Annotated in this window: 39 protein-coding genes and 1 pseudogene; 14 read left to right on the top strand and 26 right to left on the bottom strand. The window is 72.1% G+C overall.

Going from position 1 to position 51,862, the window contains the following annotated elements:
• Window positions 1-180: 180 nt before the first annotated feature.
• Window positions 181-1,392: a tyrosine-type recombinase/integrase gene (locus ABD899_RS09130; RefSeq protein WP_345204877.1), complete on the bottom strand. Its 1,212-nt coding sequence runs from the start codon at window positions 1,390-1,392 to the stop codon at window positions 181-183.
• Window positions 1,389-1,670, bottom strand: coding sequence for an excisionase family DNA-binding protein (locus tag ABD899_RS09125; RefSeq protein ID WP_345204874.1), 282 nt, complete (start codon window positions 1,668-1,670; stop codon window positions 1,389-1,391). The genes ABD899_RS09130 and ABD899_RS09125 overlap by 4 nt, the downstream gene beginning before the upstream one ends.
• A gap of 340 nt (window positions 1,671-2,010) precedes the next feature.
• Here ABD899_RS09125 and mobF point away from each other — a divergent pair, with 340 nt between their 5' ends.
• Window positions 2,011-5,523: a MobF family relaxase gene (gene mobF, locus ABD899_RS09120; RefSeq protein WP_345204872.1), complete on the top strand. Its 3,513-nt coding sequence runs from the start codon at window positions 2,011-2,013 to the stop codon at window positions 5,521-5,523.
• Window positions 5,524-5,561: 38 nt separating this feature from the next.
• Here the strand turns inward: mobF and ABD899_RS09115 are convergent, their stop codons facing one another.
• A complete protein-coding gene (locus ABD899_RS09115; protein WP_345204881.1) occupies window positions 5,562-8,651 on the bottom strand; it encodes a DEAD/DEAH box helicase in 3,090 nt (1,029 codons plus the stop codon).
• 207 nt (window positions 8,652-8,858) lie between these two features.
• On the opposite strand from ABD899_RS09115, the gene ABD899_RS09110 reads away from it, so the two are divergent.
• Window positions 8,859-9,425, top strand: a complete 567-nt coding sequence (locus tag ABD899_RS09110) for a hypothetical protein (protein WP_345204871.1) — start codon at window positions 8,859-8,861, stop codon at window positions 9,423-9,425.
• Between the two features lie 422 nt (window positions 9,426-9,847).
• On the opposite strand, the gene ABD899_RS09105 is transcribed toward ABD899_RS09110, so the two are convergent.
• Complete coding sequence (locus tag ABD899_RS09105) at window positions 9,848-11,524, bottom strand: HD domain-containing protein (protein ID WP_345204869.1); 1,677 nt, start codon at window positions 11,522-11,524, stop codon at window positions 9,848-9,850.
• Window positions 11,525-13,106: 1,582 nt separating this feature from the next.
• Between ABD899_RS09105 and ABD899_RS09100 the strand changes: the two genes are divergently transcribed.
• Complete coding sequence (locus ABD899_RS09100; RefSeq protein WP_345204866.1) at window positions 13,107-13,778, top strand: AIM24 family protein; 672 nt, start codon at window positions 13,107-13,109, stop codon at window positions 13,776-13,778.
• A 78-nt stretch (window positions 13,779-13,856) separates the two neighbouring features.
• On the opposite strand, the gene ABD899_RS09095 is transcribed toward ABD899_RS09100, so the two are convergent.
• The 3 genes from ABD899_RS09095 to ABD899_RS09085 all read right to left on the bottom strand — a co-directional run bounded on the left by ABD899_RS09095 (window position 13,857) and on the right by ABD899_RS09085 (window position 15,874).
• Window positions 13,857-14,057: a hypothetical protein gene (locus ABD899_RS09095; protein WP_345204864.1), complete on the bottom strand. Its 201-nt coding sequence runs from the start codon at window positions 14,055-14,057 to the stop codon at window positions 13,857-13,859.
• Window positions 14,058-14,318: 261 nt separating this feature from the next.
• Window positions 14,319-15,608: a HipA domain-containing protein gene (locus ABD899_RS09090; protein WP_345204863.1), complete on the bottom strand. Its 1,290-nt coding sequence runs from the start codon at window positions 15,606-15,608 to the stop codon at window positions 14,319-14,321.
• Complete coding sequence (locus ABD899_RS09085; protein ID WP_345204861.1) at window positions 15,605-15,874, bottom strand: helix-turn-helix domain-containing protein; 270 nt, start codon at window positions 15,872-15,874, stop codon at window positions 15,605-15,607. Before ABD899_RS09085 ends, ABD899_RS09090 begins: the two co-directional genes overlap by 4 nt.
• Window positions 15,875-16,157: 283 nt before the next feature.
• Here ABD899_RS09085 and ABD899_RS09080 point away from each other — a divergent pair, with 283 nt between their 5' ends.
• From ABD899_RS09080 to ABD899_RS09070, 3 genes are all read left to right on the top strand, one after another.
• Window positions 16,158-17,360: a hypothetical protein gene (locus ABD899_RS09080; protein WP_345204859.1), complete on the top strand. Its 1,203-nt coding sequence runs from the start codon at window positions 16,158-16,160 to the stop codon at window positions 17,358-17,360.
• Window positions 17,361-17,470: 110 nt separating this feature from the next.
• Window positions 17,471-18,604 carry an AAA family ATPase gene (locus ABD899_RS09075; RefSeq protein ID WP_345204856.1) on the top strand — a complete coding sequence of 378 codons (1,134 nt, stop codon included), beginning with the start codon at window positions 17,471-17,473 and terminating at the stop codon, window positions 18,602-18,604.
• 17 nt (window positions 18,605-18,621) lie between these two features.
• Window positions 18,622-19,881 carry a vWA domain-containing protein gene (locus ABD899_RS09070; RefSeq protein WP_345204853.1) on the top strand — a complete coding sequence of 420 codons (1,260 nt, stop codon included), beginning with the start codon at window positions 18,622-18,624 and terminating at the stop codon, window positions 19,879-19,881.
• 128 nt (window positions 19,882-20,009) lie between these two features.
• Here ABD899_RS09070 and ABD899_RS09065 read toward each other — a convergent pair whose 3' ends face one another.
• The 3 genes from ABD899_RS09065 to ABD899_RS09055 form a co-directional block, all read right to left on the bottom strand.
• A complete protein-coding gene (locus tag ABD899_RS09065; protein WP_345204851.1) occupies window positions 20,010-21,134 on the bottom strand; it encodes a DNA glycosylase AlkZ-like family protein in 1,125 nt (374 codons plus the stop codon).
• Window positions 21,135-21,213: 79 nt separating this feature from the next.
• Window positions 21,214-21,972 (bottom strand): ABC transporter permease, encoded by a 759-nt coding sequence (locus ABD899_RS09060; protein WP_345204849.1) that lies wholly within the window; start codon window positions 21,970-21,972, stop codon window positions 21,214-21,216.
• Complete coding sequence (locus ABD899_RS09055; RefSeq protein ID WP_345204847.1) at window positions 21,969-22,874, bottom strand: ABC transporter ATP-binding protein; 906 nt, start codon at window positions 22,872-22,874, stop codon at window positions 21,969-21,971. The genes ABD899_RS09060 and ABD899_RS09055 overlap by 4 nt, the downstream gene beginning before the upstream one ends.
• Before the next feature lie 408 nt (window positions 22,875-23,282).
• On the opposite strand from ABD899_RS09055, the gene ABD899_RS09050 reads away from it, so the two are divergent.
• The 4 genes and pseudogenes from ABD899_RS09050 to ABD899_RS09035 all read left to right on the top strand — a co-directional run.
• The gene (locus tag ABD899_RS09050; RefSeq protein ID WP_345204845.1) at window positions 23,283-23,681 is read left to right on the top strand and encodes a hypothetical protein; all 399 of its coding nucleotides are present in this window, start codon (window positions 23,283-23,285) and stop codon (window positions 23,679-23,681) included.
• A 145-nt stretch (window positions 23,682-23,826) separates the two neighbouring features.
• Window positions 23,827-24,213, top strand: coding sequence for a hypothetical protein (locus ABD899_RS09045; RefSeq protein WP_345204842.1), 387 nt, complete (start codon window positions 23,827-23,829; stop codon window positions 24,211-24,213).
• Window positions 24,214-24,216: 3 nt separating this feature from the next.
• Window positions 24,217-26,514: a caspase, EACC1-associated type gene (locus tag ABD899_RS09040; RefSeq protein ID WP_345204840.1), complete on the top strand. Its 2,298-nt coding sequence runs from the start codon at window positions 24,217-24,219 to the stop codon at window positions 26,512-26,514.
• 171 nt (window positions 26,515-26,685) lie between these two features.
• A pseudogene (locus ABD899_RS09035) lies at window positions 26,686-27,804 on the top strand (HNH endonuclease signature motif containing protein); the annotation flags it as partial.
• A 270-nt stretch (window positions 27,805-28,074) separates the two neighbouring features.
• Here the strand turns inward: ABD899_RS09035 and ABD899_RS09030 are convergent.
• From ABD899_RS09030 to ABD899_RS09020, 3 genes are read right to left on the bottom strand one after another with little or no spacing between them, the layout of a single operon-like run.
• A complete protein-coding gene (locus tag ABD899_RS09030; RefSeq protein ID WP_345204838.1) occupies window positions 28,075-29,754 on the bottom strand; it encodes a xylulokinase in 1,680 nt (559 codons plus the stop codon).
• Window positions 29,751-30,992, bottom strand: a complete 1,242-nt coding sequence (locus ABD899_RS09025; RefSeq protein WP_345204836.1) for an MFS transporter — start codon at window positions 30,990-30,992, stop codon at window positions 29,751-29,753. The genes ABD899_RS09030 and ABD899_RS09025 overlap by 4 nt, the downstream gene beginning before the upstream one ends.
• Entirely contained in the window at window positions 30,985-33,306 is a 2,322-nt protein-coding gene (locus ABD899_RS09020) for an aminotransferase class III-fold pyridoxal phosphate-dependent enzyme (protein ID WP_345204834.1), read from the bottom strand. The genes ABD899_RS09025 and ABD899_RS09020 overlap by 8 nt, the downstream gene beginning before the upstream one ends.
• A gap of 89 nt (window positions 33,307-33,395) precedes the next feature.
• Between ABD899_RS09020 and ABD899_RS09015 the strand changes: the two genes are divergently transcribed.
• The gene (locus ABD899_RS09015; protein ID WP_345204831.1) at window positions 33,396-34,058 is read left to right on the top strand and encodes a TetR/AcrR family transcriptional regulator; all 663 of its coding nucleotides are present in this window, start codon (window positions 33,396-33,398) and stop codon (window positions 34,056-34,058) included.
• Window positions 34,059-34,094: 36 nt separating this feature from the next.
• Here ABD899_RS09015 and ABD899_RS09010 read toward each other — a convergent pair whose 3' ends face one another.
• The 3 genes from ABD899_RS09010 to ABD899_RS09000 all read right to left on the bottom strand — a co-directional run bounded on the left by ABD899_RS09010 (window position 34,095) and on the right by ABD899_RS09000 (window position 38,193).
• On the bottom strand, window positions 34,095-34,532 hold the full coding sequence (locus ABD899_RS09010) for an SRPBCC family protein (protein ID WP_345204830.1): 438 nt from the start codon (window positions 34,530-34,532) through the stop codon (window positions 34,095-34,097).
• Window positions 34,533-34,583: 51 nt separating this feature from the next.
• The gene (locus ABD899_RS09005) at window positions 34,584-35,276 is read right to left on the bottom strand and encodes an ester cyclase (protein WP_345204828.1); all 693 of its coding nucleotides are present in this window, start codon (window positions 35,274-35,276) and stop codon (window positions 34,584-34,586) included.
• 88 nt (window positions 35,277-35,364) lie between these two features.
• The gene (locus ABD899_RS09000) at window positions 35,365-38,193 is read right to left on the bottom strand and encodes a helix-turn-helix transcriptional regulator (RefSeq protein ID WP_345204825.1); all 2,829 of its coding nucleotides are present in this window, start codon (window positions 38,191-38,193) and stop codon (window positions 35,365-35,367) included.
• Between the two features lie 117 nt (window positions 38,194-38,310).
• Between ABD899_RS09000 and ABD899_RS08995 the strand changes: the two genes are divergently transcribed.
• Complete coding sequence (locus ABD899_RS08995) at window positions 38,311-39,321, top strand: alpha/beta fold hydrolase (protein ID WP_345204824.1); 1,011 nt, start codon at window positions 38,311-38,313, stop codon at window positions 39,319-39,321.
• A gap of 123 nt (window positions 39,322-39,444) precedes the next feature.
• The gene (gene mddA / locus ABD899_RS08990) at window positions 39,445-40,278 is read left to right on the top strand and encodes a methanethiol S-methyltransferase (protein WP_345204822.1); all 834 of its coding nucleotides are present in this window, start codon (window positions 39,445-39,447) and stop codon (window positions 40,276-40,278) included.
• A 40-nt stretch (window positions 40,279-40,318) separates the two neighbouring features.
• Here mddA and ABD899_RS08985 read toward each other — a convergent pair whose 3' ends face one another.
• The 3 genes from ABD899_RS08985 to ABD899_RS08975 are packed head-to-tail and all read right to left on the bottom strand — an operon-like array spanning window position 40,319 to window position 43,028.
• Window positions 40,319-40,831 (bottom strand): VOC family protein, encoded by a 513-nt coding sequence (locus ABD899_RS08985; protein ID WP_345204819.1) that lies wholly within the window; start codon window positions 40,829-40,831, stop codon window positions 40,319-40,321.
• On the bottom strand, window positions 40,828-41,919 hold the full coding sequence (locus ABD899_RS08980) for a maleylacetate reductase (RefSeq protein ID WP_345204817.1): 1,092 nt from the start codon (window positions 41,917-41,919) through the stop codon (window positions 40,828-40,830). The genes ABD899_RS08985 and ABD899_RS08980 overlap by 4 nt, the downstream gene beginning before the upstream one ends.
• Window positions 41,919-43,028, bottom strand: a complete 1,110-nt coding sequence (locus ABD899_RS08975) for a coiled-coil domain-containing protein (protein WP_345204816.1) — start codon at window positions 43,026-43,028, stop codon at window positions 41,919-41,921. Before ABD899_RS08975 ends, ABD899_RS08980 begins: the two co-directional genes overlap by 1 nt.
• Before the next feature lie 150 nt (window positions 43,029-43,178).
• On the opposite strand from ABD899_RS08975, the gene ABD899_RS08970 reads away from it, so the two are divergent.
• Complete coding sequence (locus tag ABD899_RS08970; RefSeq protein ID WP_345204813.1) at window positions 43,179-46,481, top strand: tetratricopeptide repeat protein; 3,303 nt, start codon at window positions 43,179-43,181, stop codon at window positions 46,479-46,481.
• Between the two features lie 10 nt (window positions 46,482-46,491).
• On the opposite strand, the gene ABD899_RS08965 is transcribed toward ABD899_RS08970, so the two are convergent.
• The 7 genes from ABD899_RS08965 to ABD899_RS08935 form a co-directional block, all read right to left on the bottom strand.
• A complete protein-coding gene (locus tag ABD899_RS08965) occupies window positions 46,492-47,469 on the bottom strand; it encodes a nucleoside hydrolase (RefSeq protein ID WP_345204812.1) in 978 nt (325 codons plus the stop codon).
• Window positions 47,470-47,480: 11 nt separating this feature from the next.
• A complete protein-coding gene (locus ABD899_RS08960; RefSeq protein WP_345204809.1) occupies window positions 47,481-48,386 on the bottom strand; it encodes a hypothetical protein in 906 nt (301 codons plus the stop codon).
• Complete coding sequence (locus ABD899_RS08955; protein WP_345204807.1) at window positions 48,383-48,946, bottom strand: hypothetical protein; 564 nt, start codon at window positions 48,944-48,946, stop codon at window positions 48,383-48,385. Before ABD899_RS08955 ends, ABD899_RS08960 begins: the two co-directional genes overlap by 4 nt.
• Entirely contained in the window at window positions 48,943-49,797 is an 855-nt protein-coding gene (locus tag ABD899_RS08950) for an ABC transporter ATP-binding protein (RefSeq protein WP_345204805.1), read from the bottom strand. The genes ABD899_RS08955 and ABD899_RS08950 overlap by 4 nt, the downstream gene beginning before the upstream one ends.
• Window positions 49,794-50,744 carry a cupin domain-containing protein gene (locus tag ABD899_RS08945; protein ID WP_345204803.1) on the bottom strand — a complete coding sequence of 317 codons (951 nt, stop codon included), beginning with the start codon at window positions 50,742-50,744 and terminating at the stop codon, window positions 49,794-49,796. The genes ABD899_RS08950 and ABD899_RS08945 overlap by 4 nt, the downstream gene beginning before the upstream one ends.
• Window positions 50,741-51,280 carry an RNA polymerase sigma factor gene (locus tag ABD899_RS08940; protein WP_345204801.1) on the bottom strand — a complete coding sequence of 180 codons (540 nt, stop codon included), beginning with the start codon at window positions 51,278-51,280 and terminating at the stop codon, window positions 50,741-50,743. The genes ABD899_RS08945 and ABD899_RS08940 overlap by 4 nt, the downstream gene beginning before the upstream one ends.
• Before the next feature lie 135 nt (window positions 51,281-51,415).
• Entirely contained in the window at window positions 51,416-51,601 is a 186-nt protein-coding gene (locus ABD899_RS08935; RefSeq protein WP_345204799.1) for a hypothetical protein, read from the bottom strand.
• Between the last annotated feature and the right edge of the window lie 261 nt (window positions 51,602-51,862).

Here is a 51,862-nt window from a genome sequence, read left to right as displayed (position 1 = left end):
TCGAGCACACCCCCGGAGGGACGCTTCCGTTGGGACCGACACGGCCCGGCCCCATGGCCACGGGCAGGGAGATCAGCTGTCCGTCAACCGGGAAGTACGTGTCCGCCTACAGGGAGGTTGGCATGTCCGCTAGCACCATCTTCGGTGATGGCGACAGCCACGCGTGTGAGCTATCCAGGGTCAAGACCCCGACAGCTCGCCTCCGAGACGCTTGAGCGCATCACGGGTGGATGTCGAGGAGACCTGAGAGTAGACCTCCATGGTGAGGCTGATGCGGCTGTGGCGGAGGACGGCCATCGCGACGCGTGGGTGGACGTCAAGAGCAACGAGGAGGCTGGCACAGGTCCGTCGTGTCGAGTGAATCGGGACGACCGGCACGCCGGCCTTCGCGGCCCTGAGCTTGAAATCGCGATGGAAGTTGCGTGGGTCGACCGGATCACCGAGTCGGGTCGTGAAGACCAAGCCGCAGTCGCCCCACATATCACCGGCCGCGAGCCGCCGCCTGGCCTCCTCGACCCGGTGCCGCTCGAGTGCCCGCACCGCGATCTCCGGCAGCGGCAGCGGCGCGTCCGAAGATGGCGTCTTCGTGTGTCGCCGGAGCAGCTGGTGGTCGACCCGCTGCACCTGCCACGCGATGAGCGCCTCGCCACCCTCGAGGTCGACGTCCTCCCAGGCCAGCCCGAGCATCTCCCCGCGCCTCAGTCCGAGCGTGAGCAGAAGGACGTACCCGGCGTACATCGGGTCACCATCCGCGCGCGCCGACTCGAGGAACCGCCGCGCCTCGTCGACGGTCCACACGGGCATCTTCTTCGACCGCGGCATGGGTACCCGCACGAGCGCGGCAACATTGCGGAAGATCAACTCCTCGCGCATCGCCTGTGTCAGCGCACCTCGTAGCACCCGCCACGCCTGGTGGACCGTCCAGTCCGAGGCGACTTCGTGGCAGCACGCGCCGATGGCGCAGCACTGCGGCTCGGGGCGCGCGGCATCCTTGCCCTGGAAGCAGCACTGGCAGCGGACCCGCAGAGTGTTCACCCACACCTGGACGTCGCGGACCATCAGCTTGTCGAGCTTGCGGTCGCCCAGGTCAGGGATGATGTACAGCCGCGTGAACATCTCATAGTTCGAGGTGGTGGCCGGCGACAGGGTCGGCCGGACCGTCTCCTCGAGCCACCGCTCGAGGAAGTCCCGCAGGCGCGGGGAGACCGGCACGATCGGTCCCCGCCGCGCCTGCTCGTGGAGCCGGAGCCACTTGTCGTGTACCTCCGGCCGGGTCTTCCCGTAGACGGTCTTGCGCTGCCGGCGGCCCTTCGGCGTCACGATCCACACGTGCGCTGCGAAGCCGTTCCTGTACGGGTAGATCGACCCCTCCCCGTTGGCCCGTCGGCTCACGGCCACTCCGAATCGCGCGGCCAGTTGGCATCGGCCTCAGCCTCGGCTGCGCGCCGCTCGACGTACTCGTCGACCCACTGGGGCAGGATCCGGCGCGAGCCACCGTCCTTCAATGAGCGGATGTCGCCGCTGATGACCATCATCCGCACCTTGCTCGCTCCGTAGCCGAGCATGTCGGCGACTTCGGGCACGGTGTACCAGCGCCGCACGATTGGGCCCACCGGCGCCTTGCGCCGCCGCTTGGTCTGACCCACCTGGTTGTGTGCTGAAACGGACATGTCTGACTCCTTTCGTGGAGGAATGACCTTCAGTAGGTCACGTCCTGATCGGGCTGACGACCCCCGAAGCTGCTTGTGGATAACTTGCCGAGAAGCGTCGGTCACCCCCCAAAGGCCCGAAAGCTGCTCTCTGTGGACACCCCGCGACGAGAAAGTTCAAGAAATCTCGGATCCACTCGACGAGGCCCGGACCGCCCACGACCCAGCCCCGCACCCCGTCGTCGACCCACCACCGCCGCTCGACCAACAGGCCGACGGCCACCGCGTTGAGAACACACCTGGTGCACTTCGTGACCCGGCGCTGTCCACAACTCCCCTCCCCGCGGCATTGGGGGGTGTGATGACGTTGCACAAGCTCGCCGCCGGGAGCGGGTACACGTACCTGACCCGGCAGGTTGCCGCTCACGACCGCGCCGAGCGAAGCCAGGTCGGGCTGGCCGCCTACTACGAAGAGAAGGGTGAGTCGCCGGGCCGCTGGCTCGCCAGCGGCATCGCCGGTCTCGACCTCGCCGATGGCGACGAAGTCACCGAGGAGCAGATGAAGCTCCTCTTCGGTCAGGGCCGGCACCCGCGATCCCAGGACCCGGATGCCGTGGCACGCGGTTGGGGTTCCCTCGGTCGCGCCTTCCCCACCTTCACTGCGACCAGCCTGCGCCAGGAGGTCGCCGCAGCGTTCAGTGAGCACAACACCTCCCAGGGTCGGCGGTGGAACGTCCCCATCCCCACAGAGGTGCGTGCCGGCATCCGCACCGAGGTCGCCACCCGCGCCTTCGTACGCACGAATGGCCGCGCCCCGCGCGACGAGACCGAACTGACGGGTTTCGTCGCGACCGCGTCGACGCCGGCCCAGACCCCTGTCGCCGGGTACGACCTGACATTCAGCCCGGTTAAGTCCGTGTCGACGCTGTGGGCGATCACCACGCCCGAGGTCGCCAGGGAAGTCGCGGCCGCCCACGAGGCAGCGGTCCGGGAGACGATCGGCCTGCTCGAGCGGGAGGTAGCGTTCACCCGCGTCGGCAAGGCCGGCATCCGGCAGGTGCCGGTCACCGGGCTCGTCGCCGCCGCGTTCGACCACCGCGACTCCCGTGCCGGCGATCCCGACCTGCACACCCACGTCGTCATTTCCAACAAAGTGCAGACCCTCCCCAGCGAGGGCGGCAAGTGGCTCACCCTCGACGGCCGGATGGTGTTCAAGGCCAAGGTCATGGCCTCCGAGCACTACAACACCCGGCTTGAGGCCGAGCTCACCGAGCGGCTCGGCGTGCGGTTCACCGAACGTCCCTCTCCCCAGGGACGACGACCCGTCCGCGAGATCGACGGCATCGACCCACGCCTCATCGAGATGTGGTCGTCCCGCCGGGTCGACATCACCGCCCGCCAACGCGAGCTCGGCGCGGCCTTCCAAGCCGACCACGGCCGGGCACCGACCCGGATCGAGTCCCTCGCCCTGGCCCAGCAGGCCAACCTCGAGACACGCCCCGACAAGCACGAGCCGCGCAGCCTGTGCGAGCAGCGCGACCAGTGGCGGTGCCAGGCGGATGCCGTCCTGGCCGCCGGTGGCGATGCTCGGCACCCGACCGTCACCGACATGGTCGCTGCCGTGTTCGGTCGGGGCCGGGACGTGGGCCGTGGGGGGAGGGACGCGTCCCGGGACGTACTCGCGAGGCGCGTGGTCGACGTCCTCGAGTCGTCCCGGTCGACGTGGCAGGTCTGGCACGTGCGGGCTGAGGCCCTCCGCCAGGCCCGGTACGCCGGCATCCCCCTGTCGTCCCTGGACGAAGCGGTCGGGGACGTTGTCGAGCGAGTGACGCAGGGTTTGTCTCTACCTGTGGCTGCCGTCCGCGACCTCGGCGAGCCCGAGTTCCTCCGCCGCCCGGACGGCACATCGGTCTACACGGTCCACGGGAGCCGGACGTACACGTCGGCCGCGATCCTGGAGGCCGAGCGACGGCTTCTCGCGGCCGCTGAACGGAGCGGCGGATACGCCGTCCCCGAGTTCTTCGTCGATCTCGCCCTCCGGCGGGGCGCCGAGGCGGGAGCCGGGCTCGACGCCGGTCAGGCCGAGCTCGTCAAGGCTCTCGCCACGAGTGGGGTGCGCGTTCAGGTGGCCCTGGCACCTGCCGGGAGCGGCAAGACCACCGCGATGGCCACCCTCGCCAAGGCCTGGCGCGGTGGTGGCGGGCAGGTCATCGGGCTCGCACCCACCGCCGTCGCAGCAGAGGAGCTTGGGCAGGCGATCGACACCACCGCCGAGACCGTCACCAAGTTCCTCCACAGTGCGGCCGCCGCCGCGAGCAACCCCCGGGTCGCGGCCTTCCCCCCGGTGGGACCGCGGACCCTCGTCGTCATCGACGAGGCCGGAATGGTGGGGACGAAGGACCTCGCGGCAGTCGTCGACCATGTTCTCGAGCGGGGCGGCAGCGTCCGCCTGGTCGGAGACGACCAGCAGCTGCCCGCGGTCGCCGCGAGCGGCGTGTTCCGCGACTTGGCCGAGCAGGGCTGTGCGCTGGGGACAACCGTCCGCCTCACCGAACTCCACCGCTTCTCCGACGCGGACGAGGCGGCGGCGACGCTCGGCATCCGGAGTGGCGACCCCGCTGCGCTGGATCATTACCTGGCGCAGGGTCGCGTGCACGTCGGGGATGCCGGCTCCGCCATCCACCAGGCGTTCGACGCCTGGCGAGCGGACGTCGCTGCCGGCAGGGTGAGCCTGCTCCTCGCCGCGAGCCGCGACACGGTTCGCGAGCTCAACGAGCAGGCCCGCGCCGACCGGCTCGCGGCTCATGCGGCGGGCTCCCATCGGGAGGCGGTGCTCGCCGACGGCACCCGAGCCAGCATTGGGGACGTCGTCACCACGCGACGCAACGACCGCTGTCTCCGCGGAGGCGACGGGTCATGGGTCAAGAACGGGGACCGGTGGATCGTCCGGGACGTTGATCGCAATGGCGCCCTCCACGTTGCGCGAGCAGGTCGCCACGCGAGCAAGTTTGGCGCGGTTCTCTTGCTCCCGGCCGACTACGTCGGGCAACACGTGCAGCTCGGGTACGCCAGCACCATCCACGGGGCCCAGGGGACCACCGTCGACACCACCCACACCGTGGTCGCCGGCACCGAGAGCCGACAAGGTCTCTACGTCGCCCTCTCCCGAGGACGCCACCGGAACCACCTCTACCTCTCGGACGCCGAGCCGGTCGCGGACGGTATTGCTCTCGACCTACCCGCCGACCGCGGCCCTCGTGAGGTGCTCACCAGGATCCTCGAGCGCGACGACCGGGCGGAATCTGCCACCAGGGCTAGCGCCCTCGAACCCGCCCGGGAGCTGGCGTACGCCATCCAGCAGTACGAGGACGCGCTGCCGCTGCTCGCCCAACACGTCATCGGTGACATGAAGATGCGGGCGCTCGACACGGCACTCGAACGGTGGATGCCCGGGCTCTCGGACCAACCCGGATACCCAGGCCTCCTCGGGCAGATCGCGCTCCGCTGGGTGGGCGGTGAGTCCCCCGACGAGGTCCTACGGCAGGCCACTTGGTGGCAGGACAGAGCGGACCCTCTCGCCTCCGAGGACCCCGCAGCCGAGCTGGCCCGAAGCGTCTCGAGGTACGGCCCCGAGCCCGAAATGATCAGCCCTAAGCTGTGGCTGTCGGCCGCGCCTGACTCGTTGCGTCGACACCCGGATGTGGGCCCGTACATCGACCGCCTGAGCGATGCGATCCACGTGGCCTTTGTCGCCGCGAACAACGCCACGGCACAGCGAGGCCCGACCAGCAACGAGCACACGAGCGCTCGGCATCGCCTCGACCGGCAGCCGCCGCAATCTCCAGGACGCAGAGCCCCGGGATTCGGCCGTTGACCGCCGGCCAGGGGAGGCCTGGCCGGCGGCCAGCCCGCCTACAGCACGACGCTGGCGACAGCGAAGTCAGCAGCGGGCATAGGAGTCCGAAGGTGCCAAGTGATCGCGATCGGCCGCTCACCGCGGTGCTCCAGATAGTCCGCCTCTCCAAGGAAGAGGTACGGCGCGCCAGTGCCGAATGCGGAGACCTTCTGGGGACGGGTGAAGAGGAGGACGTGACTGCCGTTGCTGCGATGGTTGAGGTAGCGCTGACCGGTCTTCGAGGCAATCGACGTCACAGACTGCGATTCCCAGTGGAACAGGTCGGGACTGATCGCGTAGTCCTGGTACATCGTCGTCGGTGAGTAGTCGGCCTCGGACTTGTGGAGGGTCACCAGCAGGGCGTCCGCGTTCGCCGCAGGCGAGAAGAGAACCCCCTCACGGAAGCTGTTGGGCTTGCGTCCGTCGATTGACACATAGTCGAGCGCCGAGACGATCTCTTCCCGTGTGTACCGGGCGTGCACTCGCAGCGGCCGCATGCCCAGTTCACCGTGCAGTCGAGTAGCGACGCGCTCGGCACCCCGGAGTCCCAGCTCGACCACTGCTCTCAGGTCTTCGCGCAGAGCGCGTTCTTGTCGGAGTGAGTCGAGTCCGGCGCCGTACGAATCGAACCCGCCGCCATCCGGCCACAGTGAGAAGAACAGCATCCGTCCGTAGGCCTGGAGAACGGGGTTGGCGCGGTCGTAGCTCACTGCGTCGTCGCGCAGCCAGGCAAGGTAGGCGTCCGCTCGCTCGCGGTCGTCGACGTGGCACAGAGCGCGTACCCGCTTCAACAGTCGCATCTCGAGTGGGCCCTCCTCAGCCACCGCCAGGCCGGCCTCGCGGCGAAGGCGAGCCCAAGAACGATCACCGCGGATCACGTCCGCCAACTCCACCCCGGAATCCTCGAGGAACGTACCGAGGTCGTCTGTCGGGTGGGCCCGCAACTCCGACGTGATGTTGGGCCAGCGCTTGGTGACCTGATCCCTGATGTTGTCGAGAACGAGCTGCTGACTCTGGCGGTCGAGCACGATCTGCGTTCCCGCGGGGAGGAACGGGAAGCCTTGCTCGATGTCCCGCTCCAGCCCGGCGCGGGTGCTGCCCGTCATGGCGCGGAACCGCTGGTCGAAGCGGAACTCCTTGCGGTGGTGGCCGACGAAGTCGAGTGCGGTGAGCACCGCCTTGTCCTTCGCACGACGCAGCCCGCGTCCAAGCTGCTGCAGAAACACGGTGGAGCTCTCCGTGGGCCGAAGGAAGAGCACGGTGTTGATGGCCGGGACGTCGACTCCCTCATTGAACACGTCGACCGTGAAGACCACCTGTATGGCGCCATCTCGGAGATCTCTCACCACGTTGTCGCGATCACCAGATGCTGTGTCGCCGAGCACTGTCGCTGCTCTGATTCCCGCCTCGTTGAAGACCCGGGTCATGTACCGCGCATGGTCTCGAGAGACACAGAACGCCAGTGCCTTCATCGCGGCCAGGTCGGCAACCTTGTCACGAACAGCTTTGAGGACGATCCGGGCGCGAGCGTCATTGCCGGTGAACAGGTTGGACAGCTCGCCCGTGTCGTAGGCGCCTGCTTTCCAGTCCACCCGGGTCATGTCCATGCCGTCCGCTACGGCGAAGTAGTGGAACGGTGTCAGTAGGTCCGCTTTGAGCGCATCCCACAGTCGTAGCTCGGCGGCAGTGCGTCCACCGAAGAAGGAGCGCACGTCCAGGCCGTCGCCACGTTCGGGTGTGGCCGTCAAACCAAGAAGCTCACGCGGGTTGAGGTGGTCGAGGATGCGTCGGTAGGTCTTCGCCTCTGCGTGGTGGAACTCGTCGATGACGACGATCCGGTATGCCCCCGCGGGGATGTTGGTGATGCCGTACGCCGACAGTGACTGCACCGAAGCGAAGACGTGCTCCCAACGCTCTGGGCGACGTCCATCGACGTACAGCTCGCCGAAGTTCGCGTCGGCCAGGACCTCTCGATAGGTGCGCAGCGACTGCTGGAGGATTTCGCGCCGGTGCGCAATGAAGAGCAGCCCGGGAAGCGTCGGGGCGTCGACGGCGAGGCGCCGGTAGTCGAGGGCGGCGACCACCGTCTTGCCAGTACCGGTCGCCGCCACCAAGAGGTTCCGATGCCGGCCATGGACGACACGCTCGACCTCGAGTTGGTCGAGCATTTCCTGTTGGTAGGGGTACGGGCGGACCTCGAGGCCCGAGAGCGTTAGGGTCACCCTGTCGTTGATGCGCGTGCCGGCTGCCTCGGCCAACGCGTCGTCGAGTTTGTCGCGGTCGGCGTCGGGGTCGTACTTCTCGAAGGTGGGGTCGTTCCAGTAGCTGTCGAACGTCGCGAGGAACTTCTGCAGCAAGGGCGGTGTGGACACGGAGGACAGGCGCACGTTCCACTCGACGCCATCGAGCATCGCTGCGCGGGAGAGGTTGCTGGAGCCGACGTAAGCCGTGTCGAAACCGGTGTTGCGACGAAAGAGCCAGGCCTTCGCATGGAGTCGTGTTCGTTGCGCGTCGTACTGAACCTTGACCTCGGCCCCGAAGTCCCTCACGAGCCGATCCAGGGCCTCCCGCTCAGTGGCACCCATGTAGGTCGTCGTGATGAGGCGGAGGGGGACGCCACGCTCGCGGGCTGACCTGAGTCGGTCCTCGAAGAGGCGCAGGCCGTACCACTTGACGAAGGCCATGATGACGTCTACCCGGTCAGCGCTCGCCAGTTCAGCGCGGATCTCATGCCCAATACCTGGCTCACCTGGGGCATTGGTGAGCAGCGCGGCATCCGAGAGCGGCGTAGATGGACGCTCACTCAGCGCACGGACGACGGCCCCAGGGGCAGGCGGCATCGCAACGGCGAGGAGCTGGCCTGTGGCTGAGAGCGAATCTTCGCTGGCCCCAAGAGTCTCGACGAGCCGGTTGACCAGGGCCAGGCGTCTCCCGGCGTCCCGCTCGTGGCGAAGAGCGCGCAGAGTGACATCACGGACGTGCCTCGCCAGGACGTCCGGCGCATCGGCGTCGTCCACCGATTCGCGATGAACGTCAAGGTTGGGGTTGCCCGCAAGGCGCCTCTCAAGTGCTTGGGTGATGAGACTCTCGTAAAGCCCCTCAAGCATGCTGCTGTCCCCGTTGTCCACCCGATGCAGCTTGCCAGGCTTCGGGGACGAAGTCTCCTCGACCCTGGAGTGCGCAACTCTTCCAGCCTTGGACTCTCACTCCAGCCATTGGCGGATTGGAGCACCGGGAGGTTGGACGTGTCTTTTGTCGGAGCCAGCGCTTGAGATGCACAAGAGCGGCAAGTACCGCTCGCCTAGTCTGCAGAGATGAACCCCTATGAGATCGCCGAAGAAGTCGAACAAGAGATGAGCGATGCGCTGGCAGACCTCGCGATGATTGTCCGCCTCGTGAGCAGTTCTCCGGACTTGACGGCGTCTCTCCCGCCCAAGGCGGAGAACGCGCCACTGAGGATTTGTCTGGCTCAAAGGTGGCTGGGCGGGTGGCCCCGCGCTGAGTGGCAGAGCCGACTGAGCGGCTACGACTCGCAGGCGATTCGCCGCCTGACGCAGCAATGGATAGTTACAACGTTCTCCCGTTGGGAGGAAGTCCATCGGCCTCGCCTATTCCTGGCCGGCGACGACGGGGCGTTGGATCTGTTCGGGGATCTGCGGTTGCTGCGCAACGACATCGTTCACCATGACGCGATTTCAACTGCCAAGAACGGAGCGCGTTGCAAGATCCTAAACCACTTCAAAGCCGGGGCGCTGATCTACCTCAGTCCCGAGGACTTCGTCCAAATCATGGATGAACTAGAGGAGTGGGTGAAGCGGCTCGGTGGAACATCCCACGGACGAGTTGTTCGCGACCCGGAGGGCCGCCATAGGCAGTCCTGATGGTCTCAGCGAACGTGAATGCAAATCTTGACTGGCCCTGTTGACACCAGGGACGCAACCACGCGGACCGTACGGACCACTGCCGTGGGGACAACCGCGGCAGCCGCCCATATAGGCAGCGTTCGCGACCTAAGCATCCCGGGTTGGAACATCCACTGGCATGCCTACATCTTAGCCATAGAGACCTTGCCGAGCGGCTCGACTGAGCCAGTACAAGTCAGCCTCGAATGTAGTCCAATAGTAGTCAGCGCCGCTCTCGCGCTTGACGGGACCCCGCACCAAGTCATAAAGATCAGGCACCTGAATCCCCGCATCGCCCGCTTCGTCCACGAACGACACTATCAAGGTCCTGGCTAGCCTCGACTGTCTAGCAACTAGCGCAGCATCCTGCGGGTCCGAAATCTTGTGCTCAACGATAGTGGTCAATTGCTACTCCCTTGCGAAGCGATGGAAACCGTGAGGGCTCGTACAAATATCGCCTGCACATCCTCGCGGGTCGGTGGGCTCGAAGCCGGCTCGGGAACGAACCAAGCCCAGATCATTGGGCGCCGTGAGTTGGACTGCATCAGCCCATCCCAGATCGGGGATAGGGACCGGAACTCCTCCTTGCTGTTTCCGTTCCAGAGCGACAGTGGTTGCTCGCCCGTCTTGATGGCCTTGAATTTCATACGATGGGCAACTAACCATATGCCGGGAAGGCCGTTCACTTCTTTATGACGGTCATTCAGGAACTTCTGGAGTTCTCGGTCGATGCGCGGGCGTCCGCTTATTTCGTCAGACGGGTTCCCTTGCCAAGAATCTTGAATCCATAGCAGAAATTCCTGGGCAAGCGATTGGCCTGAACCGTTGGATGGTTGACGGATATGACTTTGGCCGTCCGCCGACCTGCGCACCTTGCCATCCACGACACGCAACAATGCGTCCTTTGACCCGATCGCCGCTGAGTCCATGGCTGCCCTGATAGCGTCGGAGTCCCGGCCAACGGCATCAAGGAACTCACCGTAGTTCCTCCAAGATGCGACGCCTCGATCGTCGATCGCATCCCAAAGATGCGCCAAACGAAGCATCGTCTCATAGTCTTCATGCTCTTCATCGAACATGCTCTGAAGCACTCTGCGAAGCCAGGTCGTTACTGCATGATCGTCAACCGTGTATGACTTGTGAATCCCATCCCAATGGTTCACATAATCCAACCAGTTGAGTTCTACGTTCCTATCGGCTTCGTACCTCAAGGCCATCTCGAACGCCTGAGATAGAGCAGTGTCCGCAAGCAGTGCCTTTGAGTGAAATATCATCCACCGGTACGATTGATCCCTCTGCATTAGAAGAGATTCAACAGCCGAAATTCCGTGCTGACCAATACCTACGAGCCAACCCCTGCTCCGGCCCTTCTTGGCGCCGGCAGCGCCGCGATCCGCGTGAAGTTCTATGCTGTTGAGAAGCCTAGTGGTGTCAATTGCGTGATACTCAACTCCAGCCCGCTTAGCATCGCGGCAGATGTAGTCCAGCCGATCGACGTCGATCTCGCCGTCAATCAGGCTGTGCATTGCTGCGGACCAAGCGTTTCCCTTGCGACTGGTATAGATCTCCCAAACGAGCGTCGAAGAAAAAGAGTGAGCAATCTCCGGCGTGTTAAGGATACGCCAGACAATTTCACTTCCCGCCAATTCATGAAACTGAGCATGCCCAGGACCGACGTTGCGTTCCTGCTTCCTTAACCGCCTCAGTGTCTCTCGTCCCAGAATCGGCTCCGCGTAGGCCTCAAAGGCTGGTTCCAGAACGTGGGAAAAGGGGGGATGGCCGACGTCGTGGAGAAGTCCAACTGCTGCCACCGACACCTCAAGAATATGGGAGAACTCCTCTCGCCACGCGCGCTGTTGCTTTTCACTCGGGTTAACCGGAAACACGTCATCAAGATACGGGTCCGCTGGATAAGTGCCTGCTGCTCTTCTCCTGCTAGCCTTGAGTGTCTTCTCAACGTCTTCACGGAACAGATCCTGCATCTGGAGATGGGTTGAGTCGTTCTCTCGACCATTCTTAGAGGCGGCAGGCCAGATATTGCTCCATGCGTTGCGCCAAGCTTGCGCAGAGAACTCCATTGTCCCCAGTGCGTGCTCAAAGCGAGATCCGTTGAGGCCGGGGTATGCGGCGACTGCCCGCGAGTTCTGGCTAATGTTCCGCAATCGCTGGAGATAGGGGGAATCCACTAGGTTGGTCAGCTCACCCGGGATGTTGACATATCCGTGGACCGGGTCCCGGAGGCGTTTGGGTCTTGGATCGTCGCTCACTCTGGCCTCCCGTGAGCGGCCAGTGACTCGTTGGAATACCGCTCATCCGACGTAACCTCGAGGGAAGCCCACCAAGGCATTCGCGCGAGAGCCACGCGTTCGCGTGACCCTTCGATCTCTGCGATAATGAGGCCTTCGAGACCATCTTCGAAAACGTCGATATCCCATGTCTCGCCCTCTGATATGTAGGGATATCGTCGCTTGCGAAGAGTCAACTGCGCCTCTGCTAATAGGACGTGGCCATATTCGTTTGGCACTTGAGACTCAATTTCCAAGCGACCTAATCCATTGCCCACACGTGGTCCCTTTAACGTCAGTCGGTAAGGAACCTCGTGTGGGGCCAGGGCGGACCCCAGAGGAAGGGTTCGCCTAATCCTGAGGCTGAATCCGCCTGAGGACCACAGGTAACCCTGCTCAATATGGTAGCCCTCCAGCCCGCGAAGGATTGTGCTATCCCCAACCAAAAACTTGCGCTCCCACTCGTGGTCATCGAGTGTGTCGGCAGGATCAAGATCCATGACACCCCCCAGACAAGCGGGGCTGTCTCCAATGGGCTCGCCCCACGATGTCCCGCCGAAGCTTCAACATGGTGCGACAGTAGTGGATGCCACAGACAGCCGGCAGGAGGCTCGACAGGACTGGAGTCCATCAAGTAAGAGCGTGGCCAAGACGACGATGGCTGCTTGGGCCTCATGACCCCATTCCGAGCACGACGTGGAGGCATCTCGCGGCCCATCTCGGCCAACACGCTGAGGGTCTCGGGGGGTGTATCTCCTGACGGTGTCGGCCATCTCGTCGGCGTATCCGCGAAGAGGCCGCGCCCGTCGCCAACACGCAGTGGGGCGCCCCCAGTGGGCGAAGTGATGGGGCTCGTCGCGCTCACGCGGACCGCACGAACCGGTGGGGGCCTGGGACGGCTGCGCCAGTGGCCTTCTGTCGACGTTTGTGGATTCGTTCGTTCGTTGCGATCTGAAGGTGCTGCGCGCCTCGCCTGGTGTTTTGGTGCTCCGCCTGACGCGAGGCGCGCCGGACCAAGGCGACCTCATCGCGAGCTCGACCTACCCCGACCTGCCCCCGGACGTACCTCATAAGAGTACTGCAGTAAGGGGCGAAACCGGCGTGATCCAGTACCCCACAATGGCCGCCCGCGTGCTCAATGACCCTCTCGGGCAGCCGCTTCGGGGATTTTGCAAGCAGGGGGTCAGGGGTCAGCCTGCTGGTGCTGTCGAGACGGTTCCGCTGGACCTGGTTCCGTCACCACACAATTGCCCAGGCCTCCGCCGCCTTACGTCCCAGGTCGCTGCACCGCTCCCGTGCGGCTTGCCGGGCGGTGAGGTCGACCGCCATACCCGGGCGTGCTGCGCCACAGCGCATCACGGCCTAGCGTGGGGGTATGCGCGGAGAACTCCTCGACCGGTCCGAGCGGTCCGGCACCCCCGGTCGCTTCATGCTTCAGAACGAGCGGATGCTCAAGGTCGACCTCAGTGGGACAGGTGGCTACTTCTACGCCCGCCAGGGGTCGATGGTGGCCTACCAGGGCGACGTCGACTTCGCCTACGAGGGCAGCGGCGGCCTCGGCAAGATGTTCAAGAAGGCCCTGACCGGCGAGGGTATGGCGCTGATGAAGGTGTCCGGCAGCGGCGACGTCTTCCTCGCCCAGGAGGCCGACGAGATCTTCATCCTCGAGCTCGAGAACGAGTCCGTCACCGTCAACGGCAACGCCGTGCTCGCCTTCGAGAGCAGCCTGACGTGGGACATCAAGCGGGTCGAGGGAGCCTCCATGGCCAGCGGCGGCCTGTTCAACACGACGTTCACCGGTAGCGGCCTGATCGCGGTGGTTGCTCATGGCACTCCGGTGGTGCTGCAGGTCGACATCCCCACCTTCGTCGACATGCAGGCCGCCGTGCTGTGGTCGGCGGGCCTGCAGTCCTCGATCCGCAAGACGGCGAAGATGGGCGCGGTGATCGGCCGTGGCTCCGGCGAGGCATACCAACTCGCCCTCTCCGGTCACGGCATCGTCGTCGTCCAGGCGTCCGAGGGGCACCCGCCGCCGGCCCGAAGCTGACGTCGGGCTGTTGATCCCATCCCGTGGGACCGGCCCAGGGTGATCAGGATTCTGGGGTCGACCTACTGCCGCCTCTCCTCAGTCGGGCGACTCTCCGAGCGCCCTGTACAACGGCTCGAGGAAGGTGACGAGACCCGCGCCGCCCAGGGGCGCCCCCGGTACGGGGAGCTGGCGCAGCAACAGGTCCGTCGGCAGCTCCGGCTGCACAGGCAGCGCCGCGACGGGCGCGCCGCTCCAGAAGTCGCCATCCGCCGGCACCACGTCGGCCAGCGCCATCATCGCCCCCAGCCGCAGACCCTCGGAAGTCGGCCCCGAAGGCTCCACCGCACCAGGTGACGCCTCGCTGCCGCGCAGCTCACGATCGACGAACCGGTGGCTGAGTCGGCGCCTCGGAGTCCTCGGCCCACACGATCAGCTCCCCCCTGGGATCGCGCTCGGTCGACCACCAGCGGTGAAGGACGATCAACGCAGCTCCACTCCCAGGATCCGCCTTCCGAGTTCGCCAACGTACCCGATGATGTGCTTGGGGCGTCCCGATTCCTAGCGACGTGCGTGGGGCAGCCGCGGGACGTGCAGGTGCCTCTGGCGGCCGACCGCAGCTGCCACCCGGTGCGCGTCCTTCGTGAACGATGCCGGTGCCGTCTCGGCCGCTTCTGCCACCGCCTCGGGCAGTCGGCTGCGCAGCGACTCAACCCGGTCGAGCGCGAGCTCGGGATGCAGCTCGAGGGCGGTCGCAACATCGACCCAGTCCTCGACCGTCACGTCGCGCACCTGCCATGCCCTGCCAACCTTCATCGAGCTGCGCACGGCTTCACCCGGCTGCAGGTACGGCGCGTAGCTGGCCGCGTCGTACAGAGGCGCCAAGGCGACCCGAGGGCCTCGCAGCAGCAGGCTGTAGTTCTTCGCATGTGCGTCCGTGCCTCCAACGAGCACGTTGAACGCAAACGCGTCGAAGAACGCCGTCCGCACCGCTTCGCGGTCGGCAAGCCCCAGCGTGCCGAGCAGCGCCGCGACGTTCCTGACGCTCGGGCCTGCGTCGGCCTGGTACTTCTTCGACGACGGGTAGCTCATCGCCTGGAGTAAATCCTCCTGGTGCAGACGCAGCCACTGGCCGCCACGGTCGCGGCGCCGGTCGTAGCGAGTGGAGACCAGGGTCTTCGCGCCGCTGAAGTCGACGAGCTCGACCTGGGCGACGCGCAGCCCGAGCAGCCCTGCGGCACGCAGACACACGAACTCGTTGACGTGCAGGTCGCCGAAGCGGGTGTTCGCGCGCGTGGGCTTCAGGATGTGGGTCGTCGGAGTGGAGTCGTTCGGCACACCCCAGGCGCCGTCGTCGAGCAGGTGCAGCGCGACCTTGGTCTGAGCGCCGGCCAGGCTCCACCGGCCCGAGCGGGCCCCGACCTCCCAGCCGGCATCGCGCACGGTCAGCTCACGCAGCATGGCGCAGACTTCGGCCTCGGACAGGCGGCGCACGTCCCGGGTGCGCTGGGCTGCGTCCGGGGGGTCCACGTCGACCGGCAGCACCTGCACAGCCCCGGCGGCGTCCCGCCCGACGTGTCGCAGCAGTGCGAAGGGGTTGCGCGCCGACACCTGGAAGCGGCGACCCCATTCCTCGCGCACGGCAGCGTTGTCAGGCAGCAGACCATCCAGCCATGCCGACACGACGCGGTTGCCGTGACGCCGCCCGGACAGCGGCATGGACAGCGACAGCGGGGTCGGGCTCCGCCCGGCGGTGTACCCGACGTCGTAGGTGAAGCTCAGGGCGCCACCGGTCGCCTGCTCCACCCTGCCGGCCAGGGCGCCGTCGAGGAAGACGTTCATCTCGGTCATGACGTTTCGCCGGCGAACATGTCAGCAAAGGGGTCCTCGTTCAAGGAGCTGGGCTCGGGCGATGGCCCCAACTCGACGGCCAGGCCGAGCGCGGCGAGCACGTCGAGCACCTTGCGGAGCTCGGCGCCGGGGTTCGATCCGGTCTCGAGCCGAGACACCCACTGTCGCGGGACGCCAGCGCGGTCAGCCAGAACCTGCTGGCTCAGCCCGCCCTCGTGCCGGGCAGCGCGGACGGCGGCTCCCAGGTCGCGCACGGTGGTGAGCATGAGGCCTCCCCTGACTTCTGTCTGGAAAACGTGATGTTCGCAGTTGTCATGTTACCGTGACATACATATTTGTCAGGGTCTGTAGACAGGTTCGTGTGTCACGCTAGCCAGACAGAAACGATGGGTCGGCGTATCAGGGGTATCAACGAAGGGAGCCCACTGGAGGAGGGGCGGCGGAGGACCGCACCACCTCCGCTGAGTGGCGGCGTCCGAACCGGCTGTCAGGGCTTCCACGGGTCGAACGGTCTTCTCTTCGTCCTCGGGCTCTGTCACAGTCGGTGGGATGACCCGCAGCACCCCTGGAGCCGGCCCGGTGCCGGGTGGGGAGCCGGAAGGGGAGCCGATGGAGCTCGTCGTGCGGTGTCGGGCGAGCCCCACCGCGCAGGACGCCCGGACCCACCGGGTGACGATCCACCCGGACTGGTCGGTCACGACCCCGCACGACCTGGACGCGGAGCGGGTGGGCATGGCGCTGGGTGGTTACTGCTCCTGCGTCGAGCTGGTCGATATGACCATTCCCGCGCTGCGCAGCGTGATCGACGTGCTTACCAACCCCGTCACGGCCGAGGTCGAGCCCACCAAGGCCGGCGGGTGGACCGTGCGGCGCACGCATGCCTGCTGCCGGTCTCGGGAGTTCGCGGGCATCGTCCAGGCCGCCCGTCACCTCCGCTCGGCCACCCACCTCGTCAAGGCGGTGCGTGCGCGGCGGCGGCGCCCGCTGGACGAGGCCCAGTTCGAGGAGGTCCTGGCGGGGTTCGAGAGGATCCGGGGTTCCTTCCAGCAGGCGCCGCGCCACCGGGCGGAGGCGCTGGTGCGCGAGCCGGGGGGGCTGGACGACCTGTGGGTGTGTGGCATCGCACCGGATCAGGTGGAGCGGCTCGCGGCCGTGGCCGTGGGGGTTCGCGAGCCGCTGCCGGTGGCCTACTTCCTCGCACTGGTGTACCGGTCGGTCGACCCTGAGTGGCTCGGCGAGGCGGTCGCCCGGTGCCCCGACCCCGATATCGCCACGTGGCTCGCGTGGCAGGACGCGCCGCACGACCGCGCGCCCGCGGCGCAGTGGGGCGGGTGGCTCGCGCTCGGTGTGCCCCGCAGGGCGCTGCTGGCCCTGCTCGACGTCGCGGTGCCGGTGCAGCGGGCGTACGCCCTGGCGACGGCGCTGGCGGCGCCGGCCCCGGTGCTCGCCCGCGAGCTCGGCACGTGGGCCCTGGCCGGGTGCACCCCCACGCTCGGCCACTTCCTCGTGCTGCGCGACCACGGCATCACCGCTGCCACCCCGTCGACCCGCGCGCTCGACCTGCTGTGCGCCGAGGTGGACGCACTGCTCGCGGGTCGGCCGGCGGCGGTCGCCCGCACCGACCTGGCGGTGCTGCTCGAGGTGCTCGGCACCCGCCACGCCGTGCACGCGGTCATCCGGCGAGGAGTGCGCCAAGCCGGGCACCTGCGCGACGTCCAGGCGGTCGACCGGTGCCTGAGGGCGGCCGGCTGACGGGACAGGATGCTGCGGCGCGCTGACCGCGGCGGGGCTGTCGGTGGCGTCGGGCAGGGTGTCCGCACATCGGGTCGCGAGACCCGCACCCAAGGAAGGGGAGCCCACCGGTGGCGGTCACGAGCAGGGTCGACTACGAGCACACGCTGCAGGCGCTGGGCATCTGCGTCAGCGCACGGGTGCCGGTGCTGCTGTGGGGCAACCCCGGCGAGGGGAAGACGGCGGCGGTGGAGTCCGCGCGCTCCTTGGGGTGGCACGTCGAGACGGTGATCATCACCCATTCCGAGCCCTCCGACTTCGCGGGCCTGCCGGTTGTCGGACCCGACGGGACGGTGTCGCTGGCGCCGCCGGCGTGGGCGCGCCGGCTGGTAGCGGCGGGGCGGCCGTCGATCGCGTTCTTCGACGAGTTCTCCACGGCCTCACCGTCGCTGCAGGCGGCGGCGCTGCGGCCGCTGACCCACTACGAGGTGGGGGCGCTGCAGCTGCCCGAGACGGTCGCGTTCGTCGCGGCCGCGAACCCCTCCGACGTCGCGGCCGCCGGGTGGGAGCTCGCCGCGCCCACGACATCCCGGTTCATCCACCTCGACTGGGCGCTGCCCCTCGAGGTGTACAGCGACGGGCTGGTCAGCGGTCGGTGGCCCTCGTTGCCGGTCCACGAGGTGCCGCTGGGGTACGACCGTCGCCTCGCCGACGAGCTCGTGCTCGTCGCGGGGTTCCTCCGCGCGCGCGAGTCGCAGCTCAGTGTCATCCCCAAGGATGCCGGGGCACGGGGTCGGGCGTTCCCCACCCCCCGCACGTGGAGCTACGCGGCACGCCTCGTCGCGTTCGCCAAGTCCCTCGGGGTCTCACCGCAGGTGCACCGCCTGCTCGTCGCCGGCGCGGTCGGGGATGCCGTGGCCCACGAGTACCTCACGTGGTCGGCCGCCCAGGACCTGCCCGACCCGGAGGTGCTCCTCGGCGATGTCGAGGCCGCATCGTTCGCCGGGATGCGGGCGGACCGGGTGTTCGTCACCCTGCAGTCCGTGCACGCCGCGGTCTCGCGCGACACCACCCCCGACCGGTGGGTCGCGGCGGTGCGCCTGTGCGCACGGGCAGCACAGCAGGCCAGCCTGGACCCCGCCGTGCCGGTCGTGCGCTCACTGCTGCGGCCCGAGGTGCGACCCGAGGGAACCCCGATGCCCGCGGACATCTCCGTGTTCGCGCCGGCGCTGGCCCTCGCGGGCCTCCTGCCCACGGCGCGGTGACGGGCGACGGCGCGGTCGTGGACGACCGCAAGCTCACCGCCGCGAAGCTGTGGCTGGTCAGCCCGCCCCCCGACGGCAGCGGGCGCCGGTCGGCGGAGCGACCCCGCGACCTGCCCTACCTCTCGCACGCCCTGTACGCGCTGGTGACGGTGCCCGCCCCTGAGGTGCCGACGATGACGTGCGACGAGTGGTGGCGCGTCTACGTCAACGAGGACTGGCTGGCCGCCGCGTCCGTGCCCGACGTCGCCCGCGAGCTGGCCCACCTCGTCTGGCACCTGCTGTCCGACCACACGGGGCGAGCGCGCACCATGGGCGTCGACTCCTCGACCGCCCCGGCGTGGACCACCGCCACCGACGCCACCGTCGCGGCGACGCTCGACCCGGACGAGCTGCGCCCGAGCCGCCTGGCCCGGGCCTCGGACCTGTCGCTGCCGCCCAACCGGTCCGCGGAGGAGTACTACGCCGCGCTGTCCGGGCTGCCGACACCGGCCGACGAGACCGACGCAGCCGGGCTGGGACCGGCAGACGGGTGCGGCAGCGGCGCCGACGGCATCCGGCGCAGCCACGAGCTCGGACCCGACGAGGACCAGGCCGGCGTCGTGACCACGGCCGGCGCACGGGCGATCCGGGATGCCGTCGCGGTCGAGTTCCGCGGCCACCACACCCGGCGCGGCACCGACCCCGGGTACGCGCTGCGCTGGGTGCAGCAGATGCTCGAGCCCACCGTCGCGTGGGAACCGCTGCTCGCCGGCGCCGTACGCCGGGCCGTGGGCTGGGCCGCCGGCCGGGGCGAGTACACCTACCTGCGACCCTCGCGACGCGCGGGGTCGGTGCCGGGCGTCGTCCTGCCCGGGCAGCGCCGACCGGTGCCCGACGTCGCCGTCATCGTCGACACCTCGGCCAGTGTCGACGACCAGCTCCTCGCCCGCGCCCTGGGCGAGGTCGACGCCGTCCTCCTCGCGCTCGCCGTCCCGGGCACCGCACTCACCTTCTACAGCGTGGACGCGGCGGTGCACACCGTCCAGCAGCTGCGCAGCGCCCGCGACGCAACTCTCGCCGGCGCCGGGGGCACCGACCTACGCCACGGCTTCGCCGCCGTCGACCGCCAGCGGCCCCGGCCCGATGTCGTCGTCACCTTCACCGACGCCGACACCCCGTGGCCGGCGGCACCACCGCCCGGCGCGGCCGTCATCGCCGCCGTCCTGGGTCGCCGCCACCAGCAGCTCCCGGCCACCCCCGACTGGGCCACACGCGTCGAGTGCCGCGTCGATTCGTGACGGGATCCGTGCCCACCCTCATCGTCCAGTCGCGCGACGACCCCCTCGCCTCGTCCGGGCCCGCCGAGTCCGCGCCCGCACGCATCTCCCGGTGGCTGACGGGCGTCCATTCCGTCCCTGAACTCCGGCTACCCCCTGTGGGGGATCAGGCGCAGTCCCAGGTCCGTTCCGAGGAGGTCGGACAGGCGGCCGACCTGCTCCTCGATGACCGAGTCGGGTCGCCGTTGCTCGTCGAGCCAGGTCACCGTCAACTCGTCGCCGCGCCGGGCCCAGGTTCCGCACACCACCCCGCCGGCGATCACCGGGTTGGCCTTGCGAGTCATGAGCTCTCGTCGTGACGAGGGGGTGACGTGGGTGTCCTTGGTGCCGGGGCCGATGACCCACTGGTCGTGCCCGGGAAGGAGCCGCACCGCCCGGGACGGCTGCGCAGACTCGAGCGCGGCGACGTCGGTGCGCAGGACGTAGGCCTGCGTGCCCTCGACATCCACCGCTGCCAGCTCGTCGCCGAGCGCCGCGAACCACGAGTCGACGCGTCGCCGGCCCGCGCTGAGGCCGTCGACGAGCCAGTAGTGGAGGTGGTCACGCGTCGCCGGCCCGTACGTGCCCAGGTACGCCGTGATAGCCCGCGGGCCGGCGTCGTCGAGGTCGGGGATGCCGCGCCACCTCGGGTTGGTGTCGACGCGACGGAAGGTGCGTTGGCCGTCTCTCGGCGGGCCGAAGCTCATGTCACCCTGCCAGGTGAGTGGCTTGATCAGGGTGCTCGCGCCCTCGTCGAACACCGGTTTGAGGTGCCGGTACGCGCGGTGTCGCGACACGGCCTCGCCCAGCTCGACGAGGGTCAACGGCTGGTCGCCCAGCGCTTCGCGCACCGCAGCCCGAAAGTCCGGCCAAGCGGCGGGAGTGAGCCCGTAGTACTCCACCCAGCTCGCGCGCTCCCACTGCCGGCCCGCCGACCGCAGAGCCAGGTAGATGCCGCCCTCCTCCGGCGAGAGGTGGTGCATCGAGCCGCGAAAGGCGAACACCTCGATGACCTCTCCGTCGGCAATGGCCTTCGCGAGCTCGCCCGGACGGGACGTCGCGAGGCGGGTCCGCACAGCGAGCTCGGCGAGCGACTCATCCATGGAAAGGACCGCGCCCAGCCGGCGCACCACGTCGGCGACCGACCCCGACCCCACGGGATCCAGGAGGTGCCGTTGCAGGCGCCATGACAGCGCCTGAGGCCACGTGACCGAAGCCTCCGCCTGCGTGCTCACCCGTTCAGCCTCGCACCGACCTCGGACACCGTGCACGCACGAGGCGGGGTCAGACCCCGTCGCCCGGCCCGGCCGCGGCTCAGTCCCACCGGTAGGCGCGCCACGCCACCGCGATCGCGACGACGCCGATGCCGATCGTGACGAGCGAGTCTCGCGTCGCCCACTCGCCGGTCAGCCACGGCTCCTGGAGCGTGCGGATGACCGGGGTGAGGGGCCACCAGTCGCCCACCGTCCGCAGGCCCTCCGGGAGGACCTCGGGGGGCGGGCCGCCCCCCGAGACGAACAGTGACACGAACCAGGCGAGCAGCCCCACGGACTGGGCCGCGCGAGCGGTGGGCAGCAGCACGCCGAGGAGCAGGCCCACCGCCGTGATGGCAGCTGCGGACACGAGGTAGGCGGCCAGGAAGCGGCCGAGGTCCGACGGCGCGCTCGCCCCGGTGAAGGCCAGCGCGGCAGCGACGAGCAGACCACACCCGACCGTGGCGACCGTCATCGCGACGGCCGCCTGGGACAGCAGGACGGTCCCCTTGGGAAGCCCGGACGCCTGGAACCGGCGCAGCACGCCGCTCTCGTGGTACTCGACGAGGTGCGCCGGCAGGGCGATGAGCGCGAAGCCGGCGACGGCCATCGCCACGTAGGCGGGGGTGTACCAGTCGGGGGCGTCGAAGCCGCGGTAGACGACGAGATCGCCGGGGTCGCCACCCGCCGGCTCCCGACCGAAGACGCCGTTGAGCACGTAGAGCACCATGAGCGGCAGGGCGAGGGTGAACAGCACCGTCACCGGCTCGCGGAGGAAGAGCCGAAGCTCGGTGCGGGACAGCGCCCGGATCCGGCTCACGACCGGCCGTCCTCGACGAGCCGGAGGTAGACGTCCTCGAGGGAGGGCCGCTCGACGTCCATGTCGTCGGGTGTGATGCCCCGGTCGACGAGAGCCTTCCCCACGTGCGGCGGCACCGCCGGGATGCCGTGCACGAGCACCCGGTCGTCCACCACCTCGACCCGGTGCACGCCGGGCAGTCCCTCGAGGAAGCGGACGTCGGCCCCGCCGGCGCTGAAGGTCACCGTGACACCGTCGGAGTGGGCCGCGACGAGCTCGGCCGGTGTCCCGGTCGCGACGACCCGGCCGGCCGCGACGACGACGAGCCGGTCGCACAGCCGCTCCGCCTCGTCCATGAAGTGCGTGACGAGCGCGACCGTGGTCCCCCGGGCCCGGATGCGCTCGACGAGCTCCCACGTCGAGCGTCGTGCCGCCGGGTCGAGCCCGGTCGTCATCTCGTCGAGGAAGACGACCTCGGGGTCGTTGACGAGGGCCAGGGCGACGAGCAGCCGCTGGCGCTGCCCTCCGGACAGGCTGCCGAAGGCCGCCTTCTCCTTGGCCTCCAGCCCCCAGTCGTGCATGACCGAGCGCCACGGCGGTCCGCCGGGCTGGAAGGACGAGAACAGCGCGAGCGCCTCGCCGACCCGCAGCCGCTGCGGCAACGAGGACTCCTGGAGCTGGGCGCCGATGCGCTCTCGGAGGGCCGAGGCATGGACTGTCGGGTCGAGGCCGAGCACGTCGACGCGGCCGGCATCCGGGGCGCGAAGCCCCTGGACGCACTCGACCGACGTCGTCTTCCCGGCCCCGTTCGGCCCGAGGATCCCGAGGATCTCTCCCTCGTGGACCTCGAACGAGACGTCCGCGACCGCCTGCACGTCGCCGTAGCGCTTGGCCAGGTGCTCCACCTCGATGACGGTGCCCACCCGACCAGTCTCCCGCTGACGGGCCGCGGGGACGGACATCGGCCCATGGCCGACACCGGCCGCCGGCCGGATTCCGGCACAGCACACGATGAGACGAGGACCTGCAGATGGCCCTGGTCGACGTCCCCGGCGACGTGGTCGACGCGCTCCACCACTTCTACGCACCCCTTGACCTGCTTGCCTGCGTGCAGGAACGTGGGTCACCCGGCTCCGCTCCAACCACATCACGACGACCGACATCCCCGACCTGCCGGGAGCGCCGGGGCCGACAGTGGTCGGGATGGCACTGGGCCGGGCCCATCAGCCCGGCGTGTGCGCCGGTGTGCGGAAATCCGGTGTCTTCGACCTCCGTCCCCTCCCGAGCGCTTCGTCGCCGGCCGGGAACGGCCCACCTGGAAGGGAACTGCCATGCACGATCCCGTTTCCCCGACGCCCGTGTCGGCGCTCGACGTCAACCTCGTCGCCCTCAACCCGCAGCCGCTGCCGCCCGAGATCCGGATCAACGTCGTCGGCCTCGACCCGCAGCCCCTTCCGCCGGACGCGACCATCAGCCTGCTGGCCCCCGGCCCGCAGGCCCTTGCGCCGGACACGACGATCAACCTCGTGGCACTCAACCCGCAGCCACTCCCGCCCCGTGCGCGCATCCGTCTCATCGCCCTCGATCCTCGGCCGCTCACGGCTGGCGGCAGGATCGACTTCGTCGCGCTCAACCCGCAGCCGCTGCCGCCCGGTGAGGGCCGCCCCTCGATCGACTTCGTCGCACTGAACCCACAGCCACTCCCACCCGAGCCTCCTGTGCGCGACTGAGGCTGCTCGGCCCACAATGCTCCTTACACTCGCGGGCGCGCGGGTCTAGAGTTGACGGACGTGGCGTCGGCACCCCAGCGACTCGCTCGACCGTGTCCGTCCGCCGCGGTGCCGGGGCCGGCTCGCTCACCGGGAGGTGGGGTCGTTGGAAGAGACCGCCGTTCTCGTGTCCCTTGCGGAGTCCGGGGCTGACGACGCCCGGCTCGACACCTTGACCCGGCAGCTGCGCGACGAGGTGCGCCGGCTCGACGTCAGCGACGTCCGGGCCGTCCCCGCAGGCACCCCCGCGCCTCCGGGCAGCCGCGGCCTCGACGTGGCGGCGATCGGCCAGTTCGTCGTCGCGCTCGTGGGCACGCAGGGTCTTGCCGGTGTCGTCACGGCCATGGTGGCCTGGCTCAAGCGTGGTGACGACGCACCTCGGCAGGTCAGGCTCGAGGTGGGGGGCGACGTCCTCGAGCTGTCCGGGGCATCGAGCGAGGAGCAGGACCGGCTCGTGGCGATGTTCCTCAGCAGGCACGCCGAGAAGGACTAGGTCGTGGAGGGCCGGCGTCGGGCGCTCATCATCGCCAGCGATGAGTACGACCACCCCGGCCTGAGCCGGCTCAGGGCGCCGGCAGCGGATGCCGCGGCGCTGGCGAGCGTGCTGGGTGACCGAAACGTCGGTGGCTTCGACGTCGACGTCGTGCACAACGAGCCCGCGCACGTCGTCGGCGGGCACATCGAGGACCTGTTCGCCGAGAGCCGGTCCGACGACCTGGTCCTGCTGCACTTCTCGTGCCACGGGCTGAAGAGCGACTCGGGCGAGCTGTTCTTCGCGGCCCGCAACACCCGCCCGGACCGCCTCGCGTCCACGGCCGTCCCGGCCGACCTCGTCCAGCGGTGCATGCGCAGCTCGAGGGCGCGCAGCATCGTGCTGTTCCTCGACTGCTGCTACGGGGGGGCCTTCGGCGAGGGGGTGGCCGTGCGGGCCGCCGGGTCCGCCAACGTCCTGGAGAGCTTCCCGAGCGGCAAGCTCGGCGGCGGTCGTGGCCGGGCCGTCATCACGGCATCGAGCGCGATGGAGTACGCGTTCGAGGGGAACAGCCTCGCCGACGAGCACCAGCAGCAGCCGTCGGTGTTCACCTCCGCCGTCGTGGAAGGCCTCACGAGCGGCGAGGCCGACCGCGACGAGGACGGGCTCATCTCGCTGAACGAGCTCTACGACTACGTGTACGACCGGGTGCGGGAGCGCAACCCGAAGCAGACGCCGGGCCGCGACGTGGAGCTCGAGGGGGAGCTCTACCTGGCCCGCAGCCAGCGACGTCGGCTCCAACCACTGCCAATCCCGCCCGACGTCGCCGCCGCCCTCACGAGCGACAACGTGTTCACCCGGCTCGGCGCGGTGGCCGAGCTCCGGGCACGGACGGCATCCACGGACCTGGCTGCGGCGCTGGGCGCCCACCAGGCGCTGCTCGAGGTGTCCCGCTCGGACATCCGGTACGTGCAGGAAGCGGCGTCGGAGGCCCTCGCGGGCACCGCGGTGTCGCCGGAGCCGGCTGAGCTGCACTTCGGCACCCTCGCGACGTCGGACCTGCCCGTTGCGAGGACCATTCGCCTGGGTGGCCCGCCGCTCGCGGGTGCCGTCACGGTGTCGCAGTCCGAGGCGTGGGTCACGGCGACCGTGGAGCCACCCGAGGTGCACGTGGCCGTGGACCCGGCGGCGGCGGGCCGCCTCTCGGGGACCGTGACCCTCACGGGGCCCACCGGTCAGGCCGTCGTGCCCGTGACCGCCGAGGTCGTGGCCGCCCATCCTGTCGCGGCGCCCACACCGCCAGACGCGGGCGCACCGCCCGACGCGGGCGCACCGCCCGTCGGGGGCGCGCCGCCCGTCGCGGACGGGCCGTCCACCGCGGACGCTCCGCGTGCCGCGGATCCCCCGGCGGCTGGACCACCACCCTCCCCCGCCATGGCCCTGACGAGCGGCACAGCGCAGGACGCCGGGCCGCAGACAGCGGAGTCGGCCGACACCGGGACTGCCACGAGACCCGCCACGCCGGCAGGCGACCCGCACGGCAGGCCCGCACCGGCATCCCGGCAGTACTGGAAGCTGAGCGGCATCGCCGCCCTGGTGTCGGGCGCCCTCATGCTCCTGTCCGTGGTGTTGCCGCAGCAGTGGGACGACACCACGTGGACCAACGACCCGTACAAGGCGGCGTACCTGCTCTACCTCGGGCTCGTCCTCCTCGGCCTGGGAGGCCTGGCGCTGATCGCGCGGTGGCGGATGCAGGGGCTGGGTGCGGTCATCGGGGCATCGGCCATGGGAACCGTCGTCGTCTTCGACATGCTCAACACGCTCAACGACAACGGGACCTCGGACCTGGGCGTGGGCTTCTGGACCGCGTGCGCCGCCCCCCTCGCCCTTCTCGCCGCCGGCGCCCTCGCCGTCGTCGCGGCTCGGCGCGAGTCGGACCTCGGGTTCGGCGCCTTCCCACGCTCGGACTGGGCGCCGTGGCTCGTGCTGGCGCTCGCGCTCGCGGGGGCGTGGACGTTCGTCGACCTGGCGCGGGACACGTACTCCAGCGAGCCGGGGTGGAGCCTCCAGGGTGTCTGGGTCGCCGTCCTCGCCGTCGGCGTGCCGCTGTCGGCCGTGCTCACCCGGCCCGTCCTGCTGGGCCGGTCGATGCTCGTCGGCTGGTGTCTCGCGTGCGTTGCCCCCGTCATCGGGATCTGGCTCTTCTGGGAGAACCAGGAGTCGACGAGCCGCGGCATGTGGTTCGTACTCCTCACCCTCGCTGCGATGGCCGCCCTCGCCCCTCTCGTTCACCGTGACCGCGGTCAGGCCCCCACTCCCTGAACATCGAGCTGACCCACACGATCGTGCTCGCCCGCGACGGCCACGCCACGGCGAGGCACCTCACGTCGCTGCCTGACCCTCGGCCGGCAGGCGTCCGGGGATGCTGACCCGGGCTTCGGAGCCTGTGGACGACGTCGGAGCCGTGTCGGTGGACACTTGTACGATTGATGCATGAGGACGGGGCCAACGCTTCGGGAGCGGCGCGACCAGATGGTGGCGGCCGTCGGCGCGGTGGACGGTCTCGGGGGCGAGCTGTGGCGGGCGAGCTCGGCGGACCTGGAGGCGGTGATGGGCGAGGCTGACCGGATGGTGGCCGCGGGTGAGGCGGCGCGGGTGCTGGTGCTCGCGGAGGCGATGAGCCGGGGGGAGACCGGGGCCGGGCCGGCGGCGTTGACTCCGGTGCAGTGGGTGCGGGCGCACGCGCCGGCCACCCGCGGTGGTGGGGCGGCGCAGGTCGTCGCGGTCGCGACGGCGTTCGGCGTGCCTGGTCGGGCGGCGGTCAAGGATGCCGTGCTGTCCGGTGAGCTGCCGGTGCGCAGTGCCGCGGTGGTGCTCGCCGAGGCCGACAGGCTCGCGCCGCTGCTGGCCGAGGGGGTGGAGCCGGCGGTGGTCGACGGGCTGGTCGAGATGGCGGTCCGGCACGGGCCGCGGGGGTGCCGGATGCTGCGGCCGCGGCTGCTGGCCGAGTACGGCGGCGACGGCGAGCTGCAGCGCGACGAGGATGCCGCGAAGCGTTTCGTGTCGTTGTCCCAGCCGCGGATCGACGCGATGGGGATGGCGGAGTACCGGATGGTGCTCGACCCGGAGGGGCGGGCCGTGCTGGAGGCAGCGCTCGGGCCGTTGTCCGCGCCCCGGCCGGTCGAGGGTGAGCGCGACCTGCGCTGCAGCGACCGGCGCCGCGCGGAGGCGCTGATCACGCTGGTGCGCCGGGCGGTGGAGCGGGCCGAGGCCGGGCCCCGGCACACCAAGTGCCAGCTGTTCGTCACCGTCGGCCTGGACGCCCTGCGCGACGGGTTGCGCGGTGCCGGGGTGGCCATGGGTGGTCCCGAGGCGGGCACCCTGCTCGCGCCGCAGACGGTGCGCCGCCTGGCCTGCGACGCCACGATCATCCCGACCGTCCTGGGTGTCGCCGGGGCGGTGCTCGACCAGGGGATGGACGTGCGGCTGTTCACCGCGGCCCAGGTCAAGCGGTTGTGGCTCCGCGACCAGCACTGCACCTACCCCGGGTGCGACATGCCCGCTCACTGGACCGACGCGCACCACCTGACCCACTGGGCCGACGGCGGCCCGACCGACCTGAGCAACGCGGCGCTGCTGTGCGAACGGCACCACACCATCGTGCACACCCGCCGCTACGCCGGGGCGGTCGTCGAGGACGCCACCGGTCCCGGGTGCAGTGGGACCTCACCCTCGGCTCCTACGACCGGGCCCTCGCGACCCGGTCGGCCCGGGAACCAGCGTGACCCCGCCCCGCACCCCGCCCACCCCGGGCGGGGCCCCAGCCATGTCCGCCCCCGGCCTACCCCGCGACCCGGGCGCTGCTCGACACCGTCCGTGCCGTCAGCGCTCGGCGATGGCTCCTGCCGCGTTGTGGCGCGCGTAGAGGCCGTGGGTGCGCCGGTAGATGTCGCGGAACGCGGCGTACTGCCGGTCGTGGACCGCCCGGACGGCCGGGTCGGGGACGAACGTCGCCGCGACCTCGACCCTCGAGGGCACGTCCGCCCAGTCGAGTGCCCCCACCCCGATCGCTGCGATGAGCGCCGCCCCGCGCGCGTTGGCGACGACCGGGTCCGCGACCTGGCGCACCGGCATCCCGAGCACGTCGGCCATCGTCTGGCACCACAGCGCCGAGCTCGCCCCGCCCCCGATGAAGCGCAACGACGAGAACGTCTCGGGCCGGCCGCGCCGGGTGAACCGCTCGACCGCCTCGGGCCGGCCGCGCCGGGTGAACCGCTCGACCGCCTCGGGCCGGCCGCGCCGGGTGAACCGCTCGACCGCCTCGAGCATCCACCTCGCGTTGAGGGCGATCCCCTCGAAGACGCTGCGTGCGAGGTCGGCGCGGGTCGTCGACAGCGAGACGTTGAACCACCCGCCCCGCACGTGAGGGTCGTCCACCGGCGTGCGCTCGCCGTTGAGCCACGGCGTGAAGACGACCCCGTTGCAGCCGGGTGGTGCGGCGGCCGCGAGGGCGTTGAGCCGCTCCAACGCGTCCGCGGGCCGCGGCGCGGCGTCGAGCATGCCGTCCTGCGCGTACACCACCGAGTCGAGCAGCCAGTCGACCGCCTTGCCGGCGACGTCCTGCACCGTCGCCACCCAGTACCGGTCGGGCACGACGGACGGCAGCGAGGCGATGTTGTGCACGATGTCGGTGCGCTTGTACGGCACGTGGCAGCTCAGCCAGGCCGACGTCCCGACGTACAGGTGCGCGTCGAAGTCGGCCGTGGCGCCGGCGCCCACGGCCGCCGCCGTCGTGTCGCCCGTTCCGGCGACGACCCGCACCCCGCCCGGCAGCCCGAGCTCGAGGGCCACGGCGGGCAGCGCCGTCCCCACGACGGTCCCCGGGCGCACCAGCTCGGGCAGCCGGCCGACGTCCAGCCCGCAGCGTCGCGCGAGGGCAGCGTCCCAGCGCACGTCCGAGGGGTCGCGGTTGTCGGTGCACCACCGCAGCACGGCCGTGTCCCAACCGGCGACCGCGCGGCCGGTGAGCCGCATCGTGAGGTACTCCGGCACGTCGAGCAGGAAGACCGCCGCGGCATCCGCCTCGGGCCGCTCGCGCCGCAGCCACGCCGCCTGCCCCACCGGGTCCTTGCCGGTGCGGGTCGGCACGCCCCCGGTCCGCGAGAGCCAGTGCCGCAGGGCCCGTGCGTTGTAGCCCCCGGGCACGCGCACCCCGCCGCCGGTGACCTCCTCCGACCAGCGCCGCCCTCGCGCGTCCATCCAGGTCAGGGCCGGGTGCACGTGCCGCCCCGCCGCGTCCACCGGGACCAGCCCGCCCCACTGGCTGCTCATGCAGATCGCCGTGACCTGCGCATACTGCTGCGGATGCCGTGCGCGCAGCCTGCGGCTCGCGGTCACGATCGCTCGCCACCAGTGGTCGGGGTCCTGCTCGGCTCCCCCGCCCGGGAGCAGCCTGAGGTCCACGGGCTCCTTCGCGTGACCGACGAGCACCCCGTCGGTGCCCGCGAGCGCGACCCGGGGGCCGCCGGTGCCGAGGTCGACCCCGAGCACGAAGCCGGTCACGGGGTCGCGTCCCGGGAGGTGGAGGGCTCGGGGTCGCGGTGCGACCCGGCGCGCGCCGGCAACCGGCTCGCGACGGCAACGCCGGGCAGGGCGAGCAGGGCGAACGCCCCGAGGGCGAGGTAGGGGTTGCCCACGACCGCCTGCACGGCGAGCACGAGCACCGCACCGCCGAGGTTGCCGGCCAGCAGGAGGAACCCGGTCGCCGTGGCGGCGCGTTCCGGGCCGGCCTCGAGCTCGGACCAGTCCAGGGCGATGGGCATGCCGGCGAGGAGGAAGAAGCCGACGACGGCGAGCGCGACCGCGACGAGCCCGACGGCCGGCAGCACCGAGACGAGCGGGAAGACGACGACGGCGAGGACGGTCGTCGTGAGCAGCACGGTGCGGCGGCGGTCGCGCCGAGCGGCGAGGTCGGGCAGGACGGCGGTGCCGACGAGCCCGGCGACCGTCGTCGTCGCGATGATGGTGCCTCCCGAGCCGGCCATGCCGAGGTCCTCCAGGATCGGGTCGAGCCACGTCGCGAGCGCGTTGAACAGCCCGACCCCGACGAAGAGCAGGGCCGCGAGCTTGAGCAGGAGCCGGTCGTGCCGCAGCCAGCTCAGCGAGGGCGACGGCCCGGCATCCGCGGCGAAGGCGGGTGGGACGAGCGCCAGGGCGACCACGAGGGCGAGAGCGGCGCCGGTCGCCAGCGCCGCGTAGGCGCCGAGCAGGAGCGGCAGGCCCCCGGCATCCATGAGTGGGCCCGCGGTCGTCGCGGCGACGAGGATGCCGAGGAACTGGGCGCCGGCGCCCACGGCGATCGCCCGGGTCCGCTCGGTCGCCGGGAACCACCGGGAGGCGACCTTCGTCGTCGCGTTGAGCACGAGCGGCTGGCCGACCGAGAGCACGACCTGCCCCGCGAGCAGCCACCCGTAGGACTCTGGGTTCACCGCCCGCAGCAGCGCCCCGGCGGCGGTGAGGGCCGCCCCCGTCGACAGGGCGAGGCCGAACCGGCGGTCGGCCCAGCGGCCGGCGGGGATCGCGAGGAGGACGTAGACGATCGGGTTGACGACGGCGAGGTCGCCGATCGCGCCGTCGGAGACCCCGAGGGTGTCGGCGGCGCGCGTCGTCACGGGCGCGAAGGACAGCCAGAGCACCTGGGTCGACGCGACGAGGGAGGCGAAGGCGAGGAGCAGCGGCCATCGTGCGGCGCGCACCCGGTGCGGCCGGGTGCGGCGCCGCGCCGGCGCGGTCTCAGACACCGTCGACCATCGAGAACACCCGGTCGAAGCGCTCCAGGGCGTCGTCGACGACGGCGTCGGTGTCGGCCATCGACGTGTAGAGCCGTGAGCCGGCGAGGGTGATGATGCCGTTGGCCGTGTAGGCCGCGCCCATCTGCTCCATGAGCCGCTTGCGGGGCTTGTTCTCCCTGAGGAGCTTGATGGGGCTGTGCATGTCCAGGAGCATGACGCCGCTGCACTCGAGGTGGACGATCGAGCCCTGGTTGTAGACCACGTACGGCAGGCCGTGCTTCGCGACGAGCCGGTGCAGCCCCGCGGCGAGCCGGTCACCGGCTCGCCCCGCGATGACCGGGGCGTTCGTCCGGGCCATCTCCTCGATGGCGAAGTAGCCGGCCGCGCAGGACAGCGGGTTCGCCGACAGGGTCCCGCCGACCTGCACGTGCGCCCCGCTCCTGCCGTCGAGCCCGGAGCCGAAGACCGCCATGACCTCCCCGCGGCCGCCGACGCCGCCGGCCATCGGGTAGCCGCCGGCGACGGCCTTGCCGAGCACGGTGAGGTCGGGCGTGACGCCGAAGTACCCTGCGGCACCGCCCATCCCGACCCGGAAGCCGGTGACGACCTCGTCGAAGACGAGCAGGGCGCCGAACTCGTCGCACAGCTCCCGTACGCGGGCGTTGAAGTCGCGCGGTACCGGCCGGGTGCCCGACTCGGGGCCGAGGGGCTCGAGGACGACGGCGGCGGTGCCACCCCGCACCCGGTTCTCGATGAGCTTGCGCCGCAGGGCGCCGAGGTCGTGGGGGAAGGCCTCGCGGGTCGCGCTCGTCGCGCCGAAGGGGATGCCCTTCGCGTTCATCCGGTAGGTGCCCGGCACCCGCAGCCCGTAGACGAGCGTGTCGGACCAGCCGTGGTAGGCGCCGCCGACCTTGACGACGACCGAGTGCCCGGTGAAGGCCCGTGCGGCCCGGACCGCCGCCATGACCCCTTCGGTGCCGGACCCGAGCGAGCGGTACATCTCGACGTGCGGCATGAAGCGGTGGATCGACTCGGCCAGCTTGAGCTCGTACTCGTGGAAGAGCCCGGTCACGGGGCCGGACTCGCGCACGACCTCCGCGACCCGGTCGTTGACGGGCGCGTAGTTGCTGCCGAGGATGGTCGGCCCGCCGGCCTGGAGGAAGTCGATGTAGACGTTGCCGTCGCGGTCGGTGAGGTGGGCGCCCTCGGCGCGGTCGATCGCGAGGGGGAACGGGTGGTTGAAGGCGAGGTTGTGCTGCACGCCGCCGGGGATGCGTGACCTCGCCCGGTCGGTGAGCTCCTTGCTCCCCTGGCACTTGGTCTCGAACCACTCGAGCACGTCGTTGAGCGCGTCGTGCCGCAGCCCCCGCACCGGCTGGTCGACGAGCGCCCGGAGGCGCCGCATCGTGTCCTCGACGTCGGGATAGCTGCTGATGGCGTAGCCGAGCTGTTGGGATGCCGTGCCGGCCGGAGTCGAGTGAGCAGGACATGCGCGGGATGCGGGGTCCGGCTTCGGCGTGTCCTGCTCACTCGACGACGGGCCGGCCGCCACCGCCCTCGCTGCCTCGTCGCGCGCGGCGGCATCCGCGCTGGGGAGGGGGACGGCATCCGGGACCCGCTCTGCGGGAACCGACTTCGTGACCTGGGCGCCGATCCGCTTCTCGTCGGCCCGCAGCTTCGCGAAGGCGACCTCGCGGATCGGTGTCGGGATCGTGTACACCTTTCCCGTCTCGGTCGTCAGCGCGAGCAGGTAGGCGATCGACACCTTCTCGAGCAGGGCCATGTTGAACACGGCGCGCTCCGGGTCGGTGCCGACGGCGACGATGCCGTGGTTGGCGAGGATGAAGGCGTTGTCGCCGCTCGTGACCTTCTTCTGCACGTTCCTCGCGAGGAAGCCGGTGCCGGACGGCGCGTAGTCGACGATCGCCACCTCGCGGCCGAGGAAGCGCACCTGCTCGTCGGTGAGGGCGGGGATCGGGCGGCGCAGGACGGCGAGGGCCGAGGCGTACGGCTGGTGGGTGTGGACGATGGCGTTGACGTCGGGGCGGGCGCGGTAGATGTTCGCGTGCATGCCGCACTCGATGGAGGGCGCGAGGCCGGCCCCGGCGCGGTCGGCGTCGGGCACGTGCTCGCCGGCGAAGTCGACGATGCAGACGTCCTCGACGCGCATCCGGTCGTAGGAGTAGTTGCTCGGCGTCACCGCGTAGAGCCGTCGGCCGGGGACCCGGACCGAGACGTTGCCCTCGGTGGCCTTGAGGTAGCCGCGCTCGAGCATCGTGCGACACATGTCGACGACGTGCTGGCGGGCGGAGAGGTGGTCCACGGGTTCCTCCTGTGTTGCCGCGGGGTCGGGCCCCACCCCAGCGTGGCCCAAGTCTGGACGAATGTCCAGACTCTTGGCAGACTCGGGTCATGTCGATCAGGCCGGCCACCCACCGGGCCAGCGGGCGCGCCCGCCGGGCGGCCCTGCTCGAGGCCGCCGTCGCGGTCATCGCGGAGCAGGGGGTCGCCGGCGCGACCCACCGCTCGATCGCGGCGCGGGCCGGGATGCCGACCTCGACGACGAGCTACTTCTTCTCCTCCCTCGACGACCTCGTCGCGGCAGCGCTCGAGGTCGTCGGGCAGCGGATCGTCGCGCGGGTGGATGCCGTGACCGCCTCGGTCGCCGATGCCGGGCTCGGACCCCGCGCGTCGATCGACCGGTTCGTCGACGCCGTGCTCGCGGAGCCGGAGCCGGACACCGTCGCGCAGTTCGAGATCTACCTCGAGTGCGTGCGCCGGCCGCAGCTGCGCGCCACCGCCCACGAGATCATGGCGAGCATCGAGCGCGGCGCCGAGACCTCGCTGCGCGCCCTCGGCATCGCGCACGCGCAGGAGCGGGCGCCCATGGTCGTCGCGCTGCTCGACGGCCTCGCGCTCCACCGGCACGCCCGGCCCCGGGGGGCGCTCGACCGGCAGGTCGTCCGCGAGGCGCTGTACGCCCTGCACCGCGGCTTCGTCGAGGCAGACGCGGAGGCCGGCACGGAGACCGGCGCGGAGGACGGCGCGGAGGACGGCGCCACGGCATCCACGTGACGGCCGGACCCGGTCGGCCCGGCTGGGACGCCCGGTTCAGGCCTCGAGGATCGCCCTCAGGCTGGGTACGTCGCCGTCGAGCTGGCGCCGGCCGAGGCTGACGACGAAGGGTTCGAGGAGCCTGAGCACGGCGTTGGGGTGCGCCTCGTACGTGAAGGTCACCAGGGTGGCGCCACCCCGCTCGGCGGGCTCGAACTCCCTCCGGAAGGTCAGGGGGAGCGGACCCGACACGGTCTCCCACTCGGTGAGCCGGGCCGCCTCGGACCGGCTCACCTCGTAGACGACCTCCGTGCGGCGGCCGAGGAACTGGCCGATGAGGAGCGTCCTCGTGCCGACGCCGGAGCCCTGGTCGGATGCCGGTCGCGCCCCGACCCACTCGCGTCGCCACCGGGGGTCGTTCAGGAGGTCGGAGAGGAACGCGGCGACCTCCTCGACCGGCCTGTCGATGACGATGCTCGTCGTGAAGCCGCCCATCAGGCACGGTCCCCGGGTGCCCGGTCGTCGTCGTGGCCCACCGGGGCGGACCTACGGTGCGGGCGCGCCCTCGGGGACCACTCCGAGCTGCTGCATCATCGACAGTGCGTCCATGACACCCCAGTGGTCGCTGATCAGGCCGTCGTCGTCGAACCGCATGATGTCGATGAGGCCCACCTCGATCCGGCGGCCGGAGGGCGGCATCCCCATGAACTCTCCGTCGTGCGTCCCGGAGGCGGTCACCCGGGCGACGGTCGTGTCGCCGCTGACGATGACCTCGTGGGCATCCATCCGCAGGTCGGGGAAGGCGGATCGGTAGCCGCGGAACAGCTCGAGGACGCCGTGCTTCGTCGGGGCCATGCCCGGCTCCGCGTCGTGCTCGACGAAGCCCGGGGCCACGAGGCGTCCGAACCCGTCGATGTCGCCGGCGCTGATCAGCTCGTAGGCCCGGCGCATCGTCGCGGCGTGGTCGCGTGCCGGTCCACGCTCGACGTAGACCGCCATCGGCATGACGACGCCGTGGGCCTTCGCCTGCGCGGCCACCTGGGGAGGCAGCGAGGCCAGCATCCCCGTGAGGCCCTCGACGTCGTCGACCTCGAACGTCAGCCCGGCCTGGGGGCTGCCGTCGAGGGCCACGAGGTCCGCGGCGTTGCGGGCACCCGGGACCGCGGCGTGGCGCTCTCCCCGGCCGCGAAGCCACCGGTCGACGTCCTGGACGGCGTGGGTGATGACGATTCTGGGCATCTCGGCGACCTCCTGGTCGGGTCGGCGTCCGGGGTCTCGCGGACGCGGTGGACCCGACTGATGCTGCGCCGAGCCGCCTCCGGAGACATCACCCGATCGTGCGATTGACCACCCCGGCCAGTGCCACCCGGTTGGAGACGCCGAGCTTGGCGAAGACGTGCCGCAGGTGGGTGTTGACGGTGTGCGGTGAGACGTACAGCCGACGGGCGACGGCGCCGTTGGTCAGCCCCTCGGCGACGAGGAGGGACACCGCCCGCTCGGTCGGGGTGAGGCTCTCCCACCCCGTCTCGGGCCGGTGCCGGGGGCCGCGCGGGCCGGGATGGACGCCGAGCCCTCGAAGCCTGGCCCGGACCCGGGAGGCCCAGGCGTCGGCGCCGGCCCGCTCGTACAGCTCGAGCGCCTCGCTGAGCAGCGCCGTCGCCTCGTCGCGGCGGGCGTGCCCGGCCAGCGCCCCCGCCGCGTCCTCGCAGGCGCCCGCGTGGTCCACGAGCAGCCCCGCCTGCCGGGCGAGCGCGACCGCCCCGAGCAGCAGGTCCGGGTCGTCGGCGAGCAGGCCCCGGCACCGCAGTGCCACGCTCCGGACGCTCGCCACCTCCGGTGCCCGGTCGACCCCTGCCCACACGGCGTCGGTCACCTCGGCCGCCACGTCGCGACGACCGTTGGCGATGCCCAGGCGCACGAGGTCCGGGGCGAGGCAGCGGTCGTAGAAGTGGTCGCCGCGTGCGGCCTCGAACCGCCAGCAGCGCACGAGGACCTCGAGGGCACCCTCCTCGTCACCCTCGGCCGTCATGAGCCGCGCGACGGCCGACCCCAGGATGCCGGCGGTGTAGCCGAGCCGGTCGCCGGCGAGTGCCTCGACGATGCCCGTCGCCAGCTCTCGCGCGGCCGGCAGGTCTCCGCGTGCGGTGGCGATGAGGACCCGGTAGGCCAGGGACTGGGTGAGGAGCAGGGGGCTCCCCTTCTCCTGGGCGGCCTGGCCGCAGGCGACGAGGCTGGGGACCGCGTCCTGCCACTCCCCGGTGGCGAACGACACGAGCGCGTCCGCCATGAGGGTCTCCGGGAGCCACCACCCCGAGCCGAACTCGTCGTCGAGGGCCTCCCGGTAGGCGGCCCGAGCCTCGGCGACCCGGTCGCAGTCGAAGAGCGTCAGCCCGAGGAAGAGCCTGGGCTGGAGGGGCAGGGACCTGGTGTCGTGGGCCTCGGCGGCCAGGGTGTCGGCGCGCTGCGCGTGGGCGAGCGCCTCGCCGTAGCGGCCCTGCCGCCCCACGGCCACGAGCAGGGCGGTCAGCGCCCACACCGTCATCGCCGCGTCCCCGGCGTCCTCGGCGATCGCGAGGGCCCGGCGGGCCACCGCTGCACCCTCGTCGTGGTCGCCCGAGTACGTGTGCGCCCAGCTCTGCTGGGCGAGCACGGGCACCCGGGCGAGCGGTGGCAGCCCGGGGGACTGCACGAGGGTGTCCTCCGCGACGCGGACGACCTCGTCCACGCGGTTCTGGAGGGCGAGGGCGCCGAGGAGGGCGAGGCGCACGGGGGTCTCCACCTCCGGGGCGTGCGGCCGGGCAAGGAGGGTCTCGGCCAGGGTCGACGCGTCGGTCACCAGCCCGGCACGCAGCTGTGCCTGGACCAGCTCGGCGCTCACGGCGTCCGCATCGGGGTGGCCGGCTGGGAGGAGGGACCGAGCCCGGTGGAGGAGGTCGACGGTGACGAGCGGCGCCCGGGCGGACGCCGCGGCCGCTGCCTCTCTCAGCCGGGCGACCGCCTCCTCGTCACCGTGCTCCGCGCCCCGCACGAGGTGGTCCGCCACCTCGAGCGGCTCGGCGCCGGCGCCCATGAGGGCGGCCGCCGCCTCCCGGTGCAGCAGGCGGCGGGTCAGGGCCGGCAGGTCCTCGTAGATGGCCTCGTGCACGAGCTGGTGCCGGAAGACGACCCGGTCGTCGCCCGCGTCGAGGAGCTGGGCGTCGAACGCCTCCCGCAGGCCCGTGACGACCTCGGCCTGCCCGCGGTGGGCGACGGCGGCCACGTCCCGGACGGACGCGGCATCCCCGAGGACCGCGGTGACCTGGAGCAGCTCGCGCGTGGTCTCCGGCAGCTCCGACAGGCGGCGGACCACGAGGTCGCCGACGGAGGCTGGGAGCTGCGAGGTCGTGGACTCGACGGCGCCGCCGGTGCGGTGCAGCACCCCCGCGCCGCCCAGCGCGCGCAGCACGGCGGTCGCCCAGAGCGGGTTGCCGCCCGCCTTGGTGAGCATGGCGCCGAGGAGGGGTCCGGGCGGCGCACCGAGGGTTCGGGAGGCCAGGGCCACGACCTCATCGGGTCCGAGCGGCTCGAGGTGCACCGTCGTGCCGCCCTCGGTCGACAGGTCCTCGAGCAGCCGCACCAGCTCGGCCGGCACCGGTGACGTCCGGGTCGTCACGACGAGGAGCAGCGGTGACAGCGGCAGGCGCCGGGCCAGCACCGAGAGCGCGAGCAGGCTCCCGGCATCCGCCCAGTGCAGGTCCTCGGCGACGAGGAGCACCGGACTCTCGGTGCAGGTCGCCTCGACGAGGTCCACGATGTCCTCGACGATGCGGTACTGGACGCGGCCCGCAGCGAGGGCCGCCTGTCCCTCCCGGGGGCTCGTCAACATCGTCCCGATGGCGGCCCTGCGGGGGTCGGGTGAGCGTCGGCTCAGGTCGAGCGCCTGGGCCACGACCCCGAAGGGACGGGTGCGCTCGAAGGGGTGCGCCTGCCCGGTGAACACGGTGACGCCCCCTGCGCGGGAGTCCTCGACGATGCTGCGCACGAGCTCGGTCTTGCCGATGCCGGCCTCGCCCTCGACGACGAGGGCGGCGGCATGCCCCTCGCCGAGACGACGGAGGGCGGCGGCGGCCAGGGTCAGCTCGGCCTCACGCCCGACGAGCCGATCCGGCGCGGACACGCTCACAGCGTGCCCGACCGGGTGGTCGTCGTCCAGAGGCCTGAAGGGCCCGGCGGCCCGGGTGCGCCGACCACGCCGACCTTTGCCGCGGACGAAGCCTGCTGTCAGGCTGGAGCGGTGCGGCCGAGGGTGAGGTACACCGGCACGCCCGCGGGGCGGGTGGCCTGGTCGGCGTCGGGCACCGGGCCGGCGCTGCTGTGCGACTCGGGCTGGATCACGCACCTCGTGGCGCAGCGGGAGCTCGGCGCCTTCGGTGACGTCGTCGACCGCCTGGCGGAGCGCTTCACGGTGATCCGGTACGACAAGCCGGGGTGCGGCCTGTCCGACCGCGACCGGTTCGACCTCACCTTCGAGGGGCAGGTGGCCGCGGCGATGGCGGTCGCCGATGCGGCGGGTGCCGGCCGGTTCCGGCTCTTCGGGGCGTCGCAGGGTGGTCAGCTCGCGGCCGCGATCGCGGCACGGCATCCCGAGCGGGTGGAGGCACTCGTGCTGTACGGCACGTGCGCCAGCGGGAGGGATCTGGCCCCCGCCGCCGTGCGGGACTCGGTCGTGGCGCTCGTGCGTGCCCACTGGGGCCTGGGGCTGAGGGCCCTGGCCGAGGCCTTCGTCACGGACCCGAGCCCCGAGGAGGTGGCCGCGTTCGCGCGCTTCCAGCGGGACAGCGCCTCGGCGGACGTGGCCGCCCGGCTCCTCGAGGTCTACTACGGCACGGACATCAGGGGCGTGCTCCCATCGGTGCGGGCGCGCACCCTCGTGCTGCACCGCGAGGGCGACACGGGCACCCCGTTCGAGCTGGGGCGGGAGGTCGCCGCGCTCGTCCCGGGCGCGACGCTGGTTCCGCTGTCCGGGTCGAGCCACCTCTACTACCACGGCGACTGGCGCTCCGTCGTCGAGCCGCTGCTCGAGTTCCTGGGGGAGGACGCCGAGCGCGGGCCGCGGCTGACCGCCCGTGAGCTCGAGGTGGCCGAGCTCGTGGCCCAGGGGCTGACGAACCAGTCCGTCGCCCGGCGCCTCGGGGTCGCGCCGCGGACGGCCGAGTCGCACGTGGAGAACATCCGCCGCAAGCTGGGGGTGCGTTCGCGTGCCCAGGTCGCCGCCTGGGTGGCCGAGCGGCGGCGCGACCGCTGACGCGTCTCGGTAGTTCGCCCCACCGCGGGTTCGGCGCGATCCGTCCGGGGGCCGGGGGGCAGGCCGTCGTGACCGTAGATCACCCGATGGCAGCATCTCGCGGGGCAGACCTAGCGTCGAGGCATGTCCTCACTCACGACGCCGGCCGCGCAGCCGACCGACCCGGCCACCCGCCTGAGGACGACCGCGTCCGGGGTGGCCGTCCTCGGCTACGCCGCCACCGTCTACGTCCTCTTCCTCTGCGTCCTCGGCTACGCCGTGGGGTTCTTCGCAGGCCTCGGCGTGCCCAAGGGCATCGACGACGGGCCGCGCGTCCCCCTGCCGGTCGCGGTCGGCGTCGACCTGCTGCTGCTGCTCGTGTTCGCCGTGCAGCACACGGTGATGGCCCGACCGGGGTTCAAGCGCCGTTGGGTGCGGGTCATCCCGGCCTCCGCCGAACGGGCCACCTTCGTCCTCGCGGCCGTCGTGGCCCTGGCTCTGCTCTTCTGGGCGTGGCGCCCCCTCGACGGCACCGTCTGGGCCCTGTCGGGACCGGCCGCCGCCGTGCTGTGGGCGACCTACGCGGCTGGGTGGGCGCTCACCATCGCGTCCACCTTCCTCATCAGCCACTCCGACCTCGTCGGGCTGCGCCAGGCGTGGCACCACGCCCGACGCACGAGGTACGACGAGCCGTCCTTCACCGAGCGGGGCCTCTACCGGCGCGTCCGGCACCCCCTCATGCTCGGCTTCCTCGTCGTCTTCTGGTCGGCGCCCACGATGACGGCCGGGCACCTGCTGTTCGCCGTCGGGGCGACCGGCTACATCCTCGTCGGGATCGCCTTCGAGGAGCACGCCCTGACCCGCAGCCTGGGCAGCGACTACACCTCCTACCGCGACCGCGTCCCCGCCCTGGTCCCGCGCGTCCCGCTGGGAACCGCGTCGTCCCGTGGCCGACGGCAGGCCGACCACGACGGCTGAGGTGGGCTGACAGGCTACGGCTGAGGTGGGCTGACAGGCTCTAGAGCACCTGGTGTCCGTACATCTCGCCCAGCGGGTCGGCGATGAGCTCGAGGCGGGCCCCGTCGGGGTCGCGGAAGTAGACCGACACCCCGCTGTGCACCTCGTGCTCGACCCCGTGCTCGGCGAGCCGGGCGACGAGCTCGTGCCAGCGCTCGGGCTCGACGGAGATCGCCACGTGGTGCAGCCCACCGAGCACCTCGGCGTACGGGCCGATGTCGAGGCCGGGGAAGTCGAAGAAGGCGAGCAGGTTCTCGTGGCCGATGTCGAAGAAGAAGTGCGAGGAGCCCGGGTAGTCGCGGTTCTCGATGAGCTCGGTCAACGGGAAGCCGAGGACCTCCTGGTAGAAGCGCACGGTGCGCTCGACGTCGCTGCTGACGAGGGCGGTGTGGTGGAGCCCGCGGGCCGTGGAGGCGGGCCGCTGCGCGGCGGGGCGCAGGTACGCCTCGCGGAGCTGCTGCCGCCGGACCGCGAGGTCGGTGGGGCCGGGGCCGGCTGCGTCGGAGGTCGTCATCGGTGCTCCCGCATCTCGTGGGTGGGGGTGGGGTCGATCGCCGCGCCCTCGGTCGCCCGGGTGAGGAGGTGACGGATGCCGTCGCGCTGGACCGCGCGCGGGTTCGGGTACGGCCGCGCCGTGGCGAGGTCGGCGGCCCGCGGCACGTCGGCGAGGCTGAAGCCGAGGGCGTCCAGCCGGGTCGGGCCGCCGAGCCCCGCGACGAGCGCCTGGAGCCCGCACGGCGCGTCGTCGACGCCGAGCGCGCCGGCGGCCGCCGCCATGGCCTCCGGTGCCGCCGTCGCGTTGTACGCCATGGCGTGCGGGAGGACGACGGTGTGGGTCGGCGCGTGGGCGAGGCCGAAGCTCCCGCCGAGGGTGTGGCACAGCTTGTGGTGCAGGCCCATCCGCACGGCGCCGAGGCACCGGCCCGCCAGCCACGCGCCGTACAGCAGGTCGTCGCGCGCGCCGAGGTCCTCCGCGTCGCGGTGGAGCGCCCGCAGCCCGCGGGCCAGCGCCTCGAGGCCCTCGGTGGCCAGCCCGTCGACCTGCGTCGTGCGGTCCGGCGAGTAGAGCGCCTCGACGGCGTGGGCCATCGCGTTGACGGCGCTCGTGACCGTGACCGGCCACGGCAGGGTGGTGGTCAGCGCGACGTCGTAGACGACGACCGCGGGCAGGATCTCCGGGCCGGAGCGGGTCACCTTCTCCCCGTCCGCGGTCTCCCCCAGCAGCGCGGTGACCTCGGACCCGGCGTAGGTCGTGGGCACGACGAGGTGCGGCATCCCGGTGCGCGACGCAAGGGCCTTGCCCAGGCCGGTCGTCGACCCGCCCCCGACGGACACGAGCGAGTCGGCGCCCACCTCGCGCGCCCGGGCGAGGGCCACGCCGGTCACCTCGACCGGCGTGTGCTCCGCCGCCCCGTCGAAGGTGCCGGCGGCGGCGTCGCCGAGCACGCCGGCCACCCGTGCCGCGAGCCCGCCCTGCCCGGGGGTGGACAGCACGAGCGCGCGCCGGCCACCGACGCGGGCCAGCTCCGACGCCACGCGAGCCAGCGTGCCCGTGCCGAAGACGACCCGCGGCGACCCGGTGTCGTGCTCGAAGGAGCGCATCAGTACCAGTGCGGGGACCGGGAGAGGAACTTCTCGTACGCCGTGCACGGCGACCCGTAGACGTCCTCGATGTAGCCCATGCCCCAGGTGATCTGCGTCGCCGGGTTCGTGAGCCAGTCGCTGCCCGCGCTGGCCATCTTCCAGCCGGGCAGGGACTGCGGGATGCCGTACGCGCCGGACGACGGGTTCGTGGCACTCCAGCTCCACGCCGACTCCGCGTACCAGAGCGCGACGAGGCAGGTGAACTCGGCGTCGTCCCAGCCGTAGGACGCCATCTTCGAGCGGGCGATCTCCTGCGCGGCCTTGGGCCCGGTGCCCAGCGAGCCGGCCGCCTGCAGCCCGAGCAGGCCGCTGCGACCCAGGGACGCGGCGGCCTCGCGGAGCCCGGCGAGGTCGGCGGCGCCCTCCTCGAGCTCGTCGAGCCGGGCGGTGAGCTCCTCCTGCTGCTCGCCGAGCTCGGCCGCCTCCTCGCCGGCCTTCTCGGCCTTCGCCTCGGCGCCGGCCCGGCTGGCGGCCGCCTCCTCGACGGCGGCGGCCTGCGTGTCGCGTGCCCTGGTCAGCTCGCGCTCGCGGAACGCCGCGTCGACCGCCGCCGACGTCGCGACGTCGAGGCCCTGGCGCACCTCGCGGGCGTTGTCGTCGAGCACGAGCGACAGGTCGGCCATGACGTTCGGCGGGGACACCAGGAGAGTCGTGAGGTTCTGCAGGTCGCTGCCCTGCATGTACATCAGGGCCGCCCGCCCGGACAGCGCGCGGTCGGCGGCGTCGCGGGCCCGCTGCGCCGCGGCGAGGTCCACGGTCGCTCGCCGCACGGCGTCCTCGGCATCGGCGAGCTGGGCCTCCGCCTCCTCCTGGGCGGACACCGCCTCGGACACCTCGCGCTGCAGGGCCTGCAGCCGCGCCTCGGCCCGCTCGACCCGCGCGGTGATCTCGGCGACCTCCTCGGCCACGGCGGCGGCCGCGTCCTTCGCCCTCGAGACCTCGGACTCGCTCGGAACGGTCGGGACCGGCGAGGGCGCGGCGGCCCACGCGCTCGCTCCGGGCACGGTGAACGCCGCCAGCGCGACGGCGACGACGGCACCCCTGCGGAGCCCGAGTGGGAGGCCCATCCCGGCATCATCTCCCGGGGGTCGCGCGCTGTCACCCCGTCGTGACGAGAAGGACACGCGACCGCGTCACCTGCGTGTCAGGAGCCTCTGGCGTCACGCCCGTCCCGGGCCTACCGTCGAGGGTGATGCATCCGGGGAGGGGGTGATCGCGTGACGCAGCTGGCCGATGGGGCTCCACCCGACACGGCACCGCGCAGCGTCGTCGCCCGGACGGGCACGGTCCTCGTGGCTGCCGTCCTCCTCGGCCTCGTCGTGGTCCTGGCCATCGCACCCGCCGCCGCGCTCACGGCATCCCGGCTGCCGCAACCCCTCACCGCGGCGCAGCCCGACCTGCCGGGCGACGACCTCGCCCCATCGACCGGCATCCGCACGGTGCCCGTGGGGCTGCCGCCGGGCGCGCTCGTCCGCACCGTGCAGGACGTGCGGCCCCATGCCGTCGACGCGCTGGGGCCGGAGGCGGCCGACCGGCTGCTCGCGTTCCTGGACGCTCCGGCGGACGGGTTCGGCTGGCCGTCCGTCGGCGAGGTCACGAACGAGTACCCCTACCGTTTCAGCGCGGTCGACGAGCTGCTTGATGGCGTCGACCCGGCCAGGCTAGGCCAGGGTGGGGCGACCCTCGGCGCCGCACTGTTCCTGTTGGCAGCCCAGCCGGAGACCTCGGGGCTCGATGAGAACGCCGTGCGGCTCGCCTTCGCCGTGCTCCACCGGGCCCGTGCCGGTGGCGGCTGCGACGCGCAGCTCAACCTGCTCGCCCTCGTCGCGTCCGACGCGGAGGTCCCGGACGACGCGGTCGACGGTGAGCGGCTCGCGGCCGAGCAGGCCTGCCCCGGCGACCCGACACCGGGCTGGCTGTCCGTCCAGCGGGCGCTCCCGAGCAGTCTGTGGCTGCCCGAGGACACCACGACGTCGGCGCTCTTCGTGGCGCTCTTCGAGGAGGCCGAGGCGAAGGCCCTCGCCCTCGTGCGGGCCCACCCCCGCGACCCGGGCGTCCTCGCCACCCTCGGCGAGGTGTACCTCACCACCGGCATGAACCTCGCGACGCCCCAGCCGTTCACCTCGCGTCGGGCCTTCCGCGACGCGGATGCCGTGTTCGCGCGCCTCCTCGACACGGACGAGACTCCCACCGCCCGGCTCGGCGCGGCCCGCGCGCAGCTGGGCCTCGCACGACCGGAGGCTGCCGCCCGCCTCGCCGTCGCGGCGGCCGACGGGCCGAGCCACCCGGCGCGAGCCCTCCAGGTGGCCATCGCGGCGGAGGAGTCCTCCGGCCGCTTCCGGGAGGCGTCGGCGATCGGGAGGCGGTTCGCCGCGCTCGGGACGGCAGCCTTCCCCGAGGCGACCGCGATCGTCCCGCTCGACCCGCCCCTGTCCCTCGGTTGGGACGTGCTCACGCCGGCGCGGATCTCGCTGCTCGGCTACGGCGAGGGTGGTGGCGGCGGTGTCGTCGCCGACGAGGGCTTCGTGCCGACCTTCCGGGACGCCCCCGGCCTCACCGACACCGCACCGTCCTGCCCGGACTGGGTCTGGCGCCGGGACGCCCTCGTCGCCGGCGACGCGGCGGCGGCGGCGCAGGGCTGGCCGGAGGAGTTCGACGACCTCGACCGATCGATCTCAGGGGGCGCATGCCCGGACGGGGCGCGCCTGAGGCAGCAGCTCGACACCGAGCTCGCCGGCGTCCTCCCGCCGGACGTCCTGACGGCCACGGAGCGTGCGGCGGTCGAGACCCGCTTCGACGACCGGCAGAACCTCCTGCGCTGGGCGGGTGACCTCGCCGGAGCCCGAGGCGCGGCCACCCGGTGGGCCGCACACCTCGGTGACGAGACCGCGCTCGCGCACCAGCGGCTGGGCGAGATCGCCTACCTGGCAAAGGAGTACGACGAATCCGCCGCGCACTTCGCTGAGGCCGCGGCACGCTGGCGAGTGCTGTCGTCGCGCGACGACCTCGCGGTCGCGCAGTCCCTGCTCGGGCGTGGCGCTGCGCTGCTGCGGGCGGGCCGGCCCGACGAGGCCGTCCCGGTGCTCAGGCCGCTCGTGCTCCAGGGTGCCGAGGGCTACGGCTACCAGTCGACGCTCAACGGCGGCTTCACCAACGCCCACGCCTTCGCCCGGCTGTCGTACTTCGCGGCCTCGCTGCTCGGGGACCACGAGCTGTCCGTCGGGATGGACCGCGCTGCCGCCGAGGATTACGCCTCGGCTCTGTTCTGGTCGGACAGGCTCGAGGGACAGGTGCGTTTCGACGCCGTACGCAACTCGGCAGCGATCGCGGCGCTGGACACCGGGGCGTCGACCCAGGCCCTCGAGCTGTCTCGCGCCGCGCTCGCCGCTGATCCGGGCAGCCCGGTCTACCTCATGACGGCCGCCGAGGTCGCCCACCGTCGCGGCGACACCGACGCCGCCGTCCGGCAGAACCGCGGGGCGCTCGCGAGCGACCCGACGAACTACCCGGCAGCCAACAACCTCGGTGTCCTCCTCGCCCGCCGGGGCGACCTCGCGGAGGCCTCCCGGGTGCTGCGCGCTGCCGTGGCCGCCGAGCCCGCGTACGCGTTGGGGTGGCACAACCTCGGCGTCGTCGAGGGCCGCCGGGGGCCGGTCCACGTCCTCGCCTCGCAGGGCGCCCTCGCCGAGGCCGCCTCCCTCGACCCCGCCTACGCCGACCGCCCGCCCCGCACCTCGCTCGACACGACGACCTACCGCACCTCCCTCGACGTCTCGAAGCCGTTGCCCGAGGGGTGGTCCTTCGCCGAGTCGCAGCGTTCCGCCCCGGCGGCCACCGTCGGGCTGCTCGCGATGGCCCTCGCGGGCGTCGGGCTCGTCTCGCTGCGCGGAGGCGTCGTGCCGACGGGGGCCAAGGACTGGCTCGAAGGGGTCGGCTCGCGCCTGGGCCGCCTGCGTGGTGTCGGCCGGCTCCGACGACCGCACTGGGCGGTCGTCGCCACGGTCGTGGCCTTCCTCCTCGCGTTCTGGCGCGAGTGGCTCTGGCCGTGGACCGGCCTCACGTACGCGGTCGCCGTGGCCGCCCTCGTCGGTGCCGCCATGGTGGCGCGCGTGGTCGTGGCGCGGCGGCGCGCTCCCGTCGTTCCCGACCCACCCGAGCCGAGGGCGGCACCCGTCGTGGTGCACGCGACCTGGCCGCCGGGCGTGCTCGTCGCCCTCGTCGCCGGGGCGCTCGGCAGCCCGCTCGCCCCGATGCCCGTCGTCCGGACCCCGGCCAAGGAACCTCGGGTCGCGATGGCCGCGCCCCTCGTGCTGGCCGGCCTCTCCCTCGTGCTGCTCCTCGAGGCGGCGCTGTGGCGCACGCCGCTCACGACCTCGCTTTGCCTCGCAGCGTTCGTCATGGCCGGCTCGCTGCTCCTGCCCGTCGAGCCGCTCGACGGTGCGCGAGCGGGCCGGGCCGGCGTCGTCGGCGCCGTCGGCATCCTGGGCGCCGTGCTCCTCCTCGGCCTCGGGCTCGTGTGAGCGCAGCGACTCAGGACGCTCGGAACACCCGGGTGTACTGCGCCTCGAGGGCCGGCGCCCCGAGCGAGCGGTGGACCGTCACCGTGCCCGCGCCGGACCGGCGCAGCCGCCCGGGCTCGGACGGGTCGAGTCTCCACCCGCCCCGCTCGCCGGTCCCGGCATCCGGCGTCACGAGGGCCGCGGCGGCCGCGAGGTCCCACCACGAGGGCAGGGCTGAGGCGGCGGCCACCCGCCCGACCACCGGCGCTGCGAGCGCTGCTGCCGGGGTGCCGGTCGGCACGGCATCCGCGGGGACGACCGTGACGGGCACCGACGAGGTGAGCACGGCGGTGAGCGACTCGGGGTCGGCGGCCGCGTTCCACTCGGCGACGCCGTCGACGGGCGGCCCCGACACCGACCCGGCCATCGCGTGGATGCCGGTGAGCCGCACGTAGTCGTCCGGGTGCCGGGCCGCCAGGTCCGCGACGTTCGTCATCGGACCGATGGCGACGAGCACGAGTCCGGGGACGTCGCGCGCCTGCTCGGCCAGGAGGTCGGCAGCCGGCTGCCCGACCGGCGTCCCCGGCACGGGTGTCACGCCAGAGCCCGCTTCGGCGGCGGACCGCCAGGCGGCCGGGAAGGCCCGGCCGGCCGGCCCGGGGTCGGCCCGACCGCACGCCACGGGAACCGGCTCGACGCCCAGCGCAGAGAACAGCCCGGCGACGACGTCGACCCCCGGCTCGCAGCGCACGAGGCCGGTGGCGGCGACCGTGACGGCCCGCACGTCCACCTCCGGGGACCGCAGCAGGAAGGCGAGTGCGAGGACGTCGTCGGCCCCGAGGTCGGTGTCGACGACGAGGGGCACGGCGGGGGCACCCGGCACCCGCGGGGGTGCGGGAGCGGATGCCGGAGCGGGCGCCGCACCGGGGCCGGCCGCCAGGACCTCGCCGTCGAGGTCGGCCGGCGCCGCACACCCGGACAGAAGGGCACCGGCCGCGAGCGCGGCCACGACCGCCCGCCTCACGGCGTGACCCGGGCCTGGAGGGCGACCGCGACGACGACGAGCACCGCGCCGGCGACGACGAGCGGCCGGCGGTAGCGCCCGGGCAGCGCGACGGCGGCGGCGAGCAGGGTGAGGGCGACGAGGTAGAGGTCGTGCCACGCGGCGAGCTCGGGCACGACGACGAGCCGCGCCCAGTAGGGCTGGAACGGCCCGGGCCCCTCGAGCAGCCAGGTCGGCGGCAGGGTGAGCGGGTCGGCGGTGGCGGGTGCGACCTCGACGTTGTACGGCTGGACCATGACCGGGGCGAACCACCGGAGCACGGGGCCGTTCACCGTCCAGTAGGCCGGCCCGGCGAGGAACCACAGCACGAAGAGCACGATCGACGCGGCGAGCGGGTGCCGCAACAGCCGGACCGCGGCGGCCCCCGCGGCGACGGCGAAGGCGCTCAGGGCGACCGGCTGGAGCAGCTCGGGCAGCGTGAGCTGGGCGTGCAGGGTGCGGCCGGGCTCGTTCCCGAGGGGAACCCCGCCGGACCACCGCAGCCAGAGGGCGCCGGCCGCGACGACGAGCGCCGTGAGGCCCACGAGGGCCAGGCCGCCGACGAGTCGTGCCGCGGCGCGGTCCTCCGCCCGCACGGGGGCGTCCTCGGCCAGGCCGTACCGGTCGCGGCCCGCGGCGTACGCGGCAGCCACGGAGACCCCGGCGGCGAGGAAGACCGACGACGCCTGCAGGCCCTGGTACTGCGCGCTCGACCACGTGGGCTCGCTGGCGAGGACGGCGTAGCTGGCCGCGACCCAGAGCGCGATTCCGACCCACGGCGCCGGGTGCCGCAGCATGCGGCCGGCCTCGAGGCGGGCGAGGGCCGCGAACGGCGCCCGCTCGGTGGTGGCCAGGCGGGGGCGGGCCATCGTGGTGGTGCTCATCGGTTCCTTCCCATCAACAGCGCGGCGACCGCCGCGGCGGTCACGATCCAGGGGTGGTCCTGGTAGGCGGCCGGCAGCGCCCGGAGGGGGCCGTCGAGCTCGGTCGACACGCGCGCGAGCGCCATCCACAGAAGGGGAGTAGCGACCCCCGCCTCGACGGCGAGGCGGTCCGGCGCCCACGCGGCCACGGCGCACCCCGTGGCGACGAGTGCCACGACGGGGCCGACCGGCCAGCCGAGGTCGGGGCTCACGAGGTTCCCCACCGCGAGGTAGGCCAGCCAGGTCCCGAGCCCCGCGGGCACGAGGAGCAGCTGGCGGCGCGCCCGCCGCCGGCTGGCGCTCGTCGGCACGGCGGCAAGGAGGTCGGCGGCCACGTCGCGCAGCCCCGCGACGACGGCCGCGGCGAGGCCGGCCGCCGCGACGTCGAGCACGCCGACCGGCCAGCTGCCCCGGACGGCCGCGACGAGGACGACGCCGAGCAGGCACGCCGCCACGCCGGCCAGGGGCTGCCACGGCACGGCCCGGGCGGTGGGCACGAGCCAGGCGGGGGTCGCGGTCACCGGTGCTCCTCGCGGGCGAGGAGGAGGTAGCCGTCGTCGAGCGTGGGGGCGACGACCTGGGCACCGGCGGGCGGCTCGCCGAGGTGGCGGAAGGCTCCGGTCGCCGTGACCCAGCTGCGGATGGCGCGCGGGTCCTGGCTGTCGTCCTCCCAGACCCGGCCGGCCGCGAGCCCGGCGAGCTCGGCCGGCGTGCCGCTGAAGCGCACCCGGCCGGAGAACACGACGTAGACGCCTTGGCAGAGGGCCGCGACCTCCGAGATGTTGTGCGTCGACATGAGCACGGTCGGGACCTGGGCGAGCAGCGAGCGCAGCTGGAGCCGCTGCTCGGGGTCGAGCCCGTTGGCCGGCTCGTCGAGCACGAGCAGCTCGGGGCCGCCCACCATGGCGGCGGCGAGGGCGACCCGCTGCCTCATCCCACCGGAGAGCTTGCGGATCCGCCGGTGCATGACGTCCTCGAGGCCCACGGACCCGAGCACGCGACGGCACTCCTCGCGCCGCCACTCGCGGTCGGTGTGCTCCTTGAGGACCGCGACGTAGTCGACGAGGTCGAAGGGCGTGAAGCCGGGGTAGAGGCCCGGGGACTGCGGGAGGTAGCCGAGCCGGCGGCGGATCTCGGTGCGCTGTGCGGGGTCCGAGGGGTCCAGGCCGAGCAGCCGCAGGCGACCGGCATCCGGGGCGAGCACCGTCGCCACCATCCGCAGCAGGGTGGTCTTGCCGGCCCCGTTCGGGCCGAGCAGGCCGATGACGCCGCGCCCGGCCGTCAGGGACACCCCGTCGACGGCGCGGGTGCCGCCGAAGCTCTTGGTGACCTCCTCGATCTCGAGCGTGGTGGCCGTCGTGGTGGTGGTCATGCGGTCCTCCGGTAGGAGACGGTGTCGCGTCGGGCGACGGTCAGGAGCAGGGCGGTGAGGGCGACCGTGAGGGCCGCGGTCTGCAGGGCCGGGCTGGCGATGACGTCGAGCGCCACCTCCGGGCGGAGCCGTCGGCCCACGGTCGAGCCGGCCACGACGGCGCCGGCCCAGCCGATGCTGAGCACACCGGCCACGCGTGCGGGGTCGAGCCGGGTCGTGCCGGACAGGAGGACGAGCGCCGAGAGGGCCAGGCCGGGGAGGCACCACGCGAGCACCATCGCGGTCGTGAGGTCGACCCACACCCCGACGAGCAGCAGTGCCACGGTCGCGGCGACGAGCGCGGCCACGGCGACGAGGACCGCCCTCAGGGCGACGAGCCGTAGCCCGGCCGACGGGGTGGCGAGGCTCATCTCGCCGGCCGGGTCGGACTGGTCGCGGTAGGCGAGCGCGACCGCGGCGACCGGTGCCAGGGGTGCGGCCACGAGCAGGGCGACGAGGCCGGCATCCCCGGTGACGGCGGCCGCCGCGAGCGGCACGATGACGACGAGGGCCACCGCGCTCAGCGCGGCGAGCAGCATGGTCGGGGTGGCGATCGTCGAGCGGGCGAACCGGTGCGCCGAGCCGAAGCGGCCCAGGATGCCGGGTGACGGCCGGTCGATGGCGTCGGCGAGCCGCTGCCACGTCACGTCCAGCTCGGACGCCCCGGCCTGGACCGGCCCGGCGTGGGCCGGCCCGGCGTCGGCCGGTCCGGCGTGGGCCGGTCCGGCGTGGGCCGGTCCGGCGTGGACCGGTCCGGCGTCGGCGGCCGCGGCGAGTCGCTCGCGGCAGGTCGCACAGGAGAGCAGGTGGGTCTCGACCGACGTCGACAGCACGGGCGACGTGGTCCCGGCGACGTACCCCGACAGGGTCTCGTCGTCGACGTGCCACGGGGTGCGGGGTCCGCTCATCGCAGGGCCTCCCTCAGCTCGAGCCGCGCACGGCTCATCCGGCTCTTGACGGTTCCGCTCGGGATGCCGAGCAGCTCGGCGGCCTCGCGCGTCGACAGGCCGTCGATGACGGTCGCCTGGACGACGGCGAGCAGCTCGGGGGAGAGCCGCTGCAACGCCGTGCCGACGTCGCTGTGCTCGACCCGCAGCAGCACGGCCTCCTCGGCGGAGGGGTGGTGCTGCGGACGCGCCTGGACGAGCCGCTCGAGCACCGACTTGCGGGGCCGCAGCCGGTGGAGCAGGGTGCGGATCGCGATCCCCCAGAGCCAGGCCGCCACCTCCCCCTCGCCCTTGTACCTGCCCGGCTGCTGCCAGACGAGCAGGAAGGTGTCGTTGACGACCTCGGCGACGACGGCGGGGTCGGCGCAGCGGCGGCGCACCCGGGCCGCCAGCCAGGGCTGGTGCCGGGTGAACAGGGTGTGCAGGGCCCCGCGGTCGCCGTCGGCGATCCGCGCGAGCAGCTCCCGGTCGGTGGGAGGGTCCTGGTCGGGTGTCACACCTGCTTGTTCCATCGAGCCCCCCGATCGGTTCACACCGCGTCGAAGGACATCGTGGCGGATGCCGGGTCCGCGCGGTCCGGGTCCGGGCCGACCCGCTGGGTCAGAGCTCAGGGACGGCTCGCTCGGTCAGGGCTACGGGAGCCGGACCACCACCCCGCGCAGCCACCCGCGCCGGCGGGTGGAGCCGTCGCGCCACGGCGCGCGCGCCTCGGGGCTGGGCTGCTCGAGGGCGACGGTGCGCGCGTGGCGTGCCGCCGCTGCGCGGCTCACCTCGAGGCTGCTGGGGACGAGTCGACCGACCTGATCGAGGGTCTGCATGGGGAGTTCCTTCGTGGTGGGGGGTGTGGTGTCCGGTTTCTGCGCAGACAACGGGGCGGCGGCCCGGGACGTGAGCGAGGGCCGCGCCGGGACGTGGTCGGGGGGCGCGCTGGGACGTGGTCGGGGGGCGCGCTGGGACGTGGCGGGGGGCGCGCTGGGACGTGGTCGGGGGGCCGGGCCGCCCGCCTCCCGGCCACTCCTTGCACATCACCCACGCGCGAGCGCCATCGTGCGGCCCCCGGGCGTGGGTGATGTGCAAGA

Source organism: Fodinibacter luteus, from assembly GCF_039541575.1.
Lineage (GTDB): Bacteria > Actinomycetota > Actinomycetes > Actinomycetales > Dermatophilaceae > Fodinibacter > Fodinibacter luteus.
This window is presented reverse-complemented; position numbering and strand designations above follow the sequence as displayed.

Excerpts from the sequence above, each read along its gene's own strand:
- ABD899_RS09125 (WP_345204874.1), bottom strand. The coding sequence starts at position 1,670 with ATGTCCGTTTCAGCACACAACCAGGTGGGTCAGACCAAGCGGCGGCGC.
- mobF (WP_345204872.1), top strand. The coding sequence starts at position 2,011 with ATGACGTTGCACAAGCTCGCCGCCGGGAGCGGGTACACGTACCTGACC.
- ABD899_RS09115 (WP_345204881.1), bottom strand. The coding sequence starts at position 8,651 with ATGCTTGAGGGGCTTTACGAGAGTCTCATCACCCAAGCACTTGAGAGG.
- ABD899_RS09110 (WP_345204871.1), top strand. The coding sequence starts at position 8,859 with ATGAACCCCTATGAGATCGCCGAAGAAGTCGAACAAGAGATGAGCGAT.
- ABD899_RS09105 (WP_345204869.1), bottom strand. The coding sequence starts at position 11,524 with ATGGAGTTCTCTGCGCAAGCTTGGCGCAACGCATGGAGCAATATCTGG.
- ABD899_RS09100 (WP_345204866.1), top strand. The coding sequence starts at position 13,107 with ATGCGCGGAGAACTCCTCGACCGGTCCGAGCGGTCCGGCACCCCCGGT.
- ABD899_RS09095 (WP_345204864.1), bottom strand. The coding sequence starts at position 14,057 with ATGATGGCGCTGGCCGACGTGGTGCCGGCGGATGGCGACTTCTGGAGC.
- ABD899_RS09090 (WP_345204863.1), bottom strand. The coding sequence starts at position 15,608 with ATGACCGAGATGAACGTCTTCCTCGACGGCGCCCTGGCCGGCAGGGTG.
- ABD899_RS09085 (WP_345204861.1), bottom strand. The coding sequence starts at position 15,874 with ATGCTCACCACCGTGCGCGACCTGGGAGCCGCCGTCCGCGCTGCCCGG.
- ABD899_RS09080 (WP_345204859.1), top strand. The coding sequence starts at position 16,158 with ATGACCCGCAGCACCCCTGGAGCCGGCCCGGTGCCGGGTGGGGAGCCG.
- ABD899_RS09050 (WP_345204845.1), top strand. The coding sequence starts at position 23,283 with ATGCACGATCCCGTTTCCCCGACGCCCGTGTCGGCGCTCGACGTCAAC.
- ABD899_RS09015 (WP_345204831.1), top strand. The coding sequence starts at position 33,396 with ATGTCGATCAGGCCGGCCACCCACCGGGCCAGCGGGCGCGCCCGCCGG.
- ABD899_RS09010 (WP_345204830.1), bottom strand. The coding sequence starts at position 34,532 with ATGGGCGGCTTCACGACGAGCATCGTCATCGACAGGCCGGTCGAGGAG.
- ABD899_RS09005 (WP_345204828.1), bottom strand. The coding sequence starts at position 35,276 with ATGCCCAGAATCGTCATCACCCACGCCGTCCAGGACGTCGACCGGTGG.
- mddA (WP_345204822.1), top strand. The coding sequence starts at position 39,445 with ATGTCCTCACTCACGACGCCGGCCGCGCAGCCGACCGACCCGGCCACC.
- ABD899_RS08985 (WP_345204819.1), bottom strand. The coding sequence starts at position 40,831 with ATGACGACCTCCGACGCAGCCGGCCCCGGCCCCACCGACCTCGCGGTC.
- ABD899_RS08980 (WP_345204817.1), bottom strand. The coding sequence starts at position 41,919 with ATGCGCTCCTTCGAGCACGACACCGGGTCGCCGCGGGTCGTCTTCGGC.
- ABD899_RS08975 (WP_345204816.1), bottom strand. The coding sequence starts at position 43,028 with ATGGGCCTCCCACTCGGGCTCCGCAGGGGTGCCGTCGTCGCCGTCGCG.
- ABD899_RS08960 (WP_345204809.1), bottom strand. The coding sequence starts at position 48,386 with ATGAGCACCACCACGATGGCCCGCCCCCGCCTGGCCACCACCGAGCGG.
- ABD899_RS08950 (WP_345204805.1), bottom strand. The coding sequence starts at position 49,797 with ATGACCACCACCACGACGGCCACCACGCTCGAGATCGAGGAGGTCACC.
- ABD899_RS08945 (WP_345204803.1), bottom strand. The coding sequence starts at position 50,744 with ATGAGCGGACCCCGCACCCCGTGGCACGTCGACGACGAGACCCTGTCG.
- ABD899_RS08935 (WP_345204799.1), bottom strand. The coding sequence starts at position 51,601 with ATGCAGACCCTCGATCAGGTCGGTCGACTCGTCCCCAGCAGCCTCGAG.